Source organism: Bacillus sp. AR13-1, from assembly GCF_008042285.1.
GTDB lineage: Bacteria > Bacillota > Bacilli > Bacillales > Bacillaceae_G > Bacillus_A > Bacillus_A mycoides.
On the sequence record NZ_QNUA01000006.1, the window covers coordinates 1 to 56,446 of the forward strand.

At 35.0% G+C, this 56,446-nt stretch carries 63 protein-coding genes and 8 pseudogenes (1 of these 71 cut by a window edge); 53 read left to right on the forward strand and 18 right to left on the reverse strand.

Translation table 11 applies throughout. The features are described 5' to 3' along the window. The first annotated feature begins 161 nt into the window (after nt 1-161). On the forward strand, nt 162-1,115 hold the full coding sequence (locus DN408_RS02640) for a TRM11 family SAM-dependent methyltransferase (RefSeq protein WP_002169062.1): 954 nt from the start codon (nt 162-164) through the stop codon (nt 1,113-1,115). A 201-nt stretch (nt 1,116-1,316) separates the two neighbouring features. Here the strand turns inward: DN408_RS02640 and DN408_RS02645 are convergent, their stop codons facing one another. Together DN408_RS02645 and DN408_RS02650 are read right to left on the reverse strand one after the other, a co-directional pair. After that, nucleotides 1,317-1,817 (reverse strand): DinB family protein, encoded by a 501-nt coding sequence (locus DN408_RS02645; RefSeq protein WP_001273686.1) that lies wholly within the window; start codon nt 1,815-1,817, stop codon nt 1,317-1,319. A 426-nt stretch (nt 1,818-2,243) separates the two neighbouring features. Then, a complete protein-coding gene (locus DN408_RS02650) occupies nt 2,244-2,459 on the reverse strand; it encodes a YflJ family protein (protein ID WP_078178425.1) in 216 nt (71 codons plus the stop codon). Between the two features lie 240 nt (nt 2,460-2,699). On the opposite strand from DN408_RS02650, the gene DN408_RS02655 reads away from it, so the two are divergent. From DN408_RS02655 to DN408_RS02685, 7 genes and pseudogenes are all read left to right on the forward strand, one after another. Beyond that, nucleotides 2,700-3,053, forward strand: coding sequence for a DUF3870 domain-containing protein (locus DN408_RS02655; RefSeq protein ID WP_001225455.1), 354 nt, complete (start codon nt 2,700-2,702; stop codon nt 3,051-3,053). A gap of 530 nt (nt 3,054-3,583) precedes the next feature. Next, entirely contained in the window at nt 3,584-4,522 is a 939-nt protein-coding gene (glaH, locus tag DN408_RS02660) for a glutarate dioxygenase GlaH (protein ID WP_078178423.1), read from the forward strand. A gap of 58 nt (nt 4,523-4,580) precedes the next feature. Then, complete coding sequence (gene lhgO / locus DN408_RS02665) at nt 4,581-5,783, forward strand: L-2-hydroxyglutarate oxidase (protein WP_078178422.1); 1,203 nt, start codon at nt 4,581-4,583, stop codon at nt 5,781-5,783. 250 nt (nt 5,784-6,033) lie between these two features. Continuing rightward, nucleotides 6,034-6,495, forward strand: coding sequence for a VOC family protein (locus DN408_RS02670; protein ID WP_002010888.1), 462 nt, complete (start codon nt 6,034-6,036; stop codon nt 6,493-6,495). Between the two features lie 325 nt (nt 6,496-6,820). Then, nucleotides 6,821-7,873, forward strand: coding sequence for a proline racemase family protein (locus tag DN408_RS02675; protein ID WP_078178432.1), 1,053 nt, complete (start codon nt 6,821-6,823; stop codon nt 7,871-7,873). 19 nt (nt 7,874-7,892) lie between these two features. Further along, nucleotides 7,893-8,870, forward strand: coding sequence for an ornithine cyclodeaminase family protein (locus DN408_RS02680; RefSeq protein ID WP_078178421.1), 978 nt, complete (start codon nt 7,893-7,895; stop codon nt 8,868-8,870). Between the two features lie 146 nt (nt 8,871-9,016). Next, nucleotides 9,017-9,529 (forward strand): annotated as a pseudogene (locus DN408_RS02685) (protein kinase). 108 nt (nt 9,530-9,637) lie between these two features. On the opposite strand, the gene DN408_RS02690 reads toward DN408_RS02685, so the two are convergent. Then, nucleotides 9,638-9,976, reverse strand: coding sequence for a hypothetical protein (locus DN408_RS02690; RefSeq protein WP_078178420.1), 339 nt, complete (start codon nt 9,974-9,976; stop codon nt 9,638-9,640). A gap of 319 nt (nt 9,977-10,295) precedes the next feature. Here DN408_RS02690 and DN408_RS02695 point away from each other — a divergent pair, with 319 nt between their 5' ends. The 6 genes from DN408_RS02695 (at nt 10,296) to DN408_RS02720 (ending at nt 16,408) form a co-directional block, all read left to right on the forward strand. Further along, on the forward strand, nt 10,296-11,885 hold the full coding sequence (locus DN408_RS02695) for an ABC transporter substrate-binding protein (protein WP_002169053.1): 1,590 nt from the start codon (nt 10,296-10,298) through the stop codon (nt 11,883-11,885). Nucleotides 11,886-12,032: 147 nt separating this feature from the next. Beyond that, entirely contained in the window at nt 12,033-12,983 is a 951-nt protein-coding gene (locus DN408_RS02700) for an ABC transporter permease (RefSeq protein ID WP_147739950.1), read from the forward strand. Between the two features lie 6 nt (nt 12,984-12,989). Further along, nucleotides 12,990-13,841, forward strand: a complete 852-nt coding sequence (locus tag DN408_RS02705) for an ABC transporter permease (protein WP_002035185.1) — start codon at nt 12,990-12,992, stop codon at nt 13,839-13,841. A 27-nt stretch (nt 13,842-13,868) separates the two neighbouring features. Next, nucleotides 13,869-14,861: an ABC transporter ATP-binding protein gene (locus DN408_RS02710; RefSeq protein WP_002169052.1), complete on the forward strand. Its 993-nt coding sequence runs from the start codon at nt 13,869-13,871 to the stop codon at nt 14,859-14,861. After that, the gene (locus tag DN408_RS02715; protein ID WP_078178418.1) at nt 14,854-15,825 is read left to right on the forward strand and encodes an ABC transporter ATP-binding protein; all 972 of its coding nucleotides are present in this window, start codon (nt 14,854-14,856) and stop codon (nt 15,823-15,825) included. The genes DN408_RS02710 and DN408_RS02715 overlap by 8 nt, the downstream gene beginning before the upstream one ends. Nucleotides 15,826-16,027: 202 nt before the next feature. Continuing rightward, nucleotides 16,028-16,408, forward strand: coding sequence for a BA_1872 family lipoprotein (locus DN408_RS02720; protein WP_002114740.1), 381 nt, complete (start codon nt 16,028-16,030; stop codon nt 16,406-16,408). Between the two features lie 182 nt (nt 16,409-16,590). On the opposite strand, the gene DN408_RS02725 is transcribed toward DN408_RS02720, so the two are convergent. Beyond that, entirely contained in the window at nt 16,591-17,385 is a 795-nt protein-coding gene (locus DN408_RS02725; RefSeq protein WP_016119686.1) for a hypothetical protein, read from the reverse strand. A 301-nt stretch (nt 17,386-17,686) separates the two neighbouring features. Between DN408_RS02725 and DN408_RS02730 the strand changes: the two genes are divergently transcribed. From DN408_RS02730 to DN408_RS02775, 10 genes and pseudogenes are all read left to right on the forward strand, one after another. Further along, nucleotides 17,687-18,316: a hypothetical protein gene (locus DN408_RS02730; protein ID WP_002069205.1), complete on the forward strand. Its 630-nt coding sequence runs from the start codon at nt 17,687-17,689 to the stop codon at nt 18,314-18,316. Between the two features lie 123 nt (nt 18,317-18,439). Next, nucleotides 18,440-18,613, forward strand: a complete 174-nt coding sequence (locus DN408_RS02735) for an ornithine cyclodeaminase (protein WP_255449034.1) — start codon at nt 18,440-18,442, stop codon at nt 18,611-18,613. A 128-nt stretch (nt 18,614-18,741) separates the two neighbouring features. Next, nucleotides 18,742-19,038, forward strand: coding sequence for a WXG100 family type VII secretion target (locus DN408_RS02740; RefSeq protein WP_002125598.1), 297 nt, complete (start codon nt 18,742-18,744; stop codon nt 19,036-19,038). A gap of 158 nt (nt 19,039-19,196) precedes the next feature. Continuing rightward, entirely contained in the window at nt 19,197-19,472 is a 276-nt protein-coding gene (locus DN408_RS02745) for a TIGR04197 family type VII secretion effector (protein WP_016119687.1), read from the forward strand. Nucleotides 19,473-19,513: 41 nt separating this feature from the next. Next, a complete protein-coding gene (locus tag DN408_RS02750; RefSeq protein WP_016119688.1) occupies nt 19,514-19,876 on the forward strand; it encodes a DUF3958 family protein in 363 nt (120 codons plus the stop codon). Next, nucleotides 19,873-20,476 (forward strand): annotated as a pseudogene (locus tag DN408_RS02755) (T7SS effector LXG polymorphic toxin); the annotation flags it as partial. The gene DN408_RS02750 and the pseudogene DN408_RS02755, both read left to right, overlap by 4 nt. Before the next feature lie 527 nt (nt 20,477-21,003). Next, nucleotides 21,004-21,261: a hypothetical protein gene (locus DN408_RS02760; RefSeq protein ID WP_098092969.1), complete on the forward strand. Its 258-nt coding sequence runs from the start codon at nt 21,004-21,006 to the stop codon at nt 21,259-21,261. A 13-nt stretch (nt 21,262-21,274) separates the two neighbouring features. Further along, the gene (locus DN408_RS02765) at nt 21,275-21,466 is read left to right on the forward strand and encodes a hypothetical protein (protein WP_000171320.1); all 192 of its coding nucleotides are present in this window, start codon (nt 21,275-21,277) and stop codon (nt 21,464-21,466) included. A gap of 14 nt (nt 21,467-21,480) precedes the next feature. Further along, on the forward strand, nt 21,481-21,744 hold the full coding sequence (locus DN408_RS02770; RefSeq protein WP_033730878.1) for a DUF4176 domain-containing protein: 264 nt from the start codon (nt 21,481-21,483) through the stop codon (nt 21,742-21,744). Between the two features lie 117 nt (nt 21,745-21,861). Next, entirely contained in the window at nt 21,862-22,263 is a 402-nt protein-coding gene (locus tag DN408_RS02775) for a hypothetical protein (RefSeq protein ID WP_098633291.1), read from the forward strand. Nucleotides 22,264-22,479: 216 nt separating this feature from the next. Here the strand turns inward: DN408_RS02775 and DN408_RS02780 are convergent. Further along, nucleotides 22,480-23,053: pseudogene (locus tag DN408_RS02780) on the reverse strand (tyrosine-type recombinase/integrase). Nucleotides 23,054-23,414: 361 nt separating this feature from the next. Here DN408_RS02780 and DN408_RS02785 point away from each other — a divergent pair. The 3 genes from DN408_RS02785 (at nt 23,415) to DN408_RS31275 (ending at nt 24,580) form a co-directional block, all read left to right on the forward strand. Continuing rightward, nucleotides 23,415-23,819, forward strand: coding sequence for an alpha-ketoglutarate permease (locus DN408_RS02785; RefSeq protein ID WP_098633290.1), 405 nt, complete (start codon nt 23,415-23,417; stop codon nt 23,817-23,819). A gap of 289 nt (nt 23,820-24,108) precedes the next feature. Continuing rightward, complete coding sequence (locus tag DN408_RS31270) at nt 24,109-24,270, forward strand: hypothetical protein (RefSeq protein WP_002166276.1); 162 nt, start codon at nt 24,109-24,111, stop codon at nt 24,268-24,270. 151 nt (nt 24,271-24,421) lie between these two features. Further along, complete coding sequence (locus tag DN408_RS31275; protein WP_002087303.1) at nt 24,422-24,580, forward strand: hypothetical protein; 159 nt, start codon at nt 24,422-24,424, stop codon at nt 24,578-24,580. Nucleotides 24,581-24,797: 217 nt separating this feature from the next. Here the strand turns inward: DN408_RS31275 and blaIII are convergent, their stop codons facing one another. Next, the gene (gene blaIII, locus DN408_RS02790) at nt 24,798-25,745 is read right to left on the reverse strand and encodes a class A beta-lactamase BlaIII (protein WP_000497835.1); all 948 of its coding nucleotides are present in this window, start codon (nt 25,743-25,745) and stop codon (nt 24,798-24,800) included. A gap of 671 nt (nt 25,746-26,416) precedes the next feature. Between blaIII and DN408_RS32395 the strand changes: the two are divergent. From DN408_RS32395 to DN408_RS02815, 4 genes and pseudogenes are all read left to right on the forward strand, one after another. Further along, nucleotides 26,417-26,635, forward strand: a pseudogene (locus tag DN408_RS32395) (hypothetical protein); the annotation flags it as partial. A 223-nt stretch (nt 26,636-26,858) separates the two neighbouring features. Then, on the forward strand, nt 26,859-27,053 hold the full coding sequence (locus tag DN408_RS02805; RefSeq protein WP_144512667.1) for a hypothetical protein: 195 nt from the start codon (nt 26,859-26,861) through the stop codon (nt 27,051-27,053). Between the two features lie 28 nt (nt 27,054-27,081). Further along, the gene (locus DN408_RS02810) at nt 27,082-27,366 is read left to right on the forward strand and encodes a DUF4176 domain-containing protein (RefSeq protein WP_002125622.1); all 285 of its coding nucleotides are present in this window, start codon (nt 27,082-27,084) and stop codon (nt 27,364-27,366) included. A gap of 21 nt (nt 27,367-27,387) precedes the next feature. Further along, the gene (locus DN408_RS02815) at nt 27,388-27,669 is read left to right on the forward strand and encodes a hypothetical protein (protein WP_002125625.1); all 282 of its coding nucleotides are present in this window, start codon (nt 27,388-27,390) and stop codon (nt 27,667-27,669) included. Nucleotides 27,670-27,771: 102 nt separating this feature from the next. Here the strand turns inward: DN408_RS02815 and DN408_RS02820 are convergent. Beyond that, nucleotides 27,772-28,035 (reverse strand): annotated as a pseudogene (locus DN408_RS02820) (tyrosine-type recombinase/integrase); the annotation flags it as partial. 127 nt (nt 28,036-28,162) lie between these two features. On the opposite strand from DN408_RS02820, the gene DN408_RS02825 reads away from it, so the two are divergent. The 9 genes and pseudogenes from DN408_RS02825 (at nt 28,163) to DN408_RS02865 (ending at nt 32,794) form a co-directional block, all read left to right on the forward strand. Further along, nucleotides 28,163-28,831, forward strand: coding sequence for a hypothetical protein (locus DN408_RS02825; protein WP_070169883.1), 669 nt, complete (start codon nt 28,163-28,165; stop codon nt 28,829-28,831). Nucleotides 28,832-28,844: 13 nt separating this feature from the next. Continuing rightward, nucleotides 28,845-28,937: pseudogene (locus DN408_RS31860) on the forward strand (DUF4176 domain-containing protein); the annotation flags it as partial. Between the two features lie 11 nt (nt 28,938-28,948). Continuing rightward, nucleotides 28,949-29,140, forward strand: a complete 192-nt coding sequence (locus tag DN408_RS02835) for a hypothetical protein (RefSeq protein WP_002125631.1) — start codon at nt 28,949-28,951, stop codon at nt 29,138-29,140. A gap of 109 nt (nt 29,141-29,249) precedes the next feature. Continuing rightward, nucleotides 29,250-29,390 (forward strand): annotated as a pseudogene (locus tag DN408_RS31865) (hypothetical protein); the annotation flags it as partial. A gap of 29 nt (nt 29,391-29,419) precedes the next feature. Beyond that, on the forward strand, nt 29,420-29,941 hold the full coding sequence (locus DN408_RS02840) for a SecY-interacting protein Syd (RefSeq protein WP_002125632.1): 522 nt from the start codon (nt 29,420-29,422) through the stop codon (nt 29,939-29,941). A gap of 537 nt (nt 29,942-30,478) precedes the next feature. Next, nucleotides 30,479-31,150, forward strand: coding sequence for a hypothetical protein (locus tag DN408_RS02850; RefSeq protein ID WP_033730880.1), 672 nt, complete (start codon nt 30,479-30,481; stop codon nt 31,148-31,150). A gap of 412 nt (nt 31,151-31,562) precedes the next feature. Continuing rightward, the gene (locus tag DN408_RS02860) at nt 31,563-32,213 is read left to right on the forward strand and encodes a Yip1 family protein (RefSeq protein ID WP_002010942.1); all 651 of its coding nucleotides are present in this window, start codon (nt 31,563-31,565) and stop codon (nt 32,211-32,213) included. Between the two features lie 51 nt (nt 32,214-32,264). Then, nucleotides 32,265-32,435: a hypothetical protein gene (locus tag DN408_RS31285; protein ID WP_002010943.1), complete on the forward strand. Its 171-nt coding sequence runs from the start codon at nt 32,265-32,267 to the stop codon at nt 32,433-32,435. A gap of 35 nt (nt 32,436-32,470) precedes the next feature. Continuing rightward, entirely contained in the window at nt 32,471-32,794 is a 324-nt protein-coding gene (locus DN408_RS02865; RefSeq protein WP_002010945.1) for a hypothetical protein, read from the forward strand. Nucleotides 32,795-33,247: 453 nt separating this feature from the next. On the opposite strand, the gene DN408_RS02870 is transcribed toward DN408_RS02865, so the two are convergent. Continuing rightward, nucleotides 33,248-34,573: an MFS transporter gene (locus tag DN408_RS02870; RefSeq protein ID WP_078178967.1), complete on the reverse strand. Its 1,326-nt coding sequence runs from the start codon at nt 34,571-34,573 to the stop codon at nt 33,248-33,250. 224 nt (nt 34,574-34,797) lie between these two features. Between DN408_RS02870 and DN408_RS02875 the strand changes: the two genes are divergently transcribed. From DN408_RS02875 to DN408_RS02885, 3 genes are read left to right on the forward strand one after another with little or no spacing between them, the layout of a single operon-like run. Next, nucleotides 34,798-36,387 (forward strand): ATP-binding protein, encoded by a 1,590-nt coding sequence (locus DN408_RS02875; protein ID WP_078178968.1) that lies wholly within the window; start codon nt 34,798-34,800, stop codon nt 36,385-36,387. Nucleotides 36,388-36,406: 19 nt separating this feature from the next. Continuing rightward, nucleotides 36,407-37,084 (forward strand): response regulator, encoded by a 678-nt coding sequence (locus tag DN408_RS02880; protein ID WP_078178969.1) that lies wholly within the window; start codon nt 36,407-36,409, stop codon nt 37,082-37,084. Then, nucleotides 37,081-38,049 (forward strand): tripartite tricarboxylate transporter substrate binding protein, encoded by a 969-nt coding sequence (locus tag DN408_RS02885; protein WP_078178970.1) that lies wholly within the window; start codon nt 37,081-37,083, stop codon nt 38,047-38,049. The genes DN408_RS02880 and DN408_RS02885 overlap by 4 nt, the downstream gene beginning before the upstream one ends. A 177-nt stretch (nt 38,050-38,226) precedes the next feature. Here DN408_RS02885 and DN408_RS02890 read toward each other — a convergent pair whose 3' ends face one another. Then, nucleotides 38,227-38,481 carry a helix-turn-helix domain-containing protein gene (locus DN408_RS02890; RefSeq protein WP_078178971.1) on the reverse strand — a complete coding sequence of 85 codons (255 nt, stop codon included), beginning with the start codon at nt 38,479-38,481 and terminating at the stop codon, nt 38,227-38,229. A gap of 557 nt (nt 38,482-39,038) precedes the next feature. On the opposite strand from DN408_RS02890, the gene DN408_RS02895 reads away from it, so the two are divergent. Next, nucleotides 39,039-40,331, forward strand: a complete 1,293-nt coding sequence (locus DN408_RS02895; protein WP_078178715.1) for a DNA cytosine methyltransferase — start codon at nt 39,039-39,041, stop codon at nt 40,329-40,331. A 19-nt stretch (nt 40,332-40,350) separates the two neighbouring features. On the opposite strand, the gene DN408_RS02900 is transcribed toward DN408_RS02895, so the two are convergent. Next, nucleotides 40,351-41,130, reverse strand: a complete 780-nt coding sequence (locus DN408_RS02900) for a PDDEXK family nuclease (RefSeq protein ID WP_078178716.1) — start codon at nt 41,128-41,130, stop codon at nt 40,351-40,353. A 189-nt stretch (nt 41,131-41,319) separates the two neighbouring features. Here DN408_RS02900 and DN408_RS02905 point away from each other — a divergent pair. Beyond that, a pseudogene (locus DN408_RS02905) lies at nt 41,320-41,754 on the forward strand (DnaD domain-containing protein); the annotation flags it as partial. After that, nucleotides 41,751-43,040, forward strand: coding sequence for a replicative DNA helicase (gene dnaB, locus DN408_RS02910; protein ID WP_147739951.1), 1,290 nt, complete (start codon nt 41,751-41,753; stop codon nt 43,038-43,040). The pseudogene DN408_RS02905 and the gene dnaB, both read left to right, overlap by 4 nt. 92 nt (nt 43,041-43,132) lie before the next feature. Here the strand turns inward: dnaB and DN408_RS02915 are convergent, their stop codons facing one another. Further along, a complete protein-coding gene (locus DN408_RS02915) occupies nt 43,133-43,918 on the reverse strand; it encodes a TrmB family transcriptional regulator (RefSeq protein WP_078178717.1) in 786 nt (261 codons plus the stop codon). A gap of 110 nt (nt 43,919-44,028) precedes the next feature. Between DN408_RS02915 and DN408_RS02920 the strand changes: the two genes are divergently transcribed. Then, nucleotides 44,029-44,796 (forward strand): TSUP family transporter, encoded by a 768-nt coding sequence (locus tag DN408_RS02920; RefSeq protein ID WP_078178718.1) that lies wholly within the window; start codon nt 44,029-44,031, stop codon nt 44,794-44,796. 231 nt (nt 44,797-45,027) lie between these two features. On the opposite strand, the gene DN408_RS02925 is transcribed toward DN408_RS02920, so the two are convergent. Then, entirely contained in the window at nt 45,028-45,915 is an 888-nt protein-coding gene (locus DN408_RS02925; RefSeq protein WP_002134700.1) for a DMT family transporter, read from the reverse strand. 49 nt (nt 45,916-45,964) lie between these two features. Here DN408_RS02925 and DN408_RS02930 point away from each other — a divergent pair, with 49 nt between their 5' ends. Continuing rightward, complete coding sequence (locus DN408_RS02930) at nt 45,965-46,429, forward strand: Rossmann-fold NAD(P)-binding domain-containing protein (RefSeq protein ID WP_000470254.1); 465 nt, start codon at nt 45,965-45,967, stop codon at nt 46,427-46,429. A gap of 50 nt (nt 46,430-46,479) precedes the next feature. Here DN408_RS02930 and DN408_RS02935 read toward each other — a convergent pair whose 3' ends face one another. Continuing rightward, nucleotides 46,480-47,055 (reverse strand): TetR/AcrR family transcriptional regulator, encoded by a 576-nt coding sequence (locus DN408_RS02935; protein ID WP_078178719.1) that lies wholly within the window; start codon nt 47,053-47,055, stop codon nt 46,480-46,482. Between the two features lie 142 nt (nt 47,056-47,197). Between DN408_RS02935 and DN408_RS02940 the strand changes: the two genes are divergently transcribed. Continuing rightward, the gene (locus DN408_RS02940; protein ID WP_078178720.1) at nt 47,198-48,673 is read left to right on the forward strand and encodes an MDR family MFS transporter; all 1,476 of its coding nucleotides are present in this window, start codon (nt 47,198-47,200) and stop codon (nt 48,671-48,673) included. Nucleotides 48,674-48,716: 43 nt separating this feature from the next. Here DN408_RS02940 and DN408_RS02945 read toward each other — a convergent pair whose 3' ends face one another. The 4 genes from DN408_RS02945 to DN408_RS02960 form a co-directional block, all read right to left on the reverse strand. Further along, complete coding sequence (locus DN408_RS02945; RefSeq protein ID WP_016126645.1) at nt 48,717-49,244, reverse strand: permease; 528 nt, start codon at nt 49,242-49,244, stop codon at nt 48,717-48,719. Beyond that, nucleotides 49,241-49,723, reverse strand: coding sequence for a hypothetical protein (locus DN408_RS02950; protein WP_002186553.1), 483 nt, complete (start codon nt 49,721-49,723; stop codon nt 49,241-49,243). The genes DN408_RS02945 and DN408_RS02950 overlap by 4 nt, the downstream gene beginning before the upstream one ends. Beyond that, on the reverse strand, nt 49,716-50,057 hold the full coding sequence (locus DN408_RS02955; protein WP_078178721.1) for a PadR family transcriptional regulator: 342 nt from the start codon (nt 50,055-50,057) through the stop codon (nt 49,716-49,718). Before DN408_RS02955 ends, DN408_RS02950 begins: the two co-directional genes overlap by 8 nt. A gap of 299 nt (nt 50,058-50,356) precedes the next feature. Further along, on the reverse strand, nt 50,357-50,503 hold the full coding sequence (locus DN408_RS02960) for a YjcZ family sporulation protein (RefSeq protein WP_000540380.1): 147 nt from the start codon (nt 50,501-50,503) through the stop codon (nt 50,357-50,359). A gap of 200 nt (nt 50,504-50,703) precedes the next feature. Between DN408_RS02960 and DN408_RS02965 the strand changes: the two genes are divergently transcribed. Then, complete coding sequence (locus DN408_RS02965) at nt 50,704-50,940, forward strand: hypothetical protein (protein WP_002140614.1); 237 nt, start codon at nt 50,704-50,706, stop codon at nt 50,938-50,940. Between the two features lie 127 nt (nt 50,941-51,067). On the opposite strand, the gene DN408_RS02970 is transcribed toward DN408_RS02965, so the two are convergent. Continuing rightward, nucleotides 51,068-51,616, reverse strand: coding sequence for a DUF4352 domain-containing protein (locus DN408_RS02970; RefSeq protein WP_002169011.1), 549 nt, complete (start codon nt 51,614-51,616; stop codon nt 51,068-51,070). Nucleotides 51,617-52,132: 516 nt separating this feature from the next. Between DN408_RS02970 and licT the strand changes: the two genes are divergently transcribed. The 3 genes from licT to DN408_RS02985 form a co-directional block, all read left to right on the forward strand. Next, nucleotides 52,133-52,981, forward strand: a complete 849-nt coding sequence (gene licT, locus DN408_RS02975; RefSeq protein WP_002130869.1) for a BglG family transcription antiterminator LicT — start codon at nt 52,133-52,135, stop codon at nt 52,979-52,981. Nucleotides 52,982-53,124: 143 nt separating this feature from the next. Beyond that, complete coding sequence (locus DN408_RS02980; RefSeq protein WP_002125660.1) at nt 53,125-55,017, forward strand: beta-glucoside-specific PTS transporter subunit IIABC; 1,893 nt, start codon at nt 53,125-53,127, stop codon at nt 55,015-55,017. 95 nt (nt 55,018-55,112) lie between these two features. After that, nucleotides 55,113-56,446 carry the 5' portion of a 6-phospho-beta-glucosidase gene (locus DN408_RS02985; protein ID WP_002125662.1) on the forward strand. Its footprint extends 106 nt past the window's final position, so only the first 1,334 of its 1,440 coding nucleotides appear in the window; it begins with the start codon at nt 55,113-55,115; the stop codon falls past the right edge of the window.

Below are 56,446 nucleotides of genomic sequence, written 5' to 3' on the forward strand. Positions count from 1 at the left end.
CTTGACAGGGGTCACTGCAATAGGCAGTCTCTTTTTATTTATAAAACAAATTATAAAGGTTTCTCTTTATTTCGGGCATGTGATATCATTTAATTTTACGTGAAAAAGTATTCGAGTAATTGTAATCATAACAATTTTAAACGATAAAGGATGATAATAGATTGAGTAATCATAGTAAAACACCTGCATGTATATATACGTATGCATTTCGCGAAGAGGAGCGTGCTTTATGTTACTTGGAAATGCGCTCGTTCTTTGGGATGGAGTCTCACGTTAATATTTTAAAAAGTGAAGTCAAGATTGCTCCGAGTAGAAGTCCGTTTATTAAAGAGCGCGTCGAGGTTATGTATGAAGGGGACGACTTAGAAAGCATTTTAGAACAAGTGGAACAAATTGATTTAGCGGGAGCGACATTCAAAGTTATCTTCGTTAAAATCAATGATCTTGGTAAAGAAAATAAAATTGAATATGGAGAAAGACGCCTTATTGAACGAGACCTCGGTATGCATATTGAAGGAGAAGCGGATGTTCGTAATCCAGAGCGTGTATTCGGGATTGTTCCTCTTGGAGGACGCTGGTACTTCGGACACTATGTAGAAAGTGATCCAGTTTGGTATCATCACATAAAAAAACCGCATAGCTATTCGACATCATTGAGCACACGTGTTGCTAGAGCTGTCGCAAATATCGCTGTACCAAACCCAGAGGGAGTACGAGCTATTGACCCGTGCTGCGGTATTGGAACAGTAGTAGTAGAAGCACTTTCTATGGGGATTAACATCGTTGGTAGAGATATAAATCCACTTGTGGTGCTTGGAACGAGAAAAAACATCGCACATTTCGGGTTTGAAGGAACAGTAACAAAAGGTCCAATCGAGGAAATTACTGAGAACTACGACGTTGCAATTATCGATATGCCCTACGACTTATTTACGCATGCAACACCAGAAGACCAGTTCTCCATTCTTTCAAGTGCACGCCGCATTGCAAAAAGGGTAGTCGTTGTCACGATGGAAACAATGGACGACATGATCCATGAAGCAGGATTTGAAATTACAGACCGCTGTATCACAAGAAAAGGATCATTTTCTAGACAAATTCTTGTTTGTGAATAGGAAAGGTCACCCGTTTATTAAATTAATAAATTACAGGATAGTTAGTCCATTATGAGGCTGATTATCCTTTTTTATTTAACAACAAATACAAAAACTCCATTTTGAATAAAGATTGATCAAAATGGAGTTACCCTTTTTAGCTAAGTATGAGATTTTTATAAAAAAGTTTGATTATTTTACTGAGCCTTAATGAATAACATTTCAAGAATACCAATAAAAAGCATAATCAGTCATAACTGAAGAATCACCCAACTGATGTAACATAGCTGAAATATTCCCTCTATGATAGGTTCCATGATTCACAACGTGTAAGACCATTTCAGATATACTTGTTTCTCTTAATCCTGCCCATGGATTATCCAACATTATTCTCTTTTCCATATCTTCCTGTCTGTTCAAAAAGGTTTTAAACCGGGATGTTAAAGTATGAAATTCCGTTTCTAAGTCTTCAATGGGCAGTTTCTCAATCTTTTCTTGAATTTGAAATGAAGATTGCATTGCTTCATTCATACTCTGACCCTCAAGGGTATGAAGCCATCCATATTCCACCAAATAGAGATGAGATAAAACCTTTGAAACAGAAGAAAAGACACTTTTCATTTCCTTTTGATATTTCTCAGGAGAAAGTGTCTTAAGATGATCAATAATCCGTTGATTTGCCCATACATGATAGTTATATAGATTTTCTACATGATTTGCCATACAATCGCCTCCTTATCATCACGTTTTTTAATGTTCTTTATCAGAATGAATTATTCCTTTAAATATCATTACTTATTTGATGAGATCTTCAACTAAATGGCCCAATTGTTGAACAAAGGTCAAAGCAATCTTCAACTAACCTGCCCCGTTAGTTGAAGTACATTTCTTCACAATGTTTATCGTTAGATTAACATAAATATCCAACAAGAAAACATCAAACCTCTAAGAAATCTATAGAGGTTTGATGTTTTTAATCAATCTTTTTTCATTTTGTGGTGATTCTGAATTCTTAAGTTGATGGGTATGCCTGTTTGGTTGACCTTTTTTTAGTTTGTATCAATGTGTGATTAGTTGGTAGTTTAGATGGGAGATTTGACGGGATTTGTTGAATAGACGATATATCTCGAGAGTTGTTTTGTTAGTGAATTACTCTTCTTTCGTTGTCTCTTGTTGTGCGATTAATAAATTGCGTAATACGTGTGCGCGGTAACTTTCTAGTTTTCGTCCTTCATGATAGCGAACACCTAATTTTTTTAGCTCAGCTACGTACCATCCTTTCGTTCCGTAATACATGAGACCACTTCCTTCTTTCTTTTGAACAGTATATGTGCCTGGGTGAGAGAATTTTCTTTTTTTATTCATGAAATTTGCGGAGTTTAATATTGAATATTCAGTTTATTTTTATTATGATTAACTTATTATCGGATGACAGTGATTAGCCTCGCTGTAAGCCCAGATTTATGTTTGAAAATGAAGAGAGTAACTTCTTTCCACTTGAGCTTCTTTAGCAGAAGTACGAGCTATAAGGATAAGGGTAGTAAAATTCAATGCAAATGTGTACATTGTTTTTCTGGCTCTTAACATAGTAACGGAGGATGAAATATGCGTAAAGGGACTTTTTTTATGGCAGGACATTCGAGACTTCCGAAAGGTATGGCTGTTCGCAGTATGTATGAAACATTAACAATTACAATTGAGGCAGATCATAAATATCATGTCATTATTGAAGCGTCATGTACGCTTGCGACAGAGCATGGTAGAGACTTCGTCGCTCAAATGTTGAGAGGACATAGTTTGCAAGATGGTATTGAAGAAATCGTTCAAGATATTACGGATCATTATCAAGGAAAAGCGCAAAATGCGATCGTCAGTGCGGTAAAAGATTTACATCGCCAATATGTAAGTTATTTAAATGATGAACAGCCCAGAGGAGAGTACGAGGAAACAACACCATAAAAACTATCTAGTTTACAACCATAAACGAGAGCCAGTTGTATTTCTTTTAAAGAGATACGACTGGCTTATTTTATTGAGGAGGCAAGGAATATGAAAAAGTTAAATGAAGTTCAAGTTGTAAAACAAGAGATGAAAAAAAAGAGGGTGTGTAGAAAGTAAGGGGATTTTTAAAACGTATAAAGTATGTAGAGAAAATAATAAAAAACGAATTGACAGTTAGAATATTTTGAATTATTATTTAATTAATAAGATCCATACGAGAAATTAGCCTTCTCTATATTCGATCTTGCTTTCCTGTTTTACAAATATTTTCATACAAACTGTCTATTATTATTGTACTTTAAGAGATTAAAGAACACTCGTAATTATGAGCCAGTTGTACGTTTCTACGATTTTATGTCGTGGTATGCGTATAACTGGCTTTTTCGTTGTTAGGACAGTAAGACCGAATCTCAGCATAAGAAGATAAGGATAACTGTCTGTAAAAAGCGTCAATAAGTTCTTCATATTTAAATTAGGGAGGAATTGAAATGTCGATTATTACAGAACAAAATGCAAAGATGAAATTTGCAAAGAAATATGAGGGGTATGAAATTGTTCCTCATCCAGAGCATAAACGTTTATATCATATTACGCTAAAACAGCAATTGCTTAAGCAGTTTTTTGAAGAGGTAAAAGAGCATTCAGAGCAGTCACTGCAATACATTCCCTATTCTCGATTTAATCTTGCGGATGGAATGAGAAAGATTTTTGGGCAATCATTTATGGATAACATTCGCGGCATTGTTCATGACCGTGAAACGGGCGGATTTACAATTGGGGTGCAAGGTGAAACGGCAGATCCAGCAGACTACGTGAAATTTGCAACCGCATTAACACATTTAATCGGGGAGCCAAACTTTGATGCAATGACAGGAACGTATTATGCTAGGTTTAATGTGAAAGATACGGATAGTAGTGATTCTTACCTTCGTCAAGCGTACCGATTGTTTACACTGCATACAGACGGTACATTCGTTGATGAGCCGACAGATTGGCTTCTTATGATGAAAATTGAAGAGCAAAATGCAGTAGGCGGAGAATCTCGTTTACTACATTTAGACGATTGGGAAGACCTTCAGAAATTTAGAAATCATTCGCTCGCATCTGTTAAGGTTACGTATAAAGCACCACCAAGTAAAAATGCGCAAGAAATCGTCTATCGTGAAACATTTTTTGATGTGAATAACGCACCATGTATTTGTTTTATTGATCAGTTTGCCTATCCAGATAATATTGAACAAGCAAACTATTTGAAAGACTTATCGTATTCTGTTGAAAACTCACCAGCAACACATGCATTGAAATTACCAATTGGTGACTTAGTTCTTTTAAACAACTTATTTTGGATGCACGGAAGAGCTGCATTTGAAAAAAATAAAGATTTATATAGAGAACTAATGCGTCAACGTGGTTGTTTTTCTAAATAAGTTTGTACGGCGGGTCTTAAAAAGGGCCTGCCTTTCATCATATTAAGGGGGAAGTAGGATGTATGACTTTATAATTATTGGCGGAGGAATTGTTGGGCTTTCAACGGGAATGGCTTTAACGAAAAAATTCCCTCGTGCGAAAATCGCGATCATTGAAAAAGAAAAGGAACTTGCACATCATCAAACTGGACATAATAGCGGAGTAATTCACTCTGGAATTTATTATAAACCAGGGAGTTATAAAGCGAAGTTTGCCAAAGAAGGAAACGCAGCTATGGTTCAATTTTGTAAAGAAAATGACATCGCTTATGACATGTGCGGAAAAGTAATTGTCGCTACAGAAAAGGACGAACTTCCTCTTTTACATAACTTATATGAGAGAGGCTTACAAAACGATTTACATATTGAAAAGATAGGTAAGGAAGAATTAGCTGAAATTGAACCTCATGTAAAAGGACTTGGGGCAATCCGTGTTCCTTCTTGCGGAATTGCTGATTATAAAGGCGTAAGTTATGCATTTGCCCGTTTGATCCAAGAAAGCGGGGGAGAAGTACATTTAGGAACAGCGGCGGAGCGTATTACTGAGAAGAAAGACGCTGTAACAATTGAGACGAATCAAGGGATATTTAAAACGAAATTTCTCATTAACTGCGCCGGCTTACATAGTGATCGCATTGCGAAAAAGACAGGGATATTAACGGATATGAAAATCGTTCCGTTTCGTGGTGAATATTACGAACTTGTCCCAGAAAAACGCCATCTTGTAAAGCATTTAATTTATCCAGTTCCAAATCCAGAATTCCCATTTTTAGGCGTTCATTTCACAAGAATGATAAACGGAGACGTACATGCAGGACCAAACGCCGTATTAAGCTTCAAACGCGAAGGCTATACGAAAACAGACTTCAACATAAAAGACTTCATGGAAACAATGACATACACAGGATTTTGGAAAATGGCGATGCCAAATATGAAAGAAGGCATAAAAGAAATGGTGCGCTCATTTAGTAAACAATCATTCCTAAAAAGCTTACAGCGCTTAATACCAGAGCTTACAGAGAAAGATATCGTGCCAACCCATGCAGGAGTAAGGGCACAAGCCATTTTATCAAACGGAAATATGGTTGATGACTTCTGCATTATCCCTGGTGTAAATTCCCTGCATATTTGCAACGCACCGTCTCCGGCTGCAACGGCTAGTATAAAGATTGGTGAGGAGATTGCTAAGCAAGTGCCGGATGTGGTGGCGGTTAGGGTTTGATGGGTAATGGGTCCCCTGAGTGATTTGAGTCATAAATCCGCCTCACTTTGAACGATAATATTACCGTAAATCATGAATTTGAAGAACCCCTTCTTATAAAGTAAAACTTTAATCAGTGATGGTTTTTCTTCAGCGTTAGGGCTACGAAATTGAAAAATATTTAAAGAAAATACGATATCACTTCTATTTCTAGTTTATTAAAGTAGGCTTTATAGTAAGGATTTCTAAAAATATAAAGGAGGGATATGCTTTGTTTCCAGGTACTTTATATGAAACACATGTTAAAACAAAAAATTTAGAAGTGGCAAAAGAGTTTTATACTAAACTGGGATTATTTCATGCTCGCACTATTGAAGAACGCCGTGTAGCTTTCTTTTGGTTTGATAAAGAAAATAAGAAGGAACAAATGCTGGGCATTTGGGAAGTATCGGAAGAAGCATTCCATACAAGTCACTTCGCATTCAAGGTTAACTATGAAGAAATCATTCATGCAAGAGAATGGCTTCTTAATAAAGGAATAAACCCAAGGGCTGCTTTCGGTCTTGAACCTTCCGAGCCTATGGTTCAAACTTGGACACCTAGTGCAAATCTTTATTTTTACGATCCTGACGGCAATTCTTTAGAATTTCTATGTTTACTTCCTGAAAAGAAAAAAGTAAAACAAGATGTCATGTATTTGAGTGAGTGGGAAAGCTTGGGGAGTGAAGAATAAAGTCGATTTTAAACTCGAATTTCGCAAAGCTATTTTAAAGGGAACCATAACCTTATCTAAGTGGCAAAGTTATGGTTTAAATCACCCCCTGAGTTTTCGGGGGATCTTTTTGTTTTGGGGCTAATAATCACCTACTGTATAAAAAAATAGACAGTAGTGTGTATTTTTCAAAAAATGTATACAGATTTATCCCGCTATTTGTGGGCAGTAAGACCCCCACCTCAAAATTCAACGAAAGCAAAGGATTTAGGTGTGGGCTAATAATCAGTGGGGGATGAAGACCCTCCGACTGATTAAAGTTTCACTTTATACTCTATGCGTTGGCATGATACTTGCAATGAAAATAGTATTAACATATAGGGGAGAGATAGAAATGAAGGTTAGTAAAATATACACAACAATTGATGCTCACGTAGCTGGGGAACCACTTCGAATCATTACGGGCGGGGTAGCAGAAATAAAAGGAGAAACGCAATTAGAAAGACGCGCATACTGCATGGAACATTTGGATCATCTTCGTGAGGTTCTTATGTATGAACCGAGAGGACATCACGGAATGTACGGTTGTATCATTACTCCGCCCGCAAGTCCTCATGCTGATTTTGGCGTATTATTTATGCACAATGAAGGCTGGAGTACGATGTGTGGTCACGGAATTATCGCTGTTATTACAGTTGGAATTGAAACAGGTATGTTTGAAGTGACAGGTGAAAAACAAAAATTTATTATTGATAGCCCTGCTGGGGAAGTCATTGCGTACGCAAAATTTAACGGGAGCGAAGTAGAGTCAGTATCATTTGAAAACGTTCCTTCGTTCGTATACAAAAAAGACGTTCCTATCAAAATAGATGACTATGAATTTCAAGTAGATATCGCGTTTGGCGGAGCATTCTACGCTGTAGTGGATAGTAAAGAGTTTGGTTTGAAAGTCGATTTTAAAGATTTAGCTGCAATTCAAACGTGGGGCGGTAAAATTAAACACTACATTGAAAGTCAAATGGAAGTAAAACATCCACTTGAAGAAGATTTAAAAGGAATATACGGAGTTATTTTCTCAGATGAACCGAAAGGAAAAGACGCTACTTTAAGAAATGTAACGATCTTTGCTGATGGGCAAGTAGACCGTTCCCCTTGCGGTACAGGAACATCCGCAAGAATCGCAACTCTTTTTGAAAAAGATGCCTTACAAAAAAGAGAGATGTTCATCCACGAATGCATTACTGACGGCCAATTTGAGGGAGAAGTATTGTCGGTAACAGCGGTAGATACATATGAAGCTGTCGTTCCGAAAGTAACGGGGAATGCATTTATTACAGGATTTCATCAGTTCGTTGTAGATCCGAGGGATGATTTGAATCGGGGATTTTTGTTAGGATAAGAGGAGGAGGTGGAAAGATATGCTAGTCATAAGCGCGAACGAACAACGAAACTTAGTAAATATGAAGGAAGTCATTGAATACGCGGCGCTTGCTTTAAAAGAATTTTCAGCAGAAAGAACGATCACACCAATTCGTGGCTCATTACCATTTGCGAACGAGCAAAATACCGCATTAATTATGCCTTCAGTAGCGGAAGGACTCGAAGCACTCGGTTTAAAAGTAGTAACGGTAGCTCCGCATAATAAAAAGATAGGAAAGAAAACGATAAACGGGATCGTTATGCTATCAGACTTTCAAACGGGAGAACCACTCGCACTTTTAGAAGGATCGTACTTAACGATGATTCGAACAGGCGCCTTATCAGGAGTAGCGACAAAACATTTAGCTCGTCATAACGCAAAAACTTTATGCATCATCGGTACCGGTGAACAAGCGGAAGGAATTGCAGAAGCTGTATTCGCGGTTAGAGATATCGAAAAAGTAATTTTATACAACCGAACGGAAGAAAAAGCCTATGCATTCGCGCAATATATACAAGAGAAATTCAATAAACCGGCTTACGTCTACAGGGATCCAAATGAAGCAATAAGCGAAGCGGACATCATCGTCACAACAACGAATGCATCCACACCAGTCTTCTCAGAAAAACTACAAAAAGGCGTCCACATAAACGCCGTCGGTTCATTTAGACCGAGCATGCAAGAACTACCATCCCACGCCATCGCGAACGCAAACAAAGTAGTAGTCGAATCAAAAGAGGCAGCACTAGAAGAAACGGGTGACCTTCAAGTTCCTATAAAAGAAGGATTATTTGAAGCGAGCGACATCCACGCCGAACTTGGTCAGATTATAAGCGGGGAAAAAGCTGGTAGAGAGAACGATGAAGAGATTACTATTTTCAAATCAGTAGGTTTAGCAGTAGTAGATATAATTGTTGCGAAGTATTTGTATGAGAAAGCGGTGGAGAATGGAATGGGTACTATGATTCAGTTGTGAGGCTGCCTTTTGGTGGTCTTTTTGTTTATAATGCGCGTATGCATCTCAATTGTAATGTGTAGTGTTTGCAAAGAAATTATGTGATGTATTATATATTCTGTTAAAATTAAACAAAAATGCATATAAGAAATTGCAGGTGAGAAACCTTGGATTTAGTTCGAAAATTAACTCGTATTTATGGCTTAGGGCTTTGCTGTGGGTTGTGGAGTAAAGCTGAAGTAATTCAATGGTGTGATAAATTGATTGAAGCAAGTGACAGCCCGCCATATGAAATAATTGAGATATCCTTAATGTCTAAAGCAAAGATAGATGATATTGAAGGGAAGTTATTTGAGTTTAGTAGCACAGTTGATGAAGAATACACTGTTAAGTTAACTCTTTCCGTCATTCATGAAAAACTAAAAAAACATGAACTGACGATTGAAGAATCAATTAAATGCACCACTAGACTTTTAGTCAACAGGGGGGTGCATTGGGAGGCGGAATACTTTGAATTGTATAGTCTAGACGATAGCTATGACTTAGCTAAAGATGGTGTTCATTTTGATTAAAGTCAAGTTATTCATACATATATTGAAATGTTAAGTATTTATAGTAAGTATTTTAGTGGGTTTGAAAAACTGTATTTTAAAGTAATGGGAAATGAATGGAGATTTTAATGTATATCAGTATTTGATTAGCTTTGTTTGTCCCTTATTTTCCAATTGGAGAATAAGGGACAAAGTTTTATGAAGGAGTAAATTTAGATATCAAGTATGCAGATTTTTTTACCATTCCCGCCATTCTTCTGTTATATCTTCTTCGGATTCTAAGCCAGCTATTCGTGCTGCTGTATCGATAAATTCATAGAGATCTTCTCTTTCCATTGTTTCGATAAAATAGTCATGTTCGTCATTTAATTCATTTATATTAACAACTACTTCTTTAACGACTTGCATTATTTTGACTTCGGTTGGATTCTCTCCCAATAGCTCTAAATTGTTAATGTAAGTGTCGAGAACTTTATTTGTTGCACTTATATTTTCTTCAGTGAAAAATTCCCCATCTTCATCATGCTCGACCCATGGGGTTGTTGGTTTGTTTTTTTTCAATTCATCAAACGTCATGATAACCTCCTAAAAATGTTTTTTTATCTTTAATCCCATTCTACATTTTCAATTATATATAACAACCATTTCAGAGAAACTTTCTGTAGGTTGCTAGTTTTTCAACGCATTTTACGAGGCCATCTATTCGAGGTCTTTTTATTTTCTCCCCCGCATAAATATATTTTATCGCAAGAATTCATTAATAGATTTCAAACTGTCTATCTTTGCGAAAAAGTTTGACAATACATACGGGTAGTGGTAATTTAAAACCTATAAGAAAACTCGGTATTAATTCCGAGTTTTCTTATAGGTGTAAATAGTCGAGAGGGGTCGAAATATGAAGAAGAAGTTGTTTGCATTACCATTTGTCCTACTATTACTTATTGCATTAGCGGCTTGCTCAGGGGAGAAAGATTCTTCGAAGCAAGCAGGAACTAGTAAATCAGGGACTCCGAAAGATGGAGGAACGTTAACAGTTGGTGTTAGTGATAATCCAGATACGATGAACCCGCTTTATGCGAATGATCGAGTGTCATTAACGATACAGCAAGCTTTATATGCACCGCTGTATCATATGGAAGACGGTAAGAAAAAGTTTGTTCTTGCTGAGAGCTTTACGCCTTCAGAGGATCAATTAACATGGACTTTAAAACTAAAAGATAATTTGAAATGGCATGATGGTAAGAAAATTACATCAGATGATATTGTATTTACATTCAAATCTATTCTAGATGAGAAGCAAAATAGTTCAAGCCGTGAAAACTTTATTTTTAAAGGAAAGCCGCTTGAGGTGAAAAAAGTGGATGAGCTAACGACTCAATTTGTATTACCACAAGTAAGTGCATCTTTCGAAGGGGTTATGAACGATTTCTTCCCAATTCCGAAACATGTATTTGAAGGTGAAGCAGATTTAGTGAAGAGTAAGAAAAACCTACAACCTGTAGGATCAGGTCCATTTAAGTTAAAAGAGTTTAAATCAGATGAATATGTTGCGTTAGAGCGATTCGATGATTATTTTGCTGGTAAAGCGAAATTAGATTCTGTCGTGTACCGCGTTGTAAAAGACCGTAATACAGCAAACGTTTCATTGCAAAATGGTCAAATTAATATGAAGATGATCGAACCGCAAGACTTTAAGAAATTAGATAGCACTGGGAACTTCTCAATGGTCACATTCCCTGAAGGTAGATTATTCTACTTAGCTTATAACTTTAATACAGATCTTATGAAGAAAAAAGAAGTGCGCCAAGCAATTGCGCATGCATTAGATAAGAAAGAAATGATTAACTCAGCGTTCGTTTCTAGTCAATTTGCAGAACCGGCAAATTCAATCTTAACGCCAGACGCTATGTATTATGCGAAAGATATTAAAGAGTATAAGTATGATCAAAAAGAAGCGAAAGATTTATTAGCAAAAGCTGGTGTGAAAGATAAAGAAAAAATCCGCGTTATGTATGTAACGAATAATAAAATCATGGAAAGTCTAGCACTTTATACACAGCAAAAATTACAAGAAGTTGGCTTACAAGTTGAACTGAATGCATTAGATGCTAGTGCAGCAAGTGAAAAAGGCTTAGATAAAGAGAATAAAGAATATGACATTACATTCGGTGGTTACATAATGGGACCAGAGCCTGATTCATATAAGAGCTTATTCTTAAGTAATGCAGAATACAATTATGCACGTTATAAAAATGCTGATTTCGATAAATTATGGGAAGAAGCTGCAGTTGAAACAGATAAAACGAAACGCGCAGAACTATACCATAAAATTCAAGAGACAGCGAGAGAAGACTTACCTTATCTACCAATCGCATATCCGAAAGCAGTTATTGCAGTAGATAAAAAGTTTGATGGATTAAAAGAAGCAAAAGCAATTCCTGTCACAATGTTTGAAGATCTATCGAAAATCTATGAAGTGAAATAAGAAACAGTAAAGAAGCTGGTGGAAATCAGCTTCTTTATCCCGCTTTAATGGGCAGTAAGACTCCCACCTCAAAACTTGGCGAATGCGAGGAAGTTAGGCGGGAGTAGGGCTGATTAAAGTTTCACTTTATCTTGAGGGGGGAAGTTTGTGTATAAAGTAATTGCAAAGAGGCTTTTAAATGCAATTCCGCTTTTATTTGTTATTTCTATTATTTCTTTTCTATTAATAAAACTAGCGCCGGGCGATCCCGTTCGAAACTTTGTAACGCCGAATATGAGTCCAATTGATGTCGAGCGTATTCGCAAAAGTTTAGGACTAGATCAGCCGATTTACGTGCAATATTTTTTATGGTTAAAAAACATTTTAACAGGGAATTTTGGATACTCACTTCAAAACCATCGTCCTGTTTTAGAACTTATTACAGAAAGATTACCCGCAACAATCGGGTTAATGGGATCATCTTTACTCGTCTCATTTGTAATCGCAATACCGCTTGGATTATTTACAGGTGTGAAAAAGAACTCGTTCTTTGACCGCATTGTGAACTTCATCTCCTATGTGGGAATCTCAATGCCAGTCTTTTGGTTCGCGTTACTATTAATCTACTTATTCTCTTTAAAGTTGAACATGCTTCCGAGTATGGGTATGCGCACAGTCGGTCAAGATTCCTTCTGGGATATTGTTCAGCACGGCATTTTACCTTGCATGGTGCTAGCGTTCCAAAACATCTCTGTTTATATGAGATATATTCGCTCAAGTACCATCCAGCAATTAGAGGAAGATTACGTACAAATTCAATATGCGTACGGTGCTTCACAGAAAACAGTTTTATTTAATCACGTACTTCGAAACGTATTAATACCGATCATTACAATTTTCGGATTATCTATTCCGAGTTTAGTAGGCGGAGCTTTTATTACGGAAACAGTATTCTCATGGCCGGGACTTGGTTCACTCGGGGTAAATGCTATTTTTATATTTGATTATCCAATTATTATGGCAATCACATTATTATCATCGTTCATGTTAATTCTCGGTAATTTAATTGCTGATATTTTATATGGCGTAGTAGATCCACGCATTCGAATGAGGGGGTGATTTGGAATGAACAATAGGAGATTTCAAACGATAAAAAATAGTTTTACAAAAAATAAGTTTGTAGTAATGGGAGTTATTATACTGGGTGTTTTAACAATCGCGTCTCTTTTCGCATTCGTATCACCGTACGATCCTAGTAAAATGTCAATTCCAGATCGTTTACAAGAACCGAGTATGAGTCATCCGTTCGGCACAGATGATTACGGAAGGGATTACTTAACGAGAGCGTTATATGGCGGACGAGTTTCCCTTGCTGTTGGTTTTCTAGCGATGGTTGTTTCCATTACAATCGGGACCGCAGTAGGAACAATTAGCGGATATTTTGGCGGAAAGTTAGACAACTTCTTAATGCGAATTGTTGAAGTTCTTATGTCGATTCCATCGTTCTTTTTAATGCTGTTATTAAATGCGTATTTAAAACCAGGAATTACAACGCTTGTTCTTATTATCGGATTATTAACGTGGATGGATACCGCGCGTATCGTAAGGGCAGAAACGTTATCTGTAAAAGAGCGTGAGTACGTTTTATATGCAAAAGTATCTGGACAAAAATCATTGATGATTATTGTAAGACACATCATTCCAAACATTTTATCAACCATTATAATCGCAGCGACATTAACAATTGCGACATCGATTTTAATGGAATCATCACTTAGCTTCTTAGGATTAGGTATTAGAGAACCAGATTCTTCTTGGGGCAGCATGCTAAATAATGCGCAAGGATACATAGGTGAAGCTTGGTATTTAACACTCTTCCCAGGGTTCCTTATTTTATTAACAGTACTAAGTTTTAACGTAATCGGTGAAGCGTTGAAAAAAGCTTTCGCGCCAAAAGGGGCTCATCATGAGAACTAATGCTTTAAGTGAGGGGGAGTGAAAAGCGTGTCTGAAAAACTATTAGAAGTGAAAAACTTAAAGACTTCTTTTTTCATAGAAGACGGCGAAGTAGAAGCGGTTCGCGGCGTTTCATTTAGCTTGAAAAAGGGTGAAGTCGTTGGGATTGTTGGCGAATCGGGAAGCGGAAAGAGCGTTATGGCGAAATCCGTTATGGCCCTCGTTACGTCGCCGGGGAAAGTGAAAGAAGGAGAGATTCTTTTTCAAAATGAAAACGTGCTTTCTAAATCGGAGAAAGAATTGCGTTCTATTAGAGGAAATCAAATTTCACTCATATCTCAAGATCCAATGTCGGCATTAAACCCAGTTGTGAAAATTGGTAAGCAAATGACGGAAGTAATTATTCGGCATCAAAAAGTGAAAAAGAAAGAAGCACAAAATATCGCGGTCAACTTACTAAAACAAGTCGGTCTTTCTTCACCGGAAGAAAGGGTAAAACAATATCCGCATGAACTAAGCGGCGGTATGAAGCAGCGGGTTATGATCGCAATGGCAATGTCTTGTAACCCAGACCTTCTCATTGCGGATGAACCGACGACTGCGCTTGACGTAACGATACAAGCACAAATACTAGATTTAATGAAAAACTTAAAAAACGAAACGAATATGTCGTTACTTCTTATTACACATGATCTTGGAATTGTTGCGCAAAACTGTACACGCGTCATCGTTATGTACGGCGGACTTATTATGGAAGAAGGACATGTACTTGATATTTTCCAATCGCCGAACCATCCGTATACGAAAGGGCTATTAAACTCGCTGCCGAAAATATCGAATGGGGTAAAAGAGAGACTAGCGCCAATTCAAGGTGTAACACCAAACTTACTACATCCGCCAAAAGGTTGCCCATTCGCAGAGCGTTGCCCACATAAAATGGACATTTGTGAAAAAGAACGTCCACCATATTTTGAAATCGGAAACGGAAGACGCTCTATGTGCTGGTTAAACGATAGGGCGGTAGGTGATTCCCATGCATGAAGAAAACTTAATTGAAGTTCGGAACTTAAAAAAGTATTTTCCTATTAAAAAAGGACTATTCGGCAGAAAAACAGAGCAATTAAAAGCAGTCGATGACCTAAGCTTCACAATTAAAAGGGGTGAAACATTCGGACTAGTAGGGGAATCCGGCTGCGGGAAATCAACGACAGGAAGAAGTATCATTCGCTTACACGATGTAACTTCAGGTAACATTCTATTCGACGGAAAAGATATCGCAGATCTAAAAGAAAATGAACTAAAAGAATATAGAAAAAGAATGCAAATCATTTTCCAAGACCCATACGCATCATTAAACCCGACAATGAACGTATTCCAAATTATTAGCGAACCGATGAACATTCATGGCTCTTACACGGCGGAAGAAAGAAAAGAAATCATTCTAGACCTTCTCAAAAAAGTAGGACTAAAAGAAGAACACCTATATCGCTATCCGCACGAATTTAGCGGAGGACAAAGACAGCGCATCAGCATCGCGCGTGCACTATCTGTAAAACCAGACTTCATCCTATGTGACGAACCAATCTCAGCACTAGACGTCTCAGTCCAAGCACAAGTCGTAAACATGCTGCAAGATATTCAAGAAGAAACAGGCGTCACATACTTATTCATCGCCCATGACCTATCCATGGTAAGACACATATCAGACCGAATTGGAGTCATGTACTTAGGAAACATAGTAGAAATTGCCGACAGCGAAGACCTATACACAAAACCGGCACATCCATACACACAAGCACTACTCTCATCCATGCCAGAACCAGATCCAACAAACACAGGCAAAGAACGGATCATCCTAGAGGGAGAAGTACCAAGCCCACTCAACTCACCATCCGGCTGCAAATTCAGAACGCGCTGCAAATTCGCCACTGAAAAATGCGCGCAGGAAGTACCGAAGATGGTCGAGATTGCGAAGGGACATCAGGTGGCTTGTCATTTGTTTTAGGGGGGGAAAGCATCGGGGGGACCTGGTGCTTTTTTCTTTTGTGTGGGGGTGTGGGATTAGGATTAGTTGTAGACTAATGGTCAGCGACTGTCTATATTTGCATCTCCTATCATATACTTCTCTTTATTTTTCAACTATAATTTTAATGATGTGTTAGATTGTATATTTTGTCCTTAATATATTTAAAGGAAGGGGACTCTCTATGAAATTGCTTCGTTCATTTCTCATTTTCACTCTTGTTGTATTGTTAAGCGCATGTAATACAGCAACAAAAGTCACAAAGGTTCAAAAAAATGGCGAAACGACTTTAACAATTGGTTCTTTGCAGGGGTATTACGATTTACAAACGCTTAAAGCTGAAAAAGGAAATGTGGAAATTCCTTATGAGGCAGCAGTTGAAGAAGGTACGATTTTATTGCAAGTCACAAAAGACGATAAGGTCATTTATGAAGAAGAAGTCACTTCTCAAAAAGAAGGTTTGCTTTCTTTTGAAGCGCCTAAACCCGGATCGTATGATTTAATTGTACGCGTGAAGGGTGAAGAAGAGAAAGCGAAAGGAATTCAAATACATACGAAGCTATGAAAAAACGGCAAGCGGAGTATACTCGCTTGCCGTTTCCATTTCCAGTTGGTTATGGCATAACAAATGCTCATCAATTTTAAGAAGTAAACGCAAATTAATTCCAAAATATAAATTTTTTTTACTTTAGTCGATGTAATCTCTAATAAAAGATTCAATAAATTTCATAATATAAATATTTAATTCTAATCATTAAAAATCCTACTTTTTCTTACTTTAATTGTTTCTAAAATATAAAGAAGAATACCTAAACCAAATATTTTTTCAGCATTAGAAATATTATTACCTAATTTAATAATCGGTACATTTAAGCCAAATCTTTCACTCCATTCTAAAGGCATATATCCCCTCTTGCAGTTTATTAATATACGATCATCCATTGTATGAAAAGAAGTTTCGAAAAAATCAAATTCCACTTCTATCTCAGAAATTTTTATCTCTTTTTCATTCATCAAAGAACCACGTACCATTCCAAATCCTTGTATCATATTTTCTTTAAACATACCTACACAATTATAATTCGAATCATAAATAGCCCAATCATAATTTTCAACTTCACTATGAAAATATGCAAGAATTTCTCCATCACTTGCTTCCAATCCAACAACTTGTTTATTTTTTAAAGAAGATACTGTCATCATATCAGTTGAAATTAGCTTTGTTCCTGCTACATAAGCTCCATCAGGAGTATATAATCCGAAATGTTTATTACCTTCTGGTAATTCTAATAATACAAAAGTATTAGTATCCCAAAGTGTTATACTATTTTTAACAATATTTTTTTCTAATAACTTCCCTTTTCTTAATTGCAAAAAACCAATTCCTAAAAAAACAAACGAAACTATAACAATAAAAATAACCTGTCCCCAATTAATATGTCCCCACTTTTCATATACAGCACATAGTGCCAAAATAAAAACACCAATTCCAATAAAAAATTTAAATTTCCCTTTCTTTTTATAATACTCAAATAATTCCACACAAACACCTCTATCAGTTCGTCTTAATATTTCAATTATCCTTCAAATAGGGGTCACATTACCGAAAGTTAAAAATTGTACGCTAAGGGTGTAAAAACCTATTATAGCAGGTTTTATAGAGCATATAAGTCTATGTTGATGCTACCCCAATATAGACGTTATATTTACCTTTATAATAAAAGAGGACGTGGAGTAACTTGATTATTCTTAATCATTCGACAAGATGCAACAATTTAAGATGGTATTTTTTGCTATGATAAGTAAGGAATTTACATATCGTGTTATTGGGGGATAAAAAGAGATGTTGAAAAAATTTACTACATGTATTTTAGGTGGCGCTTTAGTATTCAATTTATCTGGTTGCGGCAATACATCCGACAAAACTTCTTCAGAATCTAAAGAAACCAATTCTAAACAAGAAGAAAAGAAAGTGCAAACAACTGATGAAGCGAAAACGAAAGAGAATACAAAGCAGAAAAATACAGAACAAACAAAAGAGAAATCAAAAATAAAAGAAAAAGAGTATGCTGTAAACAAGGATTTTCATACACCTAAATTTGATGTAACTGTAAAAAGAGTTGTAGAAAGAGATAAGGTTGGTAAAGAAAGTATAGGATTCCAAAAACCTGAAGATGGACATGTTTTTATTGTGGTAGAAGCAGAAGGGAAAAACATCACAAACGAACCGATGAAATTAGCCGTTTTACCATCAGTGGATTTAGTGGATGAAAATGATAATGCTTACCAAAGTGATGTGTGGGCAGCTAGTAGTTATGGGGTTGAAAAAGGCGAGACCTCTACTATTACTAAGGAATTAAAACCAGGGGAGGTAAGGAGAGAAAGTAAAGTTTACGTGATTAATAAAGAAAAATTTGATACAGGAAAATGGTATGTACTTGTTAACCATGAGTATAAGGAACAAATTAAGTAGTGTTTATTTATTAAGAGGAGATTGCTCCTCTTTTTTTGTTACAAGTTAACACAAAATTCCGTTTTGAGGACACTATTAAATTTTTAAGTTGATGGAGATAGGACGCTACCCCTAGACGAAGAGATTACTATTTTCAAATCAGTTGGTTTGGCTGTAGTAGATATTATCGTTGCGAATTATTTGTATGAGAAAGCGGTGGAGTGCGGGATAGGATTGAGTTTTGAGGGACTGCCTTTTGGTGTTCTTTTTTGCATAAAATCTTGTAAAGCAAGAAAAAGTAGAATATTTAATGATTAGAATTGATAATATTCTAATATTCAATAGAAAGATAAAACGTTTAAAAGTTCAAAATAATACATTATAATATTTTTAGTAAAATTAACCAAAATATATTTTACTTATTATGTATTAAAGGGGAAATGAAAATGGCTGGACAAATTCGTATGTCACCAGAGGAGCTTAAATCAAAAGCGACTCGATATGGACAAGGTGCAAATCAAATTGAGGATATTTTACGTCAATTACAAAACTTACAAAATGAATTAAGAGGAGAATGGGAAGGTCGTGCTTTCGAAGGTTTTGATCAACAGTTCAATGAATTAAAGCCAAAAGTACAAAGCTTTGCACAGCTATTGCAAGAAATTAATATGCAGCTGAATAAAACTGCAGAGGCTGTTGCTTCTCATGATGAAGAATTATCACGTAATTTCGGTTTGAAATAAAAATTTTCATACTCTATATAACAAGCATTTTAAATGAGCCATACAGCTTATAGTGTATGGCTCATTTGATTGCATGCCCAGCGAGTGATATTGATAGGGATATATATAATGAGATTTCTTTGATGCGTTTGGAAAACTTATAGAAAGGGTTTGAAAGAATGGGACAATTTCAAAGTAATTTACAAACAGCAACGCAAATTGCTACGAAAATGGGATCAGCCTCTGATAGGATTCAAAGTGCAACCAGTCGTTCTATAACAAAGGCGACGCGTACAACGTTGTCTGTTAACTTCAAATCACAAGAAGCGAATCAGCAAGTTTTAGACTTGACGAAACAATTTTCCGCTGCCTTTCAACAAGCGGTGGATAATATTCATTCAGTAGCCCAAGAGTTTGAGAGAATGGATAACGAACTTCACAACACTTTTCGCTAATGTGACAACCTACATAAGGGTAAAATGGTAGGAGGAATATGATGAGTCAAGATATTGAAAAACAAATCAATGAAGTAAATCAAAAGTTAAGAAGTGTATTTGAAGAACAAGACCAAAATCAATCCGCGATTCACATTCAGGAGCAAGCGGAAGCAGATTTTTATGAATGGAGAAGTCGGAGCCATCGTTTGTTTGATCGAATTTTAGGAACTTGGCATAGTGATAGAGAAATGTCTCAGTTTCTTATGAATACATATCAAGATGCACAACATATTGAAAGAAAAGTCACATCTGAATTGGAAAACAAAAAAGAAACGTTGCTTAAAGAAAGACGAGACCTTAGTGATTTAGAAAACGACCTTTCTTATCAACAACAAAAATTAGCAAGGGAGGTCAATGCATGAGTTTAAATATGTATTTGGGAGAAGTACAAAGCCAAACTCAAAGCATGAATGCTGTATGTACCGCGACCATTCAAGGCATGGAACAAGCCATTCAGTCGATTGACGCTTTTGCAACTGATACTGTGTTACAAGGGCAAACATATAGCAGTGCAAAATCATTTTTTGTACAAACCTTTCGTCCTTTAGCGCAAGGAATTATTTACTTATGTGAAGAGCTAATCCGACAAAACAATGCCTTTCCAAGTCAATTTCAATCAAAGGTAGCTCAGGCAGATGTAATTGAACACGAGATATTAGAACAAATTCGAGAAATTGACCGAATGAAAACAAGTATGGAAGCTGTTAATCAAGCTATGCCAATTCCGGGTATGGATGCCATGGTAAATCTTTTTATTGTTATGGGGCAAAAACTGCAAGAAAAGCTGGATCATTTGTATCAATTCAATCAGACCTCTAGTAATAATTATAGTACAGCACTTCAATTAGCAACTAGTATTGCCACAGGTCTTGCGGAAGTCCAAAGTGGAAAAGGTTTTAGTGCTTCAACGGGGATATTTAGTGTGAAAGAATTAAATATGGAATGGGCAGTAGCTATTCAAAAAAAATCAGAAGATAAAGTTCATGCTGTTCAAATTGAAAAAGAAGCTGTTAAAAATGATGGGTTTTTGATGGATTCAAAAGTGGTAATGGAAACAGCTAATGGAGTAGCAACAGCTGCTGGATTAGGCGCTGCTGGACTACTGGATTAAGTGCTGCTGGATTAGGTGCTACTGGATTAGGTGCTACTGGATTAGGCGCTGCTGGTTGGGGCTACTGGATTAGGTGCTGCTGGATTAGGTGCTGCTGGATTAGGTGCTACTGGATTAGGTGCTGCTGGATTAGGTGCTGCTGGATGGATTATTAATAAAGTTAATTTACAATCAATAACTGATGTGTTAAGTACGAAGTCTAATGAACAATATTTATATAACCATGAAAGTGGTCCATTATATGCTAAAGCTATAGGTGGTGAATTGAAAGCTGGAGCAATTGCTGGTGGAAGTGCTTCATATAATACTGTTAAAGTAGGTATTGAAGGTGGAGTAGATGTTAATGGAAGAAAATTAAAAGGAGAAGCTAGTTTAAGTATGGCGAATGCAGAAGTTTCTGCTAAAATAGATAAAAATGGATTTGAACTTGGTGCAGAAGCTTCTTTAGCAAAATATGAAGCGGGTATTGATATACCTATACCATTTACAGATCATGATTTGCATATTGGAGGTTCAGCTTCACTTGGACAAGCCGGTGGAACTGTTAAGGTAAGTTCAAGTGGGTTTAAAGTAAATCTTCCTTGGGGGCCTGGAGCAAGTCCTGTGGGTACAGGTGTTGAAATAGAGATAAAGTAAAGGAGTATTTTTAATGACTTTAGAAGGTTTGAAAAAAGTTTTAACAATTCTTTTTGTTATTTGTTTTTTTGGTACAATTATTTTTACATTGTTTGATGTTACATATAATTTTAAGGAAAAAATGATTTTTTCTTTAATATATTTAATTACAATTCCTATCAGTTTTTTAGTTTTATATAAAATAGGGAAAATTTTTATTAAATAAAGAGGTGAATTATTGTGGGGAAAATAGAAAAGGATACATTACTTCCAATTGGTTCGGTTGTGAAATTTAAAGCATGGGAGCAACCTTTGATGATATATGGTAGAAAACAGGAAGATTCAAAAACTAAGGAAACTTGGGATTATGTGGCTTGTTATTATCCTATTGGAAATGTTTCAACTGAATATAATATGTTTTTTAACCATGAATACATATCAGAAGTTATTTTTACTGGTTACATAAATGAGGATGAAATTAAGTTGCGTGAAGATTTAAAATGATAATTTGAAATTTATAACTATAATAAAATATATATATCTTAATGGATATAATTTTTTATTATAGTTATTTTTATAAGTTTAATGTTGAAAATTTTATTGGGAATAGAAGGGGTAATGATGTTGAAAATTTTTAAAAATACAATTTTATTTGTTTTGTGTTTAGTAATTCTTAGTGGTTGTTTTACAAGAGAGGGAACTATTGTTGGTGGTAAAGTTCATGGTTCTTCAGATAGTGTATCAGGTAGTATATCTGGAGATTATAGAAAATTTACTGGATCTGCAACTCAAGATAGGAAAGTTAAAAAAGGTGAGAATTGGATTTTTTCTTTTGATGATAAAACTAAACAAGGAACTATAATTGCTTATGTTGTGGATTCAAATAATAATACAATACTAGAGTTTAATAGTGGCGAAGGCGAAAAAAATATTAAAGTGCCTAAGGATGATACATATAAGGTTAAAATTAAAACGGAAGAACATGGTGGGGAATTTCGAATATCATGGAAAAAAGAAAAATAGTTTTTTGATTGAAAAAAGCATCTAAAGATAGATGCTTTTTTTTTTAGTCTTTAATTAAATAGTTTTGAATCTGTATTCTGGTGAAATATATAGTAATCATGTTTTTTAAGTAGAAAATCGAGTGAGAATCAGCTCCAATTTAATTCAAAGAATTATTAAGTAATGTTTTTAAATCTGATTGTATATCAAATTTTTCTTTATGTTGATCATATATGATTAGATATAGAAATTATCTAGTATATTATCTTTTTCTTCTTTATTGATTCCAATATATTTAAGCGTAATTTGTGGTGTACTGTGATTGAGTATATCTTGTAACATGGCTACATCTTTTGTTTGTTTATAGAACCAATAGCCGAAGGTTTTGCGCATAGTATGGGTACCAATGGATTCTATATCGGCAAAATCTCCGGCTTTTTGCAATTGTCGATAAGCCTGGATCTTACTAATGGGTTAATCTCCTTTTCGGGATGGGAATAACCAGGTATTTTCTAGAGTTTGGGTATACGAATAGACTTCATCAAAAATAGAAGCAAGATTAATCATGCGTTCTTTCTTCGTTTTTCCTTCTTTGATCTTAAATTCTTTTCTTTTTTTTTAGTTTTAACTTTACTATGGTTTGGGTTTCTATTTGGAGTAGATCGCTGACACGTAATCCTGTATGGATCCCAATAAGGAAGAGAATATAGTCTCGTTCAGAATAATGACGTTTGAGAGCCTATTTCATATCTTCAATCTGTTCTTTACTTCTGATGGGGTGGACATCAATGAGATTTGGTTTTTTGTTCATGGATTTTAGACTCTTTTATTCACAGTGTTTTGAATGTAAACTAATAATAAAAAGTTTGCTTTCAAATTTGAAAAGGTTAGTCCCTCATTCCACTCCAGCTAAAAACCTCACACCAAAAAACAAAGGGGAACTCAATTGTTCAAACTCATATAAAGTTTCAATCTTGTCTAAGCATCCATTAGGATATACAATTGATCATCCATTTTTCTTTACATAATCTCCAGATACAGTCCATATCAACTATAGATTCTTGTCTTATGCTAAATGTAATCAAAAAGCAAGTAGATAAAGATAATGACTAAAACATTAACTCTAGATACTTTTTTGATGAATATTACAAATAAACAGGAGGTAATGAAAAATGATTAAAACATTATTAGCAGGAGCACTTTTAAGTACAGGATTGGTAGCGGGAGGCGCAGTAGGTGCAGATGATGCGAAAATGGACAATTTAAAGTCAAATGAAAATAGTTCAAATCAAGTAATTACACAAAGTGCAGATGGAACAACGTCTTTCTCACAAAACTTTGATTTACCTAAAGATGCAGTACCAGCAACTCCTAAAGGAGAAGCAAAAACTGTTGAAAGAACAGAAGGTACAGGTTCTCAAGAAGGAAAAATGGTACCAACAAAAGAAGGTACAGATTCTCAACCTGGATTTGAAATGGGAGCCCATGAAAAACCAGAACATGCAAAAACTGTTGAGAGAACAGAGGGCACAGACTCTCAAGAAGGAAAAATGGTACCAACAAAACAAGGAAATTAAATAATATATAGTTATAACGAAGAGCATCCAAAAAGTGGTGCTCTTTTTATATTATAGGGATTAACTAGTTTTACTGAATATAGAACTGTAGGAGGAATTGAGGCTAGAATATAGGTTACTGTCTCTTCAAATCATGGTGTTGGAAGCACTAGTTTTGGTGGTAACGTTACAACATAAACATTTTATTAGAGATTTTTTTAAATTTACATACACTCTAGATGGACTACATATCAACTTCAGATACTTGTTTTATGATACAAGTAATCAAACAAAAGGAGGGCAATACAAAATGATTACAACAGTATTAACAGGGCACTCTTTTAAGTATAGGAGATTATTAACAGGTGAAGAAAATGTTGAAGATGTACAGACAGATAAACATATTCCATATGAACAAAATGAATTGCAGCAAACTCTAGAAAAGTACGATTCGAAGAAATTTGAGTTATAAAAAGAAAATAGATAAATATAGTGAAAATAGATAAATTGACAAGAGAAAAGCACTTTGTGTATATCACAGGTGCTTTTTATTTTCATTTTGATATAGGGCTTGAATTAAATTTTTACACTAAAATATATACGGCAAAAAGGGGGGGAGTTCATTGCACAAAGTTATTTATGGAATATTAATTTTAATTTATACTTTGTATTCATTTTTTGTAAGTGATGGAAGTGAAGTAAGGTTTATTATGGTGTTAACTATAGTACTTATCTTTTCTGTAGTTTTAGAAAAAGGAAATGCAAACAAAACGACTGATTAAAGGTCTTTTTGTTTGCATTTTTTAGTTGGCTATTACAGTCCAGATGTTTTAGGGATAGCACCAAATTGCCATCAAGCTTAAAGAATCATTTATCCCCAAACAATAAAAATGAGCTTTTTATTACAAGTTAGCACCAAATTTCATTTTTGGGACACTATTAAATTTTTAGTTGATGAAAACACCCGCCTAAAATAGAAAACTTTTAACCTATTATCATTTATTCCGTAGCTTTTAAGGTATTTAACACGACCTTGGTTGCGTCTGCAATAAGTTTATCATCGTATTTAGCATCTTCTTTATCATGATTAGAAAGTATAGCAAGAACAATCGGCTTTTTATTTGGTGGCCAAATAATTGCGATATCATTTCTTGTTCCGTAAGATCCCGCGCCTGTTTTATCAGCTACTTCCCATCCTTTTGGTACGCCAGCGCGAATCAAATTATCCCCAGTTGTATTTCTCTTCATCCAATCTACTAATAGCTCACGTTTTTCTATTGGAAGTGCAGTTCCTAATGTAAATGATTGAAGTGTCTTAGCTATCGCTTCTGGTGTACTGGTATCATGTGTTTCTCCTGGATGCACTTCATTTAATTCAGGTTCAAATCGTTCTGAAGTAGTAACAGTATCTCCCATTTCTCTCAAGATTTTTTCAAATTCAGAGGGTCCCCCTAACTGTTTAAGAATCAAATTATGCGCTGTGCTGTCACTATATCGAACAGAAGCATCTGCAAGTTCTTTTAACGTCATTCCTGTATCAACATGCTTTTCAGTAATTGGATTATAATTAGAAAGATCTTCATGAGTATACGTAATCCTTTGATCAAGAGCTTCTAATGAGTTCTTGCGTAAAAGAGCGCCCACAGCTAATGATTTAGATGTAGATGCAAATGCAAAACGATCATCTGAATGATAAGCAACAGTTTGATTCGTACCTGTGTCCAGTGCATAAATACCAAGCTTAGCATCATATTCTTTTTCAAGTTTAGCGAAAGATTGATTACCTGTATTTTCTTGTTTAATTTGATTAGCTTGATTCGTTTGTTTAGGTGGTTCAGATTGAGTGTTACTATTGGAACAGCCTATAAGTGATACACATGAAAGTAATACTACAGGCACAATCTTTTTGTAATGTAAAATGTTAAAGAACTTGTTTAAAACGAACATAAATTTTCAACCTCTTTCAAGAATATATGGATTTTGTCTAGGTATTCTAAATACCAATGCAATTAAAGATAGCATAGGGTAACAATACTACTGCAGCTAAAATTTCACAGGTTAAAGGACATCCAAAACGTTTATCCCGCTATTGGCCGGGCAGTAAGAGCCCCACCTCAAAATTCAGCGGAAGCAAAGAAGTTAGGTGGGGGTCGGGCTGCCCGTAAAAGCCCGATTGGTGAGGGCTGATTAAAGTTTCACTTTATATGATTGATAAGTCACGGTTTGGGTTATTTCTTTTTTGTTTTCACTTGTAATGGTTCACCTGTGAAAGTATTAAACTTGTAATACTTAACCGTAGTATTACAATACATATTTTTTACTTTTGGGAATAATAAGTCCTTTCTTTTTTTTTGTAATACATAAAAATAGATGTCAAACGGGATATGTTGTATCCAATCTGGACAACTCATATTAGAAATACACTTATTAGACACTCTAAGTAATAAATTTGTTCCACTTTAAGATGAGGAAGAATTTGGGGTTTGTAAAATAACAATGGAACTACGTGTTTTTTCGTCATACAAAAACCTCTACATATAAGTAGAGGTTTTTAAATTGTATATTAATGAATTATGCTTTTTTAGATAAAGAAAATCGAGTTCAGGTAAAAGAAGAACATAGAAGAAACGTTGTTTGATAAACTTAAAGATACTGTTGAAAATAACGTAGAAGCGATGGATCAGTTGTACGAAAAATTTATTCGCCAGATAGAAAATACTCCTATTATCGGGCAATATCATAACTACAAAAAAGGGCAAAATGAAGCGGTGTTAGATGAACTTAAAGGAATATTAAACACAATTTTACATCCAATAGATAGTGTTGAGGGAGAAGTTAAAATACCGTTACCTTTTATTGATGATTGGAAACTAGTTGTTGGCGGAGATGTAGCTTATGGTAGTATAGGTGGAGAGGCAAAAGTTGGATTAAAAAGTGAATTAAGTGTTGGTCTTGGACCTGTTGGTTTAGGAATAAAATTTGGAGTAGAAAAGTAGAAAAGTAGAAAAGTAGAAAAGTAGAAAAGAGTTAGAATGTTATATTTATGAGGGGAAAGTTTTTTTGTTTTCATTGCAAGTGTTTAAAAAGATTTTAATTATTTTTGTTTTTATTGCTGTTCCTTCTAGTTTATTAGCCGTTTGGCTTGGAGCAGATGCTACTTTTAAAGAGAAAATGATATTATCTCTAATTTTTGGCATAGTGATACCGCTAGCTTTTTTTATTTTTTATAAAATCACATCTTTATTTTTAAAGTAGTAATTAGTTTATTTAGGAGGAGTTTTGTATGGAAAATATAAATATACCAAAATTACCAATAGGAAGCGAATTATTACCAATTGGTTCTGTAGTTCTTGTAGAAGAAATTAATCAACTCCTTATGATTTATGGTAGAAAGCAACAACAAGATGATAATAAATTATGGGATTATGTTTCTTGTCCATATCCTCATGGTAATTTATCAAAAGAATATAATGTATTTTTTAATCATAATCAAATTGCTCATTTATTATTTAAGGGTTTTGAAACAGAGGGTGAATTAGAATTAAGAAGTAAATTATCTGAGTTTTAGTGGAAATGGAGAAAATATAATATGATTTTAGGAATTTCATATTTTGATATTTTTTGTATCATAATTATTGCTTTGTTTTTTTTCACTTTCTGGAGATTGAATGCTCGGTATAATAAGAAACATAATGTTCCTAAGGTTTTTCAATGGTTTCCTAGAAGATGGGGGAAAAGAAAAATTTCAGAGCATTTATCTCAACTAAATAAAAAGTTAGAAGCTGAAGGGAAAGGTATTTGGGTTACAATCTATGCTATAGATTTGTACATCGTAACTATCCCTTGTACAGTAAAAAAATATAAATCTTAATATATATGTTTGTAGAAGAGACCTTTTAATTTAAAATAAAAGGTCTTTCTTTATAAATTTCCACTATTTTTTATGACAGTTGAAATAGTAATTTTAAGTAAATTAAATTTGAAATGTATCAAGAATATTATCTTTTTCTTCTTTATTGATTCCAATATATTTGAGTGTAATCTTTGGTGTGCTGTGGTTTAATATATCTTGCAACATAGCAACATCTTTAGTTTGTTTATAGAACCAATAGCCGAAGGTTTTGCGCATAGTGTGAGTCCCAATAGATTCGATACCAGCAAAATCTTTGGCTTTTTGAAATTTTTGATAAGCCTAGATCTTATTAATGGGTTGATCTTCTTTTCGAGAAGGGAATAATATTTCACAGAAGGTGTAAAATGGGATGTTGATTTAGATGGTGATGGTGAAGATGATAGTATTAAGGATATGGTGAAAACGGTTGCGAAAAAAGCTTGGTCAACAGTAGCGGGGTGGTTTAATTAACATGAAAAAAAATACAGATTTTAATAAAAAAGTTTTTGAATATTATATGGCTCTTTATGCTGTAAATGATATAAGATCGACTATAATTACTCTTGTGATTGGGATAGCAGATATATTTGTGCTTTTGCCTGCTTTTGCGAATCCTTTTCAACCGATATATATGTACATAATAGTTCCACCAGTTGTTTTTTTAAATTTATGGACAATATGGATTGTTATAAATCCTCGGAAACGGCAATTACAATACACTCTATTTCGTGGGGTATTTGGCATCGTATGTTCAGTAGGATTATTAGTTATAACCCAAAAGTTTGCATATGGAATGTTAGGATTACAAACTCCAATCTATTTTGTTTTTTCAGTTGGTTTGTATATTTTTGCTTTGAATCATTATTATAAAAACCATATTAAAAAACTTCAGGGACCAATCAAAAAATCAAAGTCATCGAAAAAAAATTCTGGCTTCGGAGTATTGGCTTTTGTAGGATTGGGTCAACTCATTGCTAATATCAGTCTTGGTTTTGCAACACAAAAGATGGTAGCAATTGTATTAATGTGTGTATACTCCATGCTTTCGTTTATGTTGTTTCATTTCATTATGGAACTCCATAGGTATTATTATTTAAGGAAGCATATAGAAGGTGGAGGTAGAACACATGAAACCATTTAAAGAGGTTTATTGAATTTTAAGTATTGTGATTTATGGAAGGAAATAAAAACTTATGGTTAAAGAATCTGTGATGTATGACTATATTGGCTGTTTTTATCCAGAAGGAGGAAAGCTGATATGCAAGCATTTAAAGTTGGGAAATTAGTCACATTCGTTGCAATTATAATACTTCTTGTAGTTGCTATTTTATCTCCTTACAACTTATTTAAAAAGATTTATTTTATTATGGGTGTTCTTATTATTGGCGCAATTTCACTTGGTGCAAATAAATTCTTTGAACTGGTGCACAGTAAATTTAATAAGAAATGATATTACTTATGTGATAGGGGAATTCAAAATATGAATAAATCATTAAGGATTTAAAGGGAAATTTCCACAATATAATTTTACAGGATTACGTGGAACTAAATTAGTTCATCACCATATTGGTGGTGGTCAAGCTGTTGGTGTTCCGATGCCACTACATCCTGGTTTTGGAGGGGTTCATAACGTAGAAAAAGTGATTGGAGCATGGGGGGAAAGATGCAGAATATGTAGAAATGCTTCAGAAATTTATTGAACATCATACATTAGGCGGTAAATAAAAAAATGAAAAATGAAATGGAAAATTGTTTTGATAAAATAATTAGAGAGTGGCAAGAGTGTAATAATTCATTGCCAAAATCTTTATGGCTAGTAGAAGCAGATACTTTTATCTATGAAGGAGAACCAGATACAGAGGGATACGTATTCTGGAAACCTTTAGAGAAAAATATAATTCATGATTTTTCTGATATAGAAAAAGATTTGGGAATACAATTACATAATTCAATTAAAGAATATTATAATTCTTATTGGTTTTTAGACTTAGGAGGTAATTATTTAGGTTATGATTTTGATTTAAATCCTGTTATACCAGGAATTGAACTGCATGATTTTTATGTATCTTTACAAGGATACCAAGGCGCACATGATAATCAACTGAATAATATCCCTATTGGTATGGAGTTTAACGGTCTCTTGGTAGTTGTAGATAATCAAAATGGACAAGTAAAGTTAGAAGATTATGAAAGCGAAAGCTTCGAAGTTATTTGTGATAGTTTAGCAGAATTAATTTTAAATCTTTCATAAGATATATTAAAAAATAAAAAGTAAAAGTTGACTCTATGAGTCCGCTTTTATTTTTTTAAATATATAGTTTGGATTTATTTTTAAAAATTAGATAAGGAATGTATAAAGGACATTTGAAACGTTGATAGTATTGCAAACATATGAAGCGGAAATTATTAAAATTAAGATACCTGATTATATACCTGTATTAGGTGATTATGATAGAAGTGTCAAAGGTGAGATTATAATAGGTGGGTATGATTATAGATTCCGCAGGAGTTTCATTTAAGTTTGAGAAGGAAGCGAGATAATAGAATGCGAAAATTTTCAAAAATAGTTATATGTGTTGGTGCGTTAATAATGATTATACTGGGCATGATTGTACATGATACATGGAAGGATAGGATTTATTTTTCTTTAGCTGTACTTTTTGTTACCGTACTTTCTTTACTATGGAATATAGTTGCTCATAATATTATGGATAAATTTAGAAAAAAGGAGAATAAATAGCTATGAAACTTTTACCGATTGGAACAGTAGCGGGGTGGTTTAATTAACATGAAAAAAAGTATAGATTTTAATAAGAAAGCTTTTGCACATTATATGGCCCTTTATCCTGTAAATGAAATAAGAGTCCACGTAATTGGCCTTGTCCTTTTGGGGGCAGACGTGTTTGTTCTTTTGCCTGCGTTCGCGAATCCTTTTCGATTACTCTATGTATATATAGTAACTCCGCCAGTTATTTTTTTAAATTTGTGGGCGATATGGATTGCTATCAATCCTCGGAAACGACAATTACAATACACTCTATTTCGAGGAGTATATGGCACCATATGTTCAGTCGGATTATTGGTTATAGCTCAAAAATATGCCTATGAAGTGTTACAATTACAAACTCCCATCTATTTTATTCTTTCATTTGGTTTGTATGGTTTTGCTTTGTATCATTTTTATAAAAATCATATTGAAAAACTTCAGGAACCAAGAAAAAAATCAAAATCATCGAAAGGAACTGGTGGTGTAAAAGTAGCAGCTATTGCAGCGGGATTGGGGCAGTTAATTGCTAATATAATTCTTAGCATTGCAACACAACAGATGGGGGCAATTGTATTTATGTCTGCATGCACAGTGATTTCGTTTGTTTTGTTTTATATGATTATAGAACTCCATAAGTACTATTATTTACGGAAGCATATAGAAGATGGAGGGAAAATACGTATAGGCTTTTAAAGAGAATTTGTTGCATTTCAAGTATATAAGCGCATTCTTCTTATGGAAGCCATTCACGAGGCTTATAGCAATAAAAGATGTATAAGTGGAAGATTATATTCTGGTAAAACATCTGAAGGAATGGAAATTAGGTTTGTTCTTATTAATGATAAGATTATAACTGTTTATCCAATGTATTAAAGAATGTGAGGTACTCAAAAATGAAAGTAACTACTCAGCCCATAGTTGAAAATGCAAGACAATATAGAGGTAATTGCTAAGAAGCACTCCCCCTAAGTTTCAGATGAAATTAAATGATTGAATATTTATATTTAAATAACCGACTATTTATGCTTTAATATTTCTATGTACATAACTGGGATGATTAGGAAATTATATTTAATATGTTTTAAGAAAGGGGAATGTTTTTTATATGGAAACTCCAGAAAATCAATTTAAACGTGCACTTAATCCTTGGTTCTCCATTTGGACAAAACCACGTGATACAATGAAAGAAATTTTTATATCCAAACCTAAGAATGTGTTTTTACTCATTTTATTAGGCTCATTCGTACAGACTTTAGATCGAGCATCTTCTAAAAATATGGCGGATTCAATAAGTAGTCCATTTTCAATAATCTCAATAGTTATATTCGGTACCTTCGTTGCTTTCTTAATTTATTATTTTTTGCTACCAGCGTTATTCAATTGGGTGGCAAAAAAACTTGGTGGACAAGGTACCTTTGAAAAAACACGTTACTCAGTTGCCTATTCTTATATCCCTTACGTTTACTCTCTTATATTAGTTTGGGTGCCTTCATTTTTCTTGTTTGGGATAGAAAACTTTACGAGTGAGACACCGGAAATGGATAGTAGCATAACTTTAACGATTTTGTTTCTTATTTTTGCCATAATTGATATAGTTATTGGAATTTGGACAATCATTATTTCCTTAAAATGTTTAGGAGAAGCACACCAATTTTCAGCATGGAAAGCATTATTAACAATAATAGTGTCCTTTATGATTATCATTCTTCCTTTGGTAATAATAGTATTTCTTATAGTAGGGGTTACAACCCTTTAATAATTTATTTGCTTCTTATTTATCCAAACGTTTTCTACGCGCTGTTAGTAATTGTTACAGGCTGAACAACCACATGATTCGGATGTTCCACTTGGCGAAGCGTATGACCTTTATGATCAAATTGATCGCCCGTTTTACGGCCTGTTTTTCTTATTATCAGTGTTAACAGGAATTTGTGAAGGCAAACTTGAAAATCAAAATATTAAACCATTAAAACCTTAGGGTAGCTGAGTAGTTACAAATGAAATATATATAAAGTGACAAAAAATGAAGACCTAGATTCTTTAAAAATAGAATTACCAAAAGAACTAGAAATTGTAGCAACATTTTTAGAAAACGATATCCAAGGGATTCCAGTTAAATGGTGGTTACAAAAAATTGATGAAGTATTAAATAATTTAAAAGAATATAATGAATTTCAAGGTACATTATGTGCAATTCAAGTAAAAAAGGATGAAACTATACTTGTAGATTTATATTCTATCCATGATCCTAATATATGTAAGATTGAAACAACTGAACTTAGAAATTTAATTGAAGTTTGGGGACAAGAACAAAAAATGTATAAAAATAATAACTAAAAAATTAACTTTTATAAAAACATTTAAATTAAAATTCTTCTTAAGCGTGAGCCCAATAGCTCACGCCTTTTATTTTGATTGACTATAACATTTATTTTTAAAATTTATAATCATACTATTTGTTACGAACAAACTTTCAAAGAATCCATTGGTGTTACAGCTAATTGAAGGTGCTTTTATCTTTTGCGCGGGAAGGAGTGGGGTGGCTTGTGTGGGATTGTTCTGGTTGCCCGTTCAAAAAGTATTTAAAAGTAAAAAAAGGTCGTCAAACTCACCACAATCGGTATCTTAAGAATTAAAAGAAAAAGCAAAACATGGGGTTTGCTCGGAAGAAAGATTATAAATCTAGAACGAGTGAAAATTGAAAAATAACACCCCTCAAAGAGAAAAAATTCTCTTTGAGGGGTGTTATATAAAGAAGTCATCCTGTTCAAGATGATCTTCTATACTTTATTATTTTGAACTAGTACCATTCTTCAAGCTATCTCCACCACCAAGCTCCGCCTCAATCTGCGAAGTCTTCGATGACTCATCCATACGCCAATACGTAATAAAGCTTATTGCGATACATCCAGCTACGTAGAAGTAGAATAGTGATTCCATTCCGATACTTTTTAGCCATAAAGCGATGAACTCAGCTGTTCCACCGAATATCGCAACGGTTAGTGCATATGGTAAACCTACGCCGAGTGCGCGAATTTCGGTTGGGAAGAGTTCTGCTTTTACAATCGCGTTAATGGAAGTGTAACCAGTAACGATAATGAGACCGACCATCATGAGTAAAAATGCTACGATTGGTTCTGTCGTTTTTTCCATGAAGAAGAAAATTGGTGCTGTTAGTAACGTTCCGAGAATACCGAAAGCCATTAATAGTGGGCGGCGTCCAATTTTATCGGATAATAGCCCTGCAATTGGTTGAAGTACAACGAATATAAGTAGTGCGGCAAAGTTAATCCAGCTTACAACTTCTTTCGGAAGACCGACTGTGTTTACCATGAATTTTTGTAAATATGTTGTGTACGTATAGAATGCAACAGTGCCTCCTAGTGTTAGACCGACTACTGTTAATACTGCTTTCGGGTGTTTCATAAGAGCGCGAACGGTTCCTGCGCTTTCGCGGTTTTTCGATTCCATATTTGAAAATTGCTCCGATTCATCCATTGTACGTCGAAGCCATAATACAGCTACTGCTCCCATCGCACCAATAATGAATGGAATACGCCATCCCCAAGCTTTCATATCTGGTTCGCTTAGTAATTGCTGAAGAACAATTTGGACACCTAACGCAACCATCTGTCCAGCAACGAGCGTTACATATTGAAAACTTGAATAAAAACCACGGCGTCCACTACTAGCCATCTCAGATAAATATGTTGCGGAAGTTCCATACTCTCCGCCAAGTGATAACCCTTGAAGTAAACGAGCAAGAACTAAAATAATTGGCGCCATAATACCGATGCTTTCGTAACTAGGTGTACAGGCGATAATTAAAGAACCACCGGCCATAACCGTAATAGAAAGAGTTAATGCTGCCCGGCGTCCGTGCCGATCTGCATAGCGTCCCATTAATAAACTTCCGATAGGGCGCATTAAAAATCCGACTGCGAAAATAGCTGCTGTGTTCAGTAACTGACTTGTTGGATCTCCTTTAGGAAAGAACTCTGCTGAGAAGTAAACAGCGAAAGCAGAGTAAACGTACCAATCGTACCATTCAATTAAATTGCCGACTGAACCTTTGAAGATATTGCCGGCGACTCGGTTAGATTTTGCTTGAGCCATAATAATTCCTCCTCTTGCTTATAAATAAAAGGTATATATGAAAGCGTGTTCAATGTAGTTGAATTGTACTGTTTTTTAATTGAAATCTCAATATTATGACAATTTTATTCTTTTTGTACTTTATGTACATGGAGAGTTTTAATAGTTGCTTCATTATTAGTTTTGTCATAATAATAGAAAAAGGAGATTGATAGTTTTGAATATTTTATCAAAGGATATGGAGTATGAAGAAATCACGTAAAGTGTCATTACAAACGAAAATAGTAAGCTTAATTATTACATTAATTTTATTTGTCGTTCTTCTGTTAGCAGGAATATTTGTTTACATTCAGTCCGTTGATACGAAGCGGCAAGTGGAGCAGTTAGCACTGCAAACAGCTAAATCCCTTTCTTTTATGCCAGCTATAAAAGATGCTTTTCAATATAACGAGCATAAAAGTACCATTCAATCCATTGCGGAACAAGTTCGTGAGCAAGCTGGTGCAGATTATGTAATTATAGAAGATCGTTATGGCGTTATGTATTCACATTCTAATTCGGAGTTGATTGGTACAAAGAGTAACAATCCATATAACTATGAAGCACTCACTTTTGGTGGCTATTATACACTCGAAGGAAATGGTGAAAGTGGTCCGGCTTTAATGGCGAAGGCACCCATTATTGTTCATAACGGAGATTACGATCAAGTAGTAGGCGTCGTTACAGTAGAGTTTTTAATAAAAGGTATTGAATCTAACATACTGAGCAGAACGAAAGAAATTATACTCTTTTCCTTAGCTGTATTATTAGCAGGCATTGTTGGTGGCATTCTTTTAGCACGTAGTATACGTAAAGATACACTCGGTTTAGAGCCGAATGAAATTGCAGCGCTATACCGGGAACGAAGCGCAATACTACTATCTATAAAAGAAGGAATTATCGCTATCGATCAAAACGGTTTTATTACGATGATGAACACGTCGGCAGAAGAGATGCTACATGTAAATGATGATTATATGCAGCAGCACATTTCAAAAGTTTTACCGGAGTTTAATATGGAGAGAGTGCTAGAAAACGATCAAGAAATCGGGTTTCAAGATAAAGTGTTTATTTTAAACATGACACCAATACTCGAAAATAACAGTACGGTAGGCGTTGTATGTAGTTTTAGAGATAAAACAGAACTGCAAAACCTTGTTAACACAATATCTGAGGTAAGGAAGTATTCAGAGGACTTACGCGCTCAAACACATGAATTTACAAATAAACTTTTCGTCTTATCAGGATTACTTCAGTTAGGACATTACAAAGAAGCGATTGAATTTATCCAACAAGAATCTAATGTTCATCAAAGCCAAAACCATATTTTATTCCATCAAATTCATGATGCGAAAGTACAAGCTATTTTATTAGGGAAAATCGGAACGGCGTCTGAGAAGAAAATCGATTTTCTTATTGAAGGAGATAGTACGCTTCATCCATTACCAGACCATATAAAAGTTTCGCACCTTATTACGATCCTTGGAAACATAATCGACAATGCATTTGATGCGGTGAGTGAACGAGAGGGAAAGAGTGTTTCCTTCTTTGTTACGGATATTGGACACGATATTGTGTTTGAAGTGATAGATAACGGGATAGGAGTACCAGCAGAAAAAATAAGTACCATTTTTCAAAAAGGATTTTCAACGAAAGGAAATGATCGTGGTTACGGACTAGCAAACGTGAAAGAAATGGTAGATCTACTAGAAGGAACAATTGAAATTCAAAACGAGAAAAATGGGGGAGCTATTTTTACAATTTACCTTCCGAAAACATTGAGAAAAAGTACATGACAAACAGGGGGATGGGCATATGTTGAAGGTTGCAATTGCAGAAGATGATTTCCGCGTCGCGCAAATTCAGGAAGAGTTTTTATCAAAAATAAAGGACGTAAAAGTGATTGGAAAAGCCTTGAACGCGAAAGAAACGATGGAACTACTACAAAAGGAAGAAATCGATTTGCTTCTATTAGATAATTATTTACCAGATGGAATTGGTACAGACTTATTGCCGAAAATCCATGCTGACTTTCCAAACGTTGACGTCATTATGGTTACAGCGGCGAATGAAAACCATATGTTAGAAAAAGCAATTCGAAACGGCGTAAGCAACTATCTTATAAAACCGGTCACGTTAGAAAAATTTGTTTGCACAATTGAAGACTATAAAAGAAAGAAGCAATTATTACATAGTAACAATGAAGTAAATCAAGCACTTATCGATAACTTTTTCGGCATTTCGCAAACACAAGACGTAAAAAACTTACCGACAGGTGTAGATCCGCTAACACTGCAAAAAGTGAAAGGGATTATAAAAGGATTCGAAGAGGGAATTACAATAGAAGAAATGGGAGAACAAATGGGTGCCTCCAGAACAACCGCAAGAAGATATTTAGAATATTTAGTAGCGACAAGCGAATGCACAGTAGAGTACACATACGGCATTATCGGACGACCAGAACGAAAATATCGAATAGGACGAGGACTATGAAAAAACGATTATTACTATGTATATGGATTATGACAGGAGTAATAGCTGGTTGTTCTTCAGAAAAATCTCAAACGAATACAGTAAACATAGACAAAGTAGAAATCGTTGCACCGAACGTTCAAGGAGCTGGATGGGACTTAACAGCACGCGCGATGCAAAAAACGCTGACAGAAGAAAAAATCTTCACAAAACCAATCACTGTCACAAACAAAGTAGGTGGCAGCGGTGATGTCGGATGGAAATATACGAAACAAAAAGGCGGTCACGTACTGGCGATTAACTCAAGCTTACTCATAACGAACAACCTACTAGGCCACAGTAAACTAACATATAAAGACTTCACACCACTCGCGCTACTTGCATCGGACTGGGAAGTCGTTGCCGTCTCAAAAGACTCAAACATAGAAAACGCAAACGAACTAATGGAACAACTAAAACAAGACAAGAAAAACTTCAAAATCGGCGTTGCCCCAGGCCTAGGAAACGACGATCACTTATCCTTCGTACAAGTAAGCAAAGCATTCGGCATAAACCCAGCTGAACTACAATTCTTCGTCTACGAAAACAAAGATAAAATCATAAACGCCCTAACGAACAAACAAATCAGCGCCGCAACCATGACCCTATCCGAAGCCGAAAAACAATACAAAGCCGGCAAAATAAAAATATTAGCCGTATCCGCACCAAAACGGCTAGACCGACTACCAGAAATCCCAACGTGGAAAGAACAAGGAATCGACGTTGTCTTCCAGCACTGGAAAGGAATTATGGGCCCGAAAGATATGACAGAGGAAGAGGTTGCTTATTGGGATGGTGTGATTAAGAGGATGGTTGAGAGTGATAGTTGGAAGGGGATTTTGAGGGAGCGGGGTTGGGAGAGTTTTTATAAGGATAGTGGGGAGACGAAGGTGTTTTTGGAGGAGAGTAGTGGTTGGTATGGGGGGATGGTTAAGCTTAGTGATTAATACCTTCATATTGTTTTTTTGAAATTCATATGATATCCAAAACTAGGGTTAAAAAATAACCACTTCATTTCGAAAGGGGTTATTTTTTATATGGGATTCTGAGGTGATTTTGTAAGAGAGATGTGTGTACTTTGTTAGAAGATATGTACGTTGTAAGTGAGTGAAATATAATTATATTTATTTGTTTTTTGTAGAATGCACCGGGTTTTTATTGGTTGAAAATTCTATCTTTTTAAATAAATCTTCTAGAGTGATATTTAATCCATTAGTTAGCTTTATTAAACTTTCTATTGTTACATTTTTCTCGCCACGTTCGATGGCGCCTACATGATTTGTATGTATACTTGAGAGTTCTCCTAAACGTTCTTGACTTAAATTTTTTTCTTTTCTTATACAGCGAATGCGTTGGCCTAATTCTTTAATTATTTCCATGTTTATTCCACCTTATGGGTTTACAGTAAATTATTTGGAATGATTTTTTCTGCTATTAACTAAGTATTTATTATAACATTTAAATTAGTTTCTGCGATAGAAACTTAACTTTTTTGAGGGGTATATTGCAAAGGATATTTTCGATTTTGGACGAATTATTATTTTATTAATATATATTAGATTCAGGTGTTATTAAATTAGAATTTGAAATTTACATGGTTAGAAAAGAATTGATTGAAATAAAAATATATGTTCGTTTTATTTTGATATATGCTTTTCTTTACATTATTTACAAAAGTGCACGTTTTATTAGGAAAATAAATTTGGAAGAACATCCATATGAAAATGCTCTTTAATCGGAATGTTTATTTTTTTTAGAAAAATAATGCAGTTTAAATTACCATTTACACAAATTATTATTAGCCCTATAATTAACAGACAAGCAGGATTCGTATTTGAGAATGCTTCTTTTTGATTTTATTTGGTATTTCTTTTATACTAAAAAATAAGAACAAGTATTCGTGAGTGATAGAAAATTATTTAAAATAGGTGATTATATGAAGAAAAAACCAACTGTTGTCTCTCTTTTTGCTGGTGCAGGAGGAATGGATCTTGGTTTTATTCATGCAGGATTTGATGTGATTTGGGCAAATGATTTTGATGTTAATGCAGTGAATACTTACAAGAGAAATATTGGAGATCATATTGTCCATGGAGACATTACTCAAATTCCAAGTGAAGAGATTCCAGGAGAAGATGTTGATGTTGTAATTGGTGGTTTTCCATGTCAAGGATTTTCAGTTGCAAATACAAAAAGAAGTATGGAGGATAAGCGTAATTTCTTATATCTAGAACTACTTCGAATTGTAAAGGATAAAAAGCCAAAATTTTTTGTCGCTGAGAATGTAAAAGGGCTATTATCAATGTCCAAGGGAAAAGTAATTGAAATGATTAAAAATGATTTTGAAAAATTAGGATATACTGTAGAATACCGGGTTCTTAATGCTGCTGATTATGGAGTGCCACAGCTTAGGGAACGAGTAATTATTATCGGAAATCGTTTTGGAATTCAAAATCCTTACCCAGAAAAAACACATAAATTCATGCAAGAAGTTGATCCAGAGCAAATTGATATATTTGATATTGAAAATTACAAAGATAAAGATTTGAAACCTTATATTTCTGTAGAAGAAGCAATTGGATACTTAAATGATATTAGGACAAGAAATGAAACCTTTGAATTAAATGGTAGAATGATACTTAATCATGTTGCCTCTGAGAATGTTAGTGATACTTTTTGGGGAAGGAAGCATGAGGTAGATCAAGCGGAAATTTGTGATTATCTAAAAGAATGGCGTACAAAAGCAGGAATATCAGTGAAAGCAATCGATAAACATTTTGGATATAATCATACTGCAGGTCATTGGTTTAGAAAAGATAACAAATCTGGTAGTATTCCAAAGCCAGAAGACTGGTGGGAGTTAAAAAAACTTTTAGATTTTGATGATAAGTATGATAAACAAGTTACAGAATTTATTGAAAAAGAAATTAAATTTGAGCAATCATTAAGGATTACAAACTGGAAACGTCCGAGTGATACGATTACAGCATCTCAGCCTGAAATTCATGTAAATAAAAAAAGAAGGCTGTCAGTGAGAGAATGTGCAATTATACAAACTTTCCCATATGATTTTGAGTTTACAGGTAGTTTGAATGCAATGTATCGTCAAGTTGGGAATGCAGTGCCAGTTTTATTAGCTAAACAAATTGCAAGTGGAATAAAAGAGCATTTGAAAGAACAATCTAGTGAGAAAAATGAGAAATTAGAAGAGGTTGTACTAGCTAAATAAGAATAAGACAGTGAAACTATCACTGTCTTATTCTTATTTTTTTATCTTGTTGATCGAAAGTATCTTTTAGTACATTGAATTTTTTCTCGACTGCTTTATCCATATTCTCATTCCAGAGAAGTACCTTAATTCGAGATGGTTGATTGTCCAGACTTTCGAATTTTTGACATTGAGTATAATTAAAGCGGATTTTCCCCTTGTTTTTCCCGGCACTAATAACTTTATTTCCATAAACATTTCCTAACTTACCATTCGGCATACATACAAGTGCAATAGTTTGTATGTCTAGATTTTTTTCATTATAGAGAATAATAATAAAGTAAGTTAAGCATATTTTTTTCTCGCCAGTTTTCTTCGTGTAAAAAGATGGTAAATGTCCTTTGTAAGGGCGTGGATCTTTACCTTTAACAATAATGTTTCCTTCGTAGCTGTTTTGATTATCGCCAACGAAAATATTTTTTGTAAAGTCCCCTAAATTCGCTAGGGTAACTGTTTTGATGTCTATATGCACATAAGCATTGTAAGTTTCAAAGAACATATCTGATCCGACTGGTGAGGAATTAGGTTTTCCAAATTGATTAAAAAGCCAGTAAAAAATTCGTTCGGATCCTGTTGCGAAATCTGAAGTTTGATCTCCAAGATATGCTTCCCAGTCCTCTCTAATTTCTTCTTTTGTATTAAATCCACTCAACATTTTATCTTTATCTAAATTTAAGGAATAGAAAATTTGTTCTAAATATTGTTGCTCCCAAAATTCAATTTCTTGAGGTGTTAAATTTTCATTTATGTTGTAATGCATATTGAAACTCCTTATATAAAAAATTTTATTTAACAATATTTTATAATGGAATTGTAGAAATTGGAAAGGGTTTTTATTTCTTTTATATTTAATATTGACAAATTAATTTTTAAATGATGAATACTGTATAATAATTTTGGAAAATTCTGTAAAACATTCATTTTAACTATTGCAAGTGAAATCAGAGCAGCTGTGTATGATGTTGAGCCAGTTTGTGAGGAGACAGAGGCGGAAGAAGAGGTTATAGAGGACGAAACGGGAAGTCGCGTGTTTTCTTTTTATGAGCAACATTTCGGTAGTTTGTCTCCTCATACTGTGGAGGAACTGAGTGCGTGGATGGAAGATTTGTCAGAGGAGCTTGTGCTGAAGGCTCTTCAAATTGCGTTTGAGAATAATAAGCGGACGGTTGCTTATGTGAAGGGGATTTTGAGAGGGTGGCACGGGAAAGGATTTACGAAAGTGTCTGAGGTTGAGGCAGATACGGCTCAGTTTAGGAAGAAGGAGTCGTCTGTTAGTACTGGGGAGACGGAGGAGTTTTTGACGAGGTGCGAGGAGTGGGAGAAGAATGCGCTGTCAGAGGAAGAGTTGCAGCGGTTTTTAGCGGAACGCGGGTGGCGTCCATGAGTATTCAAAATGTGGAGGCGGAAAAGACGGTATTAGGTTCTCTATTAATTGATGGAGAGCTTATTAAGGAGTGCCGTTTGACGGAGCATTATTTTTCTATGCCGGTGCATAAGTCTATATTTCGGTTAATGCGAAAAATTGAAGATGAAGGGCAACCAATTGATCTTGTGACGCTCGTTTCTCGGATGAATCCAAATTTTTTGGAGAATATCGGGGGGATGGAGTATTTTATAGCATTAATAGAGGGTGTGCCTACAACTGCCAACTTCTCTTATTATGAGGGGCTTGTTCGAGGTGCATGGAAAATGTATCAGGCTGGCGTTCTTGGGCGCAAGATGGGAGAGCGTCTTATTGCGGAGAAGAATGAGAAAATTATTGGTGAGACAATTACGGAACTTTGTGAGTTAGAGGAAAAGGACTGTGTATGTGAGTTTGATTTGAAGGATGCGTTAGTTGGTTTGTATGAGGAGCTTCATCAAGATACGAAAGAGAATACTGGTATTGAGACTGGTTATACATCGTTAAATAAGATGACGTGCGGATTGCAGGAAGGTGATTTTGTTGTTCTTGGTGCGCGTCCTTCTATGGGGAAGACTGCGTTTGCGCTAAATGTAGGGCTACATGCGGCGAAGTCTGGAGCGGCAGTTGGGCTGTTTTCATTAGAGATGAGTAGTAAGCAACTGCTAAAAAGGATGGCGTCTTGCGCGGGCGAAGTGTCAGGAGGTAGGCTGAAAAATCCGAAGCATCGTTTTACGATGGAAGACTGGGAAAAGGTGAGTAAGGCGTTTGCGGAGATTGGTGAGTTACCACTTGAGATTTACGATAATGCAGGCGTTACGGTGCAAGATATTTGGATGCAAACTCGTAAGTTAAAGAGGAAGCACGGTGATAAAAAGCTTTTAGTCATTGTAGATTATTTGCAGCTCATTACGGGCGATCCGAAGCATAAGGGCAATCGATTTCAAGAGATTAGTGAAATTTCGCGTAAGCTTAAGTTATTAGCACGTGATTTAAATGTTTGTGTAGTGGCGTTGTCGCAATTGTCTCGTTCCGTAGAGTCACGTCAAGATAAGCGTCCGCTTTTATCAGATTTAAGAGAGACAGGACAGATTGAGCAAGACGCGGATGTCATTATGCTTATGTATCGCGAAGATTATTACGATAAGGAAACGATGCAGAAAGAGATGACGGAGATTCATGTGGCAAAGCATCGGAATGGGCCTGTGGGTAGTTTTAAGCTGAGATTTTTGAAGGAGTTTGGGCGGTTTGTGGAGGGGAATAGTTAAAAGACTGGAGTATCACTTTGTAAATAAAATAAAGCATAAGTTTTCTATTTAATTAACTTATGCTTTATTTTTCGATTCTTTGAATATGTTTCTTATTTTTCCATAAAGAAGGATTTTCTCTCTGTAGTAATCCATTGCTCCAAATCGTCTTGGCTACGTCGGACAAGTCGATTTACTAAAACATCATGCCATACGTAATCCTCTAGTAAGTATATATGAATGGGGTCATCTGTATAAAAAGCAATATTACGCTCTTCAATTGATGGTCCATAAATCATCTCTTTAGAATCTATCGATAAAATAAACCAATGTTCTGTAGACAGGGTTTCTGTATAAGGTGTTATACGATGGGCTTCTAGATTTTTAATGGGATTTTCAACATGCAGGGTAATACCTTGTACTGTAACTTTATCAGCTACCTCAGATAGTTCCTCTTTTAACGCTTCATACATCTCATCCCACATTGAAATGACAATACGTTTTTGGGCTTTTTTTATTAATGCCTGACAGTAGCTAATTATTGTTTTATTGTCTTTTAAAGTAATCACTCGATTATCCGTTTTTTCCTCGAAAGTTTCCAGTTTTTTTAATGAATCACTGATTACTTCATAAGTAGACTGCCATTCTGATTGCGCCTTTTGTAAAAAGATTTCAACAGGTAGAGGTGAATAGCGAGTGGTGTCATTTATTTCTTCCTTCATGACAATTCCTTTTTCTACAAGGTTACCCAAAATCTCATAAATTCGCGCTCTTGGGATACCCGAATCCTTACTCACTTGGTAGGCTGTGACAGGCCCCTGTTTAACAAGAGATACATAAGATTTAGCTTCATATTCATTAAAACCAATTTTTTTAAGCTGTTGCACTATGTAGTCCACTTTTTTCGTCCTCCGATGTTTGCTTTTATATTTCAACGTTACAATAACTGTTTACATTTAGCAAATTATTAGTTACTATTCTGATAGTGACTAAAGGGGAGGTTAATAGTATGGATTTTTATTTAGACCCATCAGTATTAATTATTTTGATTGCTTTTGGATTTTTAGCTGCATTTATTGATTCAGTTGTAGGTGGTGGAGGACTCATTGCCTTACCCGCTTTATTATTTACAGGACTGAATCCAGCAAGTGCAGTAGCTACGAATAAACTAGCGTCGACAATGGGGTGTGCAACTAGTAATATTGTGTTTTATCGTTCTGGTAATCTTGATTTGAAATCGGCGTTTAAATTAGTTCCACTCACTTTCATAGGTTCCATAATAGGGGCATGGACCGTTCATTTAATGAACCCAGAAGTACTGAAGCCATTGATGCTGATCATGCTTGGTGCGGTTGCCATTTATACGATATTCAAAAAGGATTGGGGTAGTATTTCCACTCATAAAAAATTGTCTGGTCGACACGTCATTATCTTTACTTTTTTTGTTTTTGCTATTGGTTTTTATGATGGATTTCTAGGTCCTGGCACAGGTTCGTTTTTAATGTTTGCTCTTTTATTTATTGGGTATGATTTTTTAAAAGCAGCAGGTAATGCGAAGCTTCTTAATTTAGGAAGTAATGTTGGTGCATTGTTGATATTTATGTATGTAGGGCAAGTAAACTATGCGTATGGTTTTATAATGGGGATTGCTCAAATTGCTGGAGGGATTGTTGGCTCCAAATTTGCTATAAAAAAAGGAAGCGGGTATGTTCGTGCTCTTTTCATTACAGTAACTTGTTTATTGTTAGCGAAAAATCTGTATGACTATATTCAGTAAGTAATTTGGAACATCTTCACTTCAAAGAACGTAGAAAAGGTCAAATATGAAGGCTACATAAAATATAAGAAGATACTAGGGGTAAATTTCTTTTAACATTTTTTAGATGCTACCTTATTCGAAGATAGCATCTAAAAAAGTCTCATTTAAAAGAAAATCTAAGTGAAGAGAATGAAAATAATATAAACTCATATTTTTTCTGGGGTATGTTTATTGATCATAGTGAAATGTTTACTCTATATTCTTCTTATAATTAGGCCTCAACAAACTCTTAAAGTCCACCTCAGCAATCAACACACTCAATAATATAAGCGTCGCCCCTAAATAGCCTTTCCCTGTAAGTGTTTCACCTGTGAAAACAAAGGCAAATCCTGCTGAAAAGACAGGTTCTAATGAAAAGATAAGTCCCGTATGTGTGGGCGTCGTGTATTGCTGGGCGATCACTTGCACGATGAATGCGACTGCGGTACAAAATATGCTTAAGGCTAATATGATTAGCCATGAGTTGATCGTGCTAGGCAGTTTTGGGGTTTCCATCACTAATGAAAAAATAAGACTAAATAGGCCGACGAAACCGAGTTGTATGACCCCGAGCGCAATCGAGTTCACATGTTTTGTTACGTTTCCAGTAATGATGACATGAATGGCATAAAATAAAGCAGACAATATGCAAAATATATCGCCGTTACCGATCTTGAATTCACTAGTTAATGTTAATAAGCCAATTCCTATTATCGTTAACACAATTCCTAATATAACTTTCTTTTCAGGAATGTGTTTTAAAAATATAGCTGATAATATCGGAATGAAAATGACTGTGAGACATAGTAAGAAACCAGCATTAGAGACACTTGTATACTTTGTACCGAAAGTCGCGAAAATATAGACGATAAATAAAACGGAAGCTAGTATAAAAGCATATTTTACAGTTTTAAAATCGACTTTGAATAAATGTTTGTAAAATATTAAACCTGATAAAAGAAAGGCAATAATAAATCGTAATGCGATTAAATTATATTCTTCTATGCCATCAAGTCCAAGCTTTGTAAGTAGGATGGATGCACCCCAAAAAAATGTAACTAGTAGTAGCATTAAATCAGCTTTTAATTGAATTTTCATTTCTATTCCCTCGTTATGTATAATTTATGATTCCATACCCCTATCCCCATTGTTTATTTTAATATTAATTCTGAATATTTGGAACGAAAATTTATCGACGTTTTATTCTATAGTTACGTACGAATTAACGTTATCTACCGCAAAAACATTAGCGAAGTTAAATCCAAACATGACATTCATTTACGTATCCGGTAGCGGAACAGATAGTACAGAATCAGGACGTACGATGTGGGCGAGAGTGAAGGAGAGAACGGAAAATGAGTTATTACGTTTACCTTTCAAATCTGCGTATATGTTTAGACTAAGATTAATCATTCCGGCAAATGGTGTGAAATCAAAAACGAAATTGTACCAATTAATGTATGATGTGATGAAGCCCTTTAATCCTCTGTTGAAGCGATTCGGCAGTGTGATAACTTCTGAGCAGTTGGGAAGAGCTATGGTGCGAGTTGGGAAAGATGGATATTCTCGTTCAATTATAGAAAGTTCGGATTTGAAGAAAATCGGTAAGTAATAGTATGTAAAAAACGCCTATTTCATATAGGCGTTTTTTTGATGGTGAAGTTATTCTTCTTCAAACTGAAAAATATTCCGGTTAATAAGTTGGTGGAGATACCTATCCATTTCAGCAGCAGAAACGCTTCTTTCATTTTTAAACCACCATGCACTTAATGAGGTGATTGCCCCTGAATAAAATTCAATGATTAAATCATTTGGCATCGTATGGTTTTTGCAAAGTTGATTTAACGCTTCTATTTCTTGTTTTCTCGTTTCGTGACTTAAATACTGTGTACGGCTAATAAATTGTTCATCAGACATTTGCGTCTCTAATATTTTACCGATTTCTTCATGGTGTAGAAATTGTTCCATTACTTGAAATGGTTTACTTAATCGATCTGAAATCGGTATTTCAGCAATCATCTTGCTGTAGCGTTTAAATCCAAATGCTAATAAAGCATCTTTATCTTCAAAGTGTTTATAAAAAGTTGTTCGGTGTACCATTGCACGATCACAAATTTGGTTAATCGTGATAGAACTATATTTTTGTTTTGATTGCGTCATTAATTCAAATAAGGAATCCCACAATAATTTATGTGTACGTCTAATACGTAAATCAAGCTGTTTTTCATTATCGTTCATCTACAATTCTCCTTTTTTGTAGATTAAATATACAATGGCTTTAAATTGATTCTCCCTTTTTAATCTACATATGTATATTATATTACATGTGTTCCGGTGTATTTAAAGATTTTCAAGTAAAAAACAGGAGGAGAATCAATACATGAATATAACAACTAAGAGCCCTGCAAGTGGCAAAGTTGATACTTCTAATATGAAACATACCCCGATTTTAATTGCATTACTTTTAGGGGCAATGGTTGCATTATTAAACGAAACATTACTTGGTAATGCGTTAACTGTATTAATGAAAGAATTCGACGTAACAGCTTCAACGATTCAATGGCTTTCTACAGCATACATGTTAGTAGTTGGTGTTTTAGTCCCGATTACAGCGTTACTTCAGCAATGGCTCACAACGAGACAAATGTTTTTGATCGCTATGGTAACGTTTTTAGTCGGTACATTAATTGCGGGATTTGCACCGACATTTTCTGTTTTATTAGTCGGCCGTATCGTCCAAGCTGTAGCGACGGGGTTAATTTCACCGTTATTAATGAATACGATTTTACTTATTTGTCCACCTGAAAAACGTGGTGCCACAATGGGATTAATCGCACTTGTAATGATGGCAGCTCCAGCAATTGGTCCTACATTATCTGGAGTAATTGTGGATTCATTAAATTGGCGCTGGTTATTCTATATTGTTATTCCTATCGTGATCATTTCAATTATGATTGGGATGAAATACATTCAAAATGTTTCAGAGTTAACAAGGCCAAAAGTAGATTATCCATCTATCCTTTTATCGACATTAGGATTTGGCGGGCTTGTGTATAGCTTTAGTGCATCAGGTGATTTAGGATGGTCCGATCCGAAAGTGTATGGCGCCTTAATTGTTGGGCTTATATCACTATGTATTTTTGTCGTTCGACAATTAAAAATTGAGAATCCAATTTTAGAATTACGTGCATTTAAGGTTCCGATGTTTACAATATCAGTTGGATTAATCGTCATTGTGATGATGTCGTTATTTTCAACGATGACACTATTACCGATGTTCCTGCAAACAGTTTTACTCGTTACAGCATTTAAATCAGGACTAATAATGCTTCCAGGAAGTATTATTAGCGCTATAATGGGACCAATCGCAGGTAAACTGTTTGATAAATTTAGCCCGAAAGTTGTTATCGTTCCCGGTATTGTGTTAGTAGGTATTGCAATGTTCTTATTTAAAGGCATTACTCCTGATACATCAATGGTACAAATTATTGTCATGCATAGCGTATTAATGGTCGGACTCATGTTTGTCATGACAGCACAAACATATGGATTAAATCAATTAACACCAGATTTATATCCGCACGGAACAGCACTGTTTAATACGTTACAGCAAGTAGCTGGCGCAATTGGTACGGCTATCTTTATTTCGAAAATGTCTTCAGGAACAACTAAGTATATGGAAAGCTCAGCAAATCCAATGGATCCAGTAGAGAAGTTAAACGGTTTAACATCTGGATTCCAAGGCGCATTTACACTAGGGTTAATCTTTATCGTTATTGCTTTTATCGTATCGTTGTTCTTAAAAGAAGAGAAAAAGGAAGTAAAGGCAGCGAGGGTTTTACAGAACGAAAATTAAGGTTCATATTAAAAAGACATCTTTACAAGATAAAGATGTCTTTTTACATTTCTTTCGTAATATCATACTGCAACAACTGCCGTTGATCATAAAACTTCTCAAAAACGATGCCCATTACGTAGAAGAACAACAGACCGAAGCAAATGTGAACGAGCGTAAAGGTAGCTCCGAATGAAGAAAATTCATACACCATAATCGGTAATTTCGCAGTTGTCCAAACACCTAAGAAAAATACGATGTACCTAATGCTGGCGCCTTTTTTTAATAGTAGTGCTGCAATCGGAAAGGCAACATAGAGGGGACCAGCTGCAATTCCGCCTAATAATAGAGAGAATAATATTCCATATATGCCGGACTTTTCTCCCATATATTTCATTAGCGTTTCTTTCTTCACCCACTGATCAAGTAACCCTACAAATATTAGGACAGGGGGGAGTAGAAACAACATATCTAAAATGCTATTCCCTGTTAATTGTAATGCGCTCCATCCTAAAGATTGGTTTATAAAAGTTAGAATGATAAGTCCAATCAGCAAAATGAAAAAGAAGCGATATCTTTTTAGTTCTTTCATACCATCACCACCCAAATGATATAGGAGAATAGGAGTGACATGAGTAATGCAGATGCATTACGAGCGTAAGCAAAGCTTCGTCCGAATATCTTTTGTTCCATCGGCAAGGTTGTAATTCCTACTGACATTAGTGTAGACATGAGTGCCGCAACTTGAGGAAGGCCTGCGCCGTGCTGTACTAACGTATTACCAAGAGGAAAGACGACAAAGCTTGGGATAAGTGCCACAGATCCGAGTAGTGCTGAATAAATAATACCTAAAAATCCAGACTGTTCTCCAATGATGGAAGAGATGAAGGACGGCGTTAAGATAGAAAGTGATAGTCCAACGAAAAGCATAATGGAGAGCATGGCAGGGAGAAGGTTTTGAAATATTTTCCATGATTTTAATAGGGCAAATTTCGTTTTATTCCGATCCTTCATAAAAGAAATCCCCGTAAGAATAATGGCCAAAGTGTAAAGGATAGCGCCATTAATCATGATTAGATTCCTTTAAGTCTTTATATTTGTCTAAGAAAAATGATAAGTTTTTCATTTTTTCCTCAATATCCATTTGAAAATCCGCTAATTGTTCTTTTCCGGTCTTAGTAATTTTGTACATCTTTCTCGGCTTATCTGGAACGGATGTACTTACATAAGATTCAATAGCGCCTTCGTTTTCTAATTTCTTCAGCGTGCGGTAAAGGATGGCACTATCAATTGGATTGACCGGAAGTTCTTCTTCACATTTCTGAAGTAGCTGTCCGCCATAGTTATCACCTTCTGCTAAAAATAACAAAAGAAATGCACCTGTATGTCTTCCTGTATGTTTCATGAATATACCTCCTAGAATGAATTGGAATATATACTGTTAATGACAGTATACTGTTGTTAACAGTATATGGTGCATGAAGTGCTATGTCAATTTAAAAATGTTACTGAGGGGAAATGGTAATTCATGTTTTAATCTTGTTAAATAACAAAATAAAAGCCTACTGTTTTCTTGTGACAGTGGCTTTCATAGTTGGTAAACTACTATATTACGCTTAGGGAATCTCGCCTTTTGATAGTAACACATATATGTTAGCCCTATATTGAGAAATAAAAAAAAGACACTCTCAAGAGTGCCTCTTATTAGCAGCCGAATCCGCCGCCCCAACAGCTAGCTCCAACGATGATTAATAAGATAAAGAGCACAACAAGTAAGGCGAATCCACCGCCAAAACCACAGCCTCCACCACAACTACCACCATAGCCTCCACAACTACCACCATAGCCCATATTAACTCCTCCTTCCATAAAGTCCATATATTAATGGATTTATATCACTTTATGTTTTTACGGATAAACTTGAGCAGGTCCTTTTGAAAAAATAAAAGTACTCGGTATTTTAAAAGAGTTGACGAACTTATTTTTGTCACGAGTATTCCGCTTATTACATATGGTATTTTATTCTGTGCATTGGGGGAAAGGAGATCGTTATGGCTAATTCTGAGATGATATTACGTTTACTTACGGATTTAAAGATTGAGCAGCAAGCTTTAAAAGAACAGCTGGAGAAAATGCAAACAGCTTTGAGTATTCTTGAAGAAAAACCAACTATTCCTGAAGAGAAATCAACTACTCTTCAAGAGAAACCAGTTGTTACAAAGCAACGTGGACATTCTGGGTTTCCAACATCTTTTCGTGATTGGAGAGCATCTTCTCAAAAGAACTAAGGAATCCTATTATAGTGAGTTATACAAAATCACAAATGAAAAAGTACAGTCTACTGTAGTTAATACAGAGGCTGTACTTTTTGTTATGTTAGTATAAGTTGTGATAGGCGGTTTGTATTTTCTTTGACTATTCCACCTTTAACTCGATCCCTTCATCCAGCATATCTCCATTAATTTTCAAAGTTAATCCTTGCGTATTTTTCGGAACATCGAATACAATGTTCCCTTCCGAATTTTCATTAGGATTAAGAACACCAAATTTAAATGTAGCAGTATTTGCAGCTTTAAGTACTAATTGAGATTCATTAGAAATGTGATATTCTCTTCCGGTTCCGTCAATTAATTTAAAGTTATTGTTATTTAGTGTAATGGGTTCCTCTTGACGATTATAAACTGCGACGTCTAATACTTTAAATACACCTTGTGCTTTAACTTCTCCATTACCTATAACATCTAATGAATCGGCAGAGTGTATTGATATGTATACATCAGAAGAATCTCCATGGGTGGGAAGTTCTTTTTGAGGATCCTTGTTGCTAAGTTCATCATTCTTTGTTTCTTTAGAAGTCTCCTGTTCGTTTTTCGTGTTACTGCTAGATGTATCATGTGAACTGCAAGCTGATAATCCAAATAAGAATGAGCTACATAATAATGATGTTAATAACTTTTTGTTCATAGTTTGTTCCTCCAAAATAAAAGTACTTTCATGGGTGCCATAATGATTTAATAAATCTATATTTTTCTTTATTTGTATTAAATGTTACATTTTATTATATTGGTTTTGGGATAAAAAGGAAACTTGATGCAAATAAACAAGACACTTTGCAGTGTCTTGTTTATTTAAGTTATGCGCATTACTTAATAAGACGCTAGTTTCTCATCCTGAACATGAGTAACTATGTAGGGTGTTTTAATTATAACATTTTAACCAGTAATGGGTCTATATGGAATTTAATGAGGAATTGAAAAATGATTAGGCATGTTTTCCTTTGTAAAAAAAATTTCAATAATTTATTATTGCAAACGCTTACCCCTTGTGTATAATAAAGGTAAGTTAATAATTACAAGGATTGTTACTGTTCGGCAGGCAAAACCTAAATTGATCCAAGGAGGCTACATATGTAGTTTTTTGGAATCAGTTTAGGTTTTTTTATTACCTTTTGTGATTTTAAGAAAAAGAAGGCGGAACAATATGAGAATCCATAAAATCTTAAATAACAATGTTATTTGTACGATGAAGGATAATGAGACAGAAGTTGTACTTATGGGCAGAGGTTTGGGGTTTCAGAAAAAAGTAGGCGATACAATTGATGAATCTAAAATAGAAAAAACCTTTGTTTTAGAAACAAAAGAATTATCAGAGAAACTTGCTAGATTGTTAACTGAAATTCCTGTGCAGAATTTAGAAATTACAGAGAGAATTATTCAGTTTGCTAAGACAGTTTTGCCAGGGGCTTTAAGTGATTATATTTATCTTACATTAACGGATCACTTAAGTTTCGCCTTAACGCGGCATAAAGAAGGAATGGATCTCAAAAATACTTTGCTTTGGGAGATTAAGAGGTTTTATCAGAAAGAGTTTGAAATTGGTCTACAAGCTTTGAATATGATTGAAGAAGAGACTGGGTTTAGACTTTCTGAAGATGAAGCAGGGTCAATTGCACTACATTTCGTTAATGCGCAGCAAGGAGAGCCGGCGATGCAGCAAACGGTGGCGATGACGAAAATCGTCCAAGATATTTTAAATATTGTAAAGTACCACTATAAGATGAACTTAGATGAAAATTCATTTAATTATAGTCGGTTTGTAACACATTTACGATATTTTGCCCAGCGTTTAATGCAGAAGGAATTGAATTCGGCCGAAGATGATTTTTTATATGAGCAAGTGAGAAGTAAGTATCATGAAGCATATAGTTGTACAGAAAAAATAGAAGCATACTTACGAAAAGCACATAATAGTCATCTTTCAAAAGATGAAAAAGTGTATGTAACGTTGCACATTCATCGTGTAACGAAGCGTAATGAACTATGTAATTGAATAGACGGGATTGTTACTGTTTGGCAGGCAAAACCTAAATTGACTTCTAATTGAGTGATTCGTATGTATCACGTTATTAGAGTTAGTTTAGGTTTTTTCTTTTATAAATGATAAATGGGATGATTGTAAGGAGGGGAACTACTATGAAGTATGAACAATTGGCAAAAGACATACTGAAAAATGTTGGCGGGAGAGAAAATATAAATAGCGTTGTACATTGTATAACTCGTTTACGGTTTCAGTTAAAAGATGAAGGTAAAGCGAATACGGAAATACTGAAGAGTATGGAAGATGTTGTAACTGTTATGAAAAGCGGTGGACAATATCAAGTTGTTATTGGTAACCATGTATCCGACGTGTATAAAGCGGTTATTGCTGCTGGAGGGTTTCAAGAAACAGAGGAAGAAAATGCGGGTGAGAAGAAAAAGAGTAGTCTTATAGATATTCTTTCTAGCATTTTCACTCCTATTTTAGGAGTACTAGCTGCAACAGGGATGATTAAAGGATTTAATGCACTATTTGTAGCGTTAGGTTGGTTAAGTACGCAGTCAGGAACGTATCAAATATTAAACGGGGTTGGGGATTCGTTATTTTATTTCTTCCCAATCTTCCTAGGATATACAGCAAGTAAGAAATTTGGAGGATCGCCTTTCATTGGTATGGCAATTGGGGGAGCTTTAGTTTATCCAGCTTTATCAGGTTTAAAAGCAAGTGAGCCATTATATACGCTATTTGCTGGAACGATGTTTGAATCACCAATTCATATTACGTTTTTAGGAATACCAGTTATTTTAATGAATTATGCGTCATCTGTTATTCCAATTATTCTCGCTACTTATTTTGGATCGAAAGTAGAAAAGTCTTTAAAGAAAGTCATTCCGGATGTTGTGAAAACATTTTTAGTACCATTTTTCACATTACTTATCGTTGTACCAGTTACATTTCTTGTGATTGGCCCGATTGCGACGTGGGCAGGTCAATTTTTAGGACAGGCTACACTTTGGGTTTATAATTTAAGTCCATTAGTAGCAGGGATAGTACTTGGTGCTTTCTGGCAAGTGCTCGTTATTTTCGGACTTCATTGGGGAATTGTCCCGATTGGCTATAATAATTTAGCAGTGCATGGTATTGATCCTATATTAGCGCTTATATTCGCTACTTCATTTGCTCAAATTGGGGCTGTTCTTGGAGTTTGGATGAAAACGAAAGACCAGAAAATAAAAACGCTCAGTATTCCAGCTTTTATTTCAGGTATTTTCGGAGTTACAGAGCCGGCGATTTATGGTATTACACTTCCTCTTAAAAAGCCGTTTATTATGAGCTGTATTGCGGGAGGAATTGGCGGCGGAATACTTGGCGTATTCGGTACGCAAGCTTATATGACAGGTGGTCTTGGGATATTTGCGCTTCCAACATTTATTAGTCCGAAAGAAGGTATCACAGCTGGATTTTGGGGCGCAATTATTGCGATGGTTGTTTCCTTAATATTAGGTTTTATTCTTACTTACTTATTTGGTTTTACTAAAAAGCAAACATCTACAAAAACAGTTGAAACAATTGGTAAAATTGCTGCATCAAACGATGATGAAATAATCTTTAGTCCTTTTCATGGTGTAGTTAAGCCACTCCAACATATTGATGATGCTGCATTTGCATCAGGTGCGTTAGGTGAAGGGGTTGCAATTGAGCCTTCAGAAGGAAAGTTATTTTCACCAGTTTCAGGTACGATTTCTGCACTTTTCCCAACAAATCATGCAGTAGGAATTACGGCGGATTCAGGTGCTGAAATTTTAATCCATATTGGTATGGATACTGTGAAATTAAATGGCGAATTTTTCTCTTCTCATATTGAACAAGGAGTAAGAGTAGAAAAAGGGCAATTACTTATTGAATTTAATATAGCTGAAATTCAAAAGGCGGGTTATATTGTGACAACACCAGTTGTTGTTACAAATTATGATAAATATAGCATTAAAAAAACTGAAGTAGAAAAGATTCAAGCAGGAGATTCTTTACTAGAGTTAGCAGTTAAATAGTAGTTACATTTCATACAGGTTCAAACGAAGAAAGGTATTCTTTAAAACTTGCAATGCCTTTCCTCGTTAATTCTTATATAAAGGAGTTTTTCTATATGTCTAAAGTTATTTTTCCTAAAGGATTTTTATGGGGTGGAGCAATCGCAGCCAATCAAGCGGAAGGCGCATATTTAGAAGACGGGAAAGGGTTAACGACGGTGGATCTATTACCAACTGGTGAAAACCGTTGGGACATTATGAAAGGAAACATTCATTCATTTACACCGGTAGAAGGGGAGTTTTATCCATCACATGAAGCAATTGATTTTTATCATCGTTATAAAGAAGATATTGCGCTGTTTGCAGAAATGGGATTTAAAGCGTTACGCGTATCTATTGCATGGACACGTATTTTCCCAAATGGTGATGATGAAAAGCCAAATGAAGCAGGATTAAAGTTTTATGATAATTTATTTGATGAACTGTTGAAGTATGGCATTGAACCAGTCGTTACGATGGCTCACTTTGATGTTCCTGTTCATTTAGTAGAAACGTATGGAAGCTGGAGAAGTAGAAAGCTTGTCAATTTCTTTGAGACGTATGCAAAAACGATTTTTAATAGATATAAAGATAAAGTGAAATATTGGATGACATTTAATGAAATTAATATGCTTTTGCATTTACCTTTCATGGGAGCAGGGCTAGCATTTAAAGAAGGTGAGAACAAAAAACAAATTCAATATCAAGCAGCGCATCACCAACTTGTCGCAAGTGCTTTAGCTGTGAAAGCGTGTCATGAAATTATTCCAGATGCGAAGATTGGTTGTATGCTTGCTGCAGGTGCGACGTATCCATATACATGTAATCCAGATGATGTTCTACGCGCGATGGAGCAAGACCGTGAATCATTCTTCTTCATTGATGTACAAGCAAGAGGAGAATATCCTGGATATGCGAAACGATTCTTTAAAGATAATAGTTTAACGATTGAAATGGAAAAAGAAGATGAGTCCATTTTGAAAGAGTATACCGTTGATTATATTGGCTTTAGCTACTATTCAAGCCGAGTAACAAGTACGGATCCCGAAGTGTTAAAAAGTATAACGAGCGGAAATGTATTTGGTTCTGTTGAAAACCCATATCTTGAAAAATCAGAGTGGGGATGGACAATCGATCCGACAGGCTTCCGTATTACAGCGAACCAGCTTTACGATCGTTACCAAAAACCTTTATTTGTCGTTGAAAATGGTCTTGGTGCAATTGATCAATTAAATGGTGAAGACGAAGTGAATGATGAATACCGTATTGATTACTTGCAAAAACATATGACGGAAATGTCAGAAGCAATCCAAGACGGGGTAGATATTATCGGATATACAAGCTGGGGACCGATTGATCTTGTAAGTGCCTCTACTGGAGAAATGAAAAAACGTTACGGATATGTATACGT

What these genes read in the sequence shown, in the direction of transcription:
- DN408_RS02960 (WP_000540380.1), bottom strand. Translation starts at nt 50,503, where the DNA reads ATGGGCTATGGTGGTAGTTGTGGAGGCTATGGTGGTAGTTGTGGTGGA.
- DN408_RS02680 (WP_078178421.1), top strand. Translation starts at nt 7,893, where the DNA reads ATGCTAGTCATAAGCGCGAACGAACAACGAAACTTAGTAAATATGAAG.
- DN408_RS02980 (WP_002125660.1), top strand. Translation starts at nt 53,125, where the DNA reads ATGAAGTATGAACAATTGGCAAAAGACATACTGAAAAATGTTGGCGGG.
- DN408_RS02860 (WP_002010942.1), top strand. Translation starts at nt 31,563, where the DNA reads ATGGAAACTCCAGAAAATCAATTTAAACGTGCACTTAATCCTTGGTTC.
- glaH (WP_078178423.1), top strand. Translation starts at nt 3,584, where the DNA reads ATGTCGATTATTACAGAACAAAATGCAAAGATGAAATTTGCAAAGAAA.
- lhgO (WP_078178422.1), top strand. Translation starts at nt 4,581, where the DNA reads ATGTATGACTTTATAATTATTGGCGGAGGAATTGTTGGGCTTTCAACG.
- DN408_RS02875 (WP_078178968.1), top strand. Translation starts at nt 34,798, where the DNA reads ATGAAGAAATCACGTAAAGTGTCATTACAAACGAAAATAGTAAGCTTA.
- DN408_RS02955 (WP_078178721.1), bottom strand. Translation starts at nt 50,057, where the DNA reads ATGAAACATACAGGAAGACATACAGGTGCATTTCTTTTGTTATTTTTA.
- DN408_RS02720 (WP_002114740.1), top strand. Translation starts at nt 16,028, where the DNA reads ATGAAATTGCTTCGTTCATTTCTCATTTTCACTCTTGTTGTATTGTTA.
- DN408_RS02740 (WP_002125598.1), top strand. Translation starts at nt 18,742, where the DNA reads ATGGCTGGACAAATTCGTATGTCACCAGAGGAGCTTAAATCAAAAGCG.
- DN408_RS02645 (WP_001273686.1), bottom strand. Translation starts at nt 1,817, where the DNA reads ATGGCAAATCATGTAGAAAATCTATATAACTATCATGTATGGGCAAAT.
- DN408_RS02965 (WP_002140614.1), top strand. Translation starts at nt 50,704, where the DNA reads ATGGCTAATTCTGAGATGATATTACGTTTACTTACGGATTTAAAGATT.
- DN408_RS02890 (WP_078178971.1), bottom strand. Translation starts at nt 38,481, where the DNA reads ATGGAAATAATTAAAGAATTAGGCCAACGCATTCGCTGTATAAGAAAA.
- DN408_RS02920 (WP_078178718.1), top strand. Translation starts at nt 44,029, where the DNA reads ATGGATTTTTATTTAGACCCATCAGTATTAATTATTTTGATTGCTTTT.
- DN408_RS02750 (WP_016119688.1), top strand. Translation starts at nt 19,514, where the DNA reads ATGAGTCAAGATATTGAAAAACAAATCAATGAAGTAAATCAAAAGTTA.
- DN408_RS02840 (WP_002125632.1), top strand. Translation starts at nt 29,420, where the DNA reads ATGAAAAATGAAATGGAAAATTGTTTTGATAAAATAATTAGAGAGTGG.
- DN408_RS02945 (WP_016126645.1), bottom strand. Translation starts at nt 49,244, where the DNA reads ATGAAAGAACTAAAAAGATATCGCTTCTTTTTCATTTTGCTGATTGGA.
- DN408_RS02825 (WP_070169883.1), top strand. Translation starts at nt 28,163, where the DNA reads ATGAAAAAAAATACAGATTTTAATAAAAAAGTTTTTGAATATTATATG.
- DN408_RS02810 (WP_002125622.1), top strand. Translation starts at nt 27,082, where the DNA reads ATGGAAAATATAAATATACCAAAATTACCAATAGGAAGCGAATTATTA.
- DN408_RS02695 (WP_002169053.1), top strand. Translation starts at nt 10,296, where the DNA reads ATGAAGAAGAAGTTGTTTGCATTACCATTTGTCCTACTATTACTTATT.
- DN408_RS02925 (WP_002134700.1), bottom strand. Translation starts at nt 45,915, where the DNA reads ATGAAAATTCAATTAAAAGCTGATTTAATGCTACTACTAGTTACATTT.
- DN408_RS02970 (WP_002169011.1), bottom strand. Translation starts at nt 51,616, where the DNA reads ATGAACAAAAAGTTATTAACATCATTATTATGTAGCTCATTCTTATTT.
- DN408_RS02715 (WP_078178418.1), top strand. Translation starts at nt 14,854, where the DNA reads ATGCATGAAGAAAACTTAATTGAAGTTCGGAACTTAAAAAAGTATTTT.
- DN408_RS02900 (WP_078178716.1), bottom strand. Translation starts at nt 41,130, where the DNA reads ATGCATTACAACATAAATGAAAATTTAACACCTCAAGAAATTGAATTT.
- DN408_RS02885 (WP_078178970.1), top strand. Translation starts at nt 37,081, where the DNA reads ATGAAAAAACGATTATTACTATGTATATGGATTATGACAGGAGTAATA.
- DN408_RS02870 (WP_078178967.1), bottom strand. Translation starts at nt 34,573, where the DNA reads ATGGCTCAAGCAAAATCTAACCGAGTCGCCGGCAATATCTTCAAAGGT.
- DN408_RS02880 (WP_078178969.1), top strand. Translation starts at nt 36,407, where the DNA reads ATGTTGAAGGTTGCAATTGCAGAAGATGATTTCCGCGTCGCGCAAATT.
- DN408_RS02650 (WP_078178425.1), bottom strand. Translation starts at nt 2,459, where the DNA reads ATGAATAAAAAAAGAAAATTCTCTCACCCAGGCACATATACTGTTCAA.
- DN408_RS02690 (WP_078178420.1), bottom strand. Translation starts at nt 9,976, where the DNA reads ATGACGTTTGATGAATTGAAAAAAAACAAACCAACAACCCCATGGGTC.
- DN408_RS31270 (WP_002166276.1), top strand. Translation starts at nt 24,109, where the DNA reads ATGATTACAACAGTATTAACAGGGCACTCTTTTAAGTATAGGAGATTA.
- DN408_RS02705 (WP_002035185.1), top strand. Translation starts at nt 12,990, where the DNA reads ATGAACAATAGGAGATTTCAAACGATAAAAAATAGTTTTACAAAAAAT.
- DN408_RS02850 (WP_033730880.1), top strand. Translation starts at nt 30,479, where the DNA reads ATGAAAAAAAGTATAGATTTTAATAAGAAAGCTTTTGCACATTATATG.
- dnaB (WP_147739951.1), top strand. Translation starts at nt 41,751, where the DNA reads ATGAGTATTCAAAATGTGGAGGCGGAAAAGACGGTATTAGGTTCTCTA.
- DN408_RS02785 (WP_098633290.1), top strand. Translation starts at nt 23,415, where the DNA reads ATGATTAAAACATTATTAGCAGGAGCACTTTTAAGTACAGGATTGGTA.
- DN408_RS02760 (WP_098092969.1), top strand. Translation starts at nt 21,004, where the DNA reads ATGGCGAATGCAGAAGTTTCTGCTAAAATAGATAAAAATGGATTTGAA.
- DN408_RS02745 (WP_016119687.1), top strand. Translation starts at nt 19,197, where the DNA reads ATGGGACAATTTCAAAGTAATTTACAAACAGCAACGCAAATTGCTACG.
- licT (WP_002130869.1), top strand. Translation starts at nt 52,133, where the DNA reads ATGAGAATCCATAAAATCTTAAATAACAATGTTATTTGTACGATGAAG.
- DN408_RS02835 (WP_002125631.1), top strand. Translation starts at nt 28,949, where the DNA reads ATGCAAGCATTTAAAGTTGGGAAATTAGTCACATTCGTTGCAATTATA.
- DN408_RS02730 (WP_002069205.1), top strand. Translation starts at nt 17,687, where the DNA reads ATGTTGAAAAAATTTACTACATGTATTTTAGGTGGCGCTTTAGTATTC.
- DN408_RS02655 (WP_001225455.1), top strand. Translation starts at nt 2,700, where the DNA reads ATGCGTAAAGGGACTTTTTTTATGGCAGGACATTCGAGACTTCCGAAA.
- DN408_RS02815 (WP_002125625.1), top strand. Translation starts at nt 27,388, where the DNA reads ATGATTTTAGGAATTTCATATTTTGATATTTTTTGTATCATAATTATT.
- DN408_RS02675 (WP_078178432.1), top strand. Translation starts at nt 6,821, where the DNA reads ATGATACTTGCAATGAAAATAGTATTAACATATAGGGGAGAGATAGAA.
- DN408_RS02895 (WP_078178715.1), top strand. Translation starts at nt 39,039, where the DNA reads ATGAAGAAAAAACCAACTGTTGTCTCTCTTTTTGCTGGTGCAGGAGGA.
- DN408_RS02775 (WP_098633291.1), top strand. Translation starts at nt 21,862, where the DNA reads ATGTTGAAAATTTTTAAAAATACAATTTTATTTGTTTTGTGTTTAGTA.
- DN408_RS02765 (WP_000171320.1), top strand. Translation starts at nt 21,275, where the DNA reads ATGACTTTAGAAGGTTTGAAAAAAGTTTTAACAATTCTTTTTGTTATT.
- DN408_RS02950 (WP_002186553.1), bottom strand. Translation starts at nt 49,723, where the DNA reads ATGATTAATGGCGCTATCCTTTACACTTTGGCCATTATTCTTACGGGG.
- DN408_RS02940 (WP_078178720.1), top strand. Translation starts at nt 47,198, where the DNA reads ATGAATATAACAACTAAGAGCCCTGCAAGTGGCAAAGTTGATACTTCT.
- DN408_RS02935 (WP_078178719.1), bottom strand. Translation starts at nt 47,055, where the DNA reads ATGAACGATAATGAAAAACAGCTTGATTTACGTATTAGACGTACACAT.
- blaIII (WP_000497835.1), bottom strand. Translation starts at nt 25,745, where the DNA reads ATGTTCGTTTTAAACAAGTTCTTTAACATTTTACATTACAAAAAGATT.